50 protein-coding genes, 1 tRNA gene and 1 pseudogene (1 of these 52 running past the window's edge) are annotated in these 56,615 nt (G+C 71.6%); 32 read left to right on the top strand and 20 right to left on the bottom strand.

All coding sequences use genetic code 11. The annotated features are described in order from the left end of the window. Positions 1 to 579: the 5' portion of a ribonuclease HI family protein gene (locus I8D64_RS14195; protein ID WP_200503450.1), read on the bottom strand. The gene continues 534 nt to the left of window position 1, outside the view; 579 of the gene's 1,113 nt are visible here — the first part of the coding sequence; its start codon is at positions 577 to 579; its stop codon lies off the left edge, out of view. Between the two features lie 155 nt (positions 580 to 734). Between I8D64_RS14195 and I8D64_RS14190 the strand changes: the two genes are divergently transcribed. Beyond that, a complete protein-coding gene (locus I8D64_RS14190) occupies positions 735 to 2,720 on the top strand; it encodes an OPT family oligopeptide transporter (protein ID WP_200503449.1) in 1,986 nt (661 codons plus the stop codon). 44 nt (positions 2,721 to 2,764) lie between these two features. On the opposite strand, the gene I8D64_RS14185 is transcribed toward I8D64_RS14190, so the two are convergent. From I8D64_RS14185 to I8D64_RS14160, 6 genes are all read right to left on the bottom strand, one after another. Continuing rightward, positions 2,765 to 3,595 (bottom strand): hypothetical protein, encoded by an 831-nt coding sequence (locus I8D64_RS14185; protein WP_200503448.1) that lies wholly within the window; start codon positions 3,593 to 3,595, stop codon positions 2,765 to 2,767. Further along, on the bottom strand, positions 3,592 to 4,482 hold the full coding sequence (locus I8D64_RS14180; protein WP_200503447.1) for an AAA family ATPase: 891 nt from the start codon (positions 4,480 to 4,482) through the stop codon (positions 3,592 to 3,594). Before I8D64_RS14180 ends, I8D64_RS14185 begins: the two co-directional genes overlap by 4 nt. Positions 4,483 to 4,637: 155 nt before the next feature. After that, the gene (locus I8D64_RS14175) at positions 4,638 to 5,015 is read right to left on the bottom strand and encodes a GntR family transcriptional regulator (RefSeq protein ID WP_200503446.1); all 378 of its coding nucleotides are present in this window, start codon (positions 5,013 to 5,015) and stop codon (positions 4,638 to 4,640) included. A 96-nt stretch (positions 5,016 to 5,111) separates the two neighbouring features. Further along, a complete protein-coding gene (locus tag I8D64_RS14170; protein ID WP_200503445.1) occupies positions 5,112 to 6,161 on the bottom strand; it encodes an alcohol dehydrogenase catalytic domain-containing protein in 1,050 nt (349 codons plus the stop codon). A gap of 88 nt (positions 6,162 to 6,249) precedes the next feature. Further along, complete coding sequence (locus tag I8D64_RS14165; RefSeq protein ID WP_425490320.1) at positions 6,250 to 8,238, bottom strand: glycoside hydrolase family 2 protein; 1,989 nt, start codon at positions 8,236 to 8,238, stop codon at positions 6,250 to 6,252. Positions 8,239 to 8,337: 99 nt separating this feature from the next. Continuing rightward, the gene (locus I8D64_RS14160) at positions 8,338 to 9,396 is read right to left on the bottom strand and encodes a LacI family DNA-binding transcriptional regulator (RefSeq protein ID WP_200503444.1); all 1,059 of its coding nucleotides are present in this window, start codon (positions 9,394 to 9,396) and stop codon (positions 8,338 to 8,340) included. Positions 9,397 to 9,752: 356 nt separating this feature from the next. Here I8D64_RS14160 and I8D64_RS14155 point away from each other — a divergent pair, with 356 nt between their 5' ends. The 4 genes from I8D64_RS14155 (at position 9,753) to I8D64_RS14140 (ending at position 13,621) form a co-directional block, all read left to right on the top strand. Continuing rightward, on the top strand, positions 9,753 to 11,303 hold the full coding sequence (locus I8D64_RS14155; RefSeq protein WP_200503443.1) for a DEAD/DEAH box helicase: 1,551 nt from the start codon (positions 9,753 to 9,755) through the stop codon (positions 11,301 to 11,303). A 49-nt stretch (positions 11,304 to 11,352) separates the two neighbouring features. Further along, a complete protein-coding gene (locus I8D64_RS14150; protein WP_200503442.1) occupies positions 11,353 to 11,754 on the top strand; it encodes a rhodanese-like domain-containing protein in 402 nt (133 codons plus the stop codon). A gap of 61 nt (positions 11,755 to 11,815) precedes the next feature. Next, positions 11,816 to 12,460 carry a hypothetical protein gene (locus I8D64_RS14145; protein WP_200503441.1) on the top strand — a complete coding sequence of 215 codons (645 nt, stop codon included), beginning with the start codon at positions 11,816 to 11,818 and terminating at the stop codon, positions 12,458 to 12,460. A gap of 102 nt (positions 12,461 to 12,562) precedes the next feature. Next, on the top strand, positions 12,563 to 13,621 hold the full coding sequence (locus tag I8D64_RS14140) for an LLM class flavin-dependent oxidoreductase (RefSeq protein WP_200503440.1): 1,059 nt from the start codon (positions 12,563 to 12,565) through the stop codon (positions 13,619 to 13,621). Between the two features lie 310 nt (positions 13,622 to 13,931). Here I8D64_RS14140 and I8D64_RS14135 read toward each other — a convergent pair whose 3' ends face one another. After that, the gene (locus I8D64_RS14135; protein WP_200503439.1) at positions 13,932 to 15,086 is read right to left on the bottom strand and encodes a hypothetical protein; all 1,155 of its coding nucleotides are present in this window, start codon (positions 15,084 to 15,086) and stop codon (positions 13,932 to 13,934) included. Positions 15,087 to 15,417: 331 nt separating this feature from the next. On the opposite strand from I8D64_RS14135, the gene I8D64_RS14130 reads away from it, so the two are divergent. Genes I8D64_RS14130 through I8D64_RS14100 form a run of 7 tightly spaced genes read left to right on the top strand, consistent with a single transcriptional unit; the run spans position 15,418 to position 24,126 of the window. After that, positions 15,418 to 16,938 (top strand): FAD-binding oxidoreductase, encoded by a 1,521-nt coding sequence (locus I8D64_RS14130; RefSeq protein ID WP_343068590.1) that lies wholly within the window; start codon positions 15,418 to 15,420, stop codon positions 16,936 to 16,938. Between the two features lie 5 nt (positions 16,939 to 16,943). Then, a complete protein-coding gene (locus tag I8D64_RS14125; RefSeq protein ID WP_200503438.1) occupies positions 16,944 to 18,287 on the top strand; it encodes an aminotransferase-like domain-containing protein in 1,344 nt (447 codons plus the stop codon). After that, positions 18,284 to 20,017 carry an ABC transporter substrate-binding protein gene (locus I8D64_RS14120; protein WP_200503437.1) on the top strand — a complete coding sequence of 578 codons (1,734 nt, stop codon included), beginning with the start codon at positions 18,284 to 18,286 and terminating at the stop codon, positions 20,015 to 20,017. The genes I8D64_RS14125 and I8D64_RS14120 overlap by 4 nt, the downstream gene beginning before the upstream one ends. Then, positions 20,014 to 20,949 carry an ABC transporter permease gene (locus I8D64_RS14115; protein ID WP_200503436.1) on the top strand — a complete coding sequence of 312 codons (936 nt, stop codon included), beginning with the start codon at positions 20,014 to 20,016 and terminating at the stop codon, positions 20,947 to 20,949. Before I8D64_RS14120 ends, I8D64_RS14115 begins: the two co-directional genes overlap by 4 nt. Further along, positions 20,946 to 21,842, top strand: a complete 897-nt coding sequence (locus I8D64_RS14110) for an ABC transporter permease (RefSeq protein ID WP_200503435.1) — start codon at positions 20,946 to 20,948, stop codon at positions 21,840 to 21,842. The genes I8D64_RS14115 and I8D64_RS14110 overlap by 4 nt, the downstream gene beginning before the upstream one ends. After that, a complete protein-coding gene (locus I8D64_RS14105; RefSeq protein ID WP_200503434.1) occupies positions 21,839 to 23,626 on the top strand; it encodes a dipeptide ABC transporter ATP-binding protein in 1,788 nt (595 codons plus the stop codon). Before I8D64_RS14110 ends, I8D64_RS14105 begins: the two co-directional genes overlap by 4 nt. Further along, on the top strand, positions 23,623 to 24,126 hold the full coding sequence (locus tag I8D64_RS14100) for a GNAT family N-acetyltransferase (RefSeq protein ID WP_200503433.1): 504 nt from the start codon (positions 23,623 to 23,625) through the stop codon (positions 24,124 to 24,126). The genes I8D64_RS14105 and I8D64_RS14100 overlap by 4 nt, the downstream gene beginning before the upstream one ends. A 58-nt stretch (positions 24,127 to 24,184) precedes the next feature. On the opposite strand, the gene I8D64_RS14095 is transcribed toward I8D64_RS14100, so the two are convergent. Further along, positions 24,185 to 25,153 (bottom strand): MsnO8 family LLM class oxidoreductase, encoded by a 969-nt coding sequence (locus I8D64_RS14095; RefSeq protein ID WP_200503432.1) that lies wholly within the window; start codon positions 25,151 to 25,153, stop codon positions 24,185 to 24,187. A gap of 179 nt (positions 25,154 to 25,332) precedes the next feature. Here I8D64_RS14095 and I8D64_RS14090 point away from each other — a divergent pair, with 179 nt between their 5' ends. From I8D64_RS14090 to I8D64_RS14075, 4 genes are read left to right on the top strand one after another with little or no spacing between them, the layout of a single operon-like run. Further along, positions 25,333 to 26,202: an SAM-dependent chlorinase/fluorinase gene (locus tag I8D64_RS14090; protein ID WP_200503431.1), complete on the top strand. Its 870-nt coding sequence runs from the start codon at positions 25,333 to 25,335 to the stop codon at positions 26,200 to 26,202. Further along, positions 26,199 to 26,753: an ECF-type riboflavin transporter substrate-binding protein gene (locus I8D64_RS14085; RefSeq protein ID WP_200503430.1), complete on the top strand. Its 555-nt coding sequence runs from the start codon at positions 26,199 to 26,201 to the stop codon at positions 26,751 to 26,753. Before I8D64_RS14090 ends, I8D64_RS14085 begins: the two co-directional genes overlap by 4 nt. Further along, the gene (locus I8D64_RS17860; RefSeq protein WP_200503429.1) at positions 26,750 to 28,582 is read left to right on the top strand and encodes an energy-coupling factor transporter ATPase; all 1,833 of its coding nucleotides are present in this window, start codon (positions 26,750 to 26,752) and stop codon (positions 28,580 to 28,582) included. The genes I8D64_RS14085 and I8D64_RS17860 overlap by 4 nt, the downstream gene beginning before the upstream one ends. After that, entirely contained in the window at positions 28,579 to 29,412 is an 834-nt protein-coding gene (locus I8D64_RS14075; protein WP_200503428.1) for an energy-coupling factor transporter transmembrane component T family protein, read from the top strand. The genes I8D64_RS17860 and I8D64_RS14075 overlap by 4 nt, the downstream gene beginning before the upstream one ends. 16 nt (positions 29,413 to 29,428) lie before the next feature. Here I8D64_RS14075 and I8D64_RS14070 read toward each other — a convergent pair whose 3' ends face one another. Further along, the gene (locus I8D64_RS14070) at positions 29,429 to 30,244 is read right to left on the bottom strand and encodes a hypothetical protein (protein WP_200503427.1); all 816 of its coding nucleotides are present in this window, start codon (positions 30,242 to 30,244) and stop codon (positions 29,429 to 29,431) included. A 180-nt stretch (positions 30,245 to 30,424) separates the two neighbouring features. On the opposite strand from I8D64_RS14070, the gene I8D64_RS14065 reads away from it, so the two are divergent. After that, positions 30,425 to 30,943, top strand: coding sequence for a GNAT family N-acetyltransferase (locus tag I8D64_RS14065; RefSeq protein WP_200503426.1), 519 nt, complete (start codon positions 30,425 to 30,427; stop codon positions 30,941 to 30,943). 154 nt (positions 30,944 to 31,097) lie between these two features. On the opposite strand, the gene groL is transcribed toward I8D64_RS14065, so the two are convergent. The 3 genes from groL to I8D64_RS14050 all read right to left on the bottom strand — a co-directional run bounded on the left by groL (position 31,098) and on the right by I8D64_RS14050 (position 34,037). Further along, entirely contained in the window at positions 31,098 to 32,735 is a 1,638-nt protein-coding gene (groL, locus tag I8D64_RS14060; protein WP_200503425.1) for a chaperonin GroEL, read from the bottom strand. Positions 32,736 to 33,075: 340 nt separating this feature from the next. Beyond that, positions 33,076 to 33,642 carry a LytR C-terminal domain-containing protein gene (locus I8D64_RS17665; protein WP_200503424.1) on the bottom strand — a complete coding sequence of 189 codons (567 nt, stop codon included), beginning with the start codon at positions 33,640 to 33,642 and terminating at the stop codon, positions 33,076 to 33,078. A gap of 80 nt (positions 33,643 to 33,722) precedes the next feature. Next, positions 33,723 to 34,037 carry a DUF3263 domain-containing protein gene (locus I8D64_RS14050; RefSeq protein WP_200503423.1) on the bottom strand — a complete coding sequence of 105 codons (315 nt, stop codon included), beginning with the start codon at positions 34,035 to 34,037 and terminating at the stop codon, positions 33,723 to 33,725. Positions 34,038 to 34,136: 99 nt separating this feature from the next. Between I8D64_RS14050 and I8D64_RS14045 the strand changes: the two genes are divergently transcribed. Together I8D64_RS14045 and treS are read left to right on the top strand one after the other, a co-directional pair. After that, entirely contained in the window at positions 34,137 to 34,817 is a 681-nt protein-coding gene (locus tag I8D64_RS14045) for a uracil-DNA glycosylase (RefSeq protein WP_200503422.1), read from the top strand. 81 nt (positions 34,818 to 34,898) lie between these two features. Continuing rightward, on the top strand, positions 34,899 to 36,677 hold the full coding sequence (gene treS / locus I8D64_RS14040) for a maltose alpha-D-glucosyltransferase (protein ID WP_200503421.1): 1,779 nt from the start codon (positions 34,899 to 34,901) through the stop codon (positions 36,675 to 36,677). Between the two features lie 22 nt (positions 36,678 to 36,699). On the opposite strand, the gene I8D64_RS14035 is transcribed toward treS, so the two are convergent. Next, on the bottom strand, positions 36,700 to 37,686 hold the full coding sequence (locus tag I8D64_RS14035; RefSeq protein ID WP_343068589.1) for a siderophore-interacting protein: 987 nt from the start codon (positions 37,684 to 37,686) through the stop codon (positions 36,700 to 36,702). A 241-nt stretch (positions 37,687 to 37,927) separates the two neighbouring features. On the opposite strand from I8D64_RS14035, the gene I8D64_RS14030 reads away from it, so the two are divergent. Next, positions 37,928 to 39,361, top strand: coding sequence for a variant leucine-rich repeat-containing protein (locus I8D64_RS14030; RefSeq protein ID WP_200503419.1), 1,434 nt, complete (start codon positions 37,928 to 37,930; stop codon positions 39,359 to 39,361). On the opposite strand, the gene ppsA is transcribed toward I8D64_RS14030, so the two are convergent. Next, on the bottom strand, positions 39,346 to 41,880 hold the full coding sequence (ppsA, locus tag I8D64_RS14025; protein ID WP_246483061.1) for a phosphoenolpyruvate synthase: 2,535 nt from the start codon (positions 41,878 to 41,880) through the stop codon (positions 39,346 to 39,348). The two genes, I8D64_RS14030 and ppsA, sit on opposite strands and share 16 nt — an antisense overlap. A gap of 60 nt (positions 41,881 to 41,940) precedes the next feature. Here ppsA and I8D64_RS14020 point away from each other — a divergent pair, with 60 nt between their 5' ends. Together I8D64_RS14020 and I8D64_RS14015 are read left to right on the top strand one after the other, a co-directional pair. Further along, positions 41,941 to 43,386, top strand: a complete 1,446-nt coding sequence (locus I8D64_RS14020) for a helix-turn-helix domain-containing protein (protein WP_200503418.1) — start codon at positions 41,941 to 41,943, stop codon at positions 43,384 to 43,386. 141 nt (positions 43,387 to 43,527) lie between these two features. Beyond that, the gene (locus I8D64_RS14015; protein WP_343068588.1) at positions 43,528 to 45,066 is read left to right on the top strand and encodes a glyceraldehyde-3-phosphate dehydrogenase; all 1,539 of its coding nucleotides are present in this window, start codon (positions 43,528 to 43,530) and stop codon (positions 45,064 to 45,066) included. A 344-nt stretch (positions 45,067 to 45,410) separates the two neighbouring features. On the opposite strand, the gene I8D64_RS14010 is transcribed toward I8D64_RS14015, so the two are convergent. Further along, complete coding sequence (locus I8D64_RS14010; protein WP_200503417.1) at positions 45,411 to 45,824, bottom strand: hypothetical protein; 414 nt, start codon at positions 45,822 to 45,824, stop codon at positions 45,411 to 45,413. A gap of 455 nt (positions 45,825 to 46,279) precedes the next feature. On the opposite strand from I8D64_RS14010, the gene I8D64_RS14005 reads away from it, so the two are divergent. The 10 genes from I8D64_RS14005 (at position 46,280) to I8D64_RS13965 (ending at position 53,105) form a co-directional block, all read left to right on the top strand. After that, entirely contained in the window at positions 46,280 to 46,507 is a 228-nt protein-coding gene (locus I8D64_RS14005) for a helix-turn-helix transcriptional regulator (RefSeq protein ID WP_200503416.1), read from the top strand. A 128-nt stretch (positions 46,508 to 46,635) separates the two neighbouring features. Next, positions 46,636 to 46,923, top strand: coding sequence for an FDXHR family putative zinc-binding protein (locus I8D64_RS17940; RefSeq protein ID WP_425490322.1), 288 nt, complete (start codon positions 46,636 to 46,638; stop codon positions 46,921 to 46,923). An 84-nt stretch (positions 46,924 to 47,007) separates the two neighbouring features. Next, entirely contained in the window at positions 47,008 to 47,289 is a 282-nt protein-coding gene (locus I8D64_RS14000; RefSeq protein ID WP_200503415.1) for a hypothetical protein, read from the top strand. Next, complete coding sequence (locus I8D64_RS13995) at positions 47,286 to 47,642, top strand: hypothetical protein (RefSeq protein ID WP_200503414.1); 357 nt, start codon at positions 47,286 to 47,288, stop codon at positions 47,640 to 47,642. The genes I8D64_RS14000 and I8D64_RS13995 overlap by 4 nt, the downstream gene beginning before the upstream one ends. Beyond that, positions 47,639 to 47,905, top strand: a complete 267-nt coding sequence (locus I8D64_RS13990; protein WP_200503413.1) for a hypothetical protein — start codon at positions 47,639 to 47,641, stop codon at positions 47,903 to 47,905. Before I8D64_RS13995 ends, I8D64_RS13990 begins: the two co-directional genes overlap by 4 nt. 3 nt (positions 47,906 to 47,908) lie before the next feature. Continuing rightward, positions 47,909 to 48,559 (top strand): helix-turn-helix domain-containing protein, encoded by a 651-nt coding sequence (locus tag I8D64_RS13985; protein ID WP_200503412.1) that lies wholly within the window; start codon positions 47,909 to 47,911, stop codon positions 48,557 to 48,559. A 357-nt stretch (positions 48,560 to 48,916) separates the two neighbouring features. Then, the gene (locus I8D64_RS13980) at positions 48,917 to 49,609 is read left to right on the top strand and encodes a hypothetical protein (RefSeq protein ID WP_200503411.1); all 693 of its coding nucleotides are present in this window, start codon (positions 48,917 to 48,919) and stop codon (positions 49,607 to 49,609) included. Further along, on the top strand, positions 49,600 to 50,202 hold the full coding sequence (locus I8D64_RS13975; RefSeq protein WP_200503410.1) for a hypothetical protein: 603 nt from the start codon (positions 49,600 to 49,602) through the stop codon (positions 50,200 to 50,202). The genes I8D64_RS13980 and I8D64_RS13975 overlap by 10 nt, the downstream gene beginning before the upstream one ends. A gap of 307 nt (positions 50,203 to 50,509) precedes the next feature. Beyond that, positions 50,510 to 51,619, top strand: coding sequence for a DUF3644 domain-containing protein (locus tag I8D64_RS13970; RefSeq protein ID WP_200503409.1), 1,110 nt, complete (start codon positions 50,510 to 50,512; stop codon positions 51,617 to 51,619). 319 nt (positions 51,620 to 51,938) lie between these two features. Then, positions 51,939 to 53,105 (top strand): tyrosine-type recombinase/integrase, encoded by a 1,167-nt coding sequence (locus I8D64_RS13965; RefSeq protein WP_200503408.1) that lies wholly within the window; start codon positions 51,939 to 51,941, stop codon positions 53,103 to 53,105. 13 nt (positions 53,106 to 53,118) lie between these two features. Here the strand turns inward: I8D64_RS13965 and I8D64_RS13960 are convergent. From I8D64_RS13960 to I8D64_RS17050, 4 genes and pseudogenes are all read right to left on the bottom strand, one after another. Beyond that, positions 53,119 to 53,190 (bottom strand) — tRNA-Thr (locus tag I8D64_RS13960). Between the two features lie 84 nt (positions 53,191 to 53,274). Further along, positions 53,275 to 54,048 (bottom strand): DsbA family protein, encoded by a 774-nt coding sequence (locus I8D64_RS13955; protein WP_200503407.1) that lies wholly within the window; start codon positions 54,046 to 54,048, stop codon positions 53,275 to 53,277. 160 nt (positions 54,049 to 54,208) lie between these two features. After that, the gene (locus I8D64_RS13950) at positions 54,209 to 56,356 is read right to left on the bottom strand and encodes a serine/threonine-protein kinase (protein WP_246483060.1); all 2,148 of its coding nucleotides are present in this window, start codon (positions 56,354 to 56,356) and stop codon (positions 54,209 to 54,211) included. A gap of 44 nt (positions 56,357 to 56,400) precedes the next feature. Continuing rightward, a pseudogene (locus I8D64_RS17050) lies at positions 56,401 to 56,615 on the bottom strand (hypothetical protein); the annotation flags it as partial.

Raw genomic sequence — 56,615 nt, 5'->3', positions numbered from 1 at the left:
CGCAGGTGCCGAGCTGTCCGGGGTCAGGCACAGTCGCGGAGCGGGCGCAGATCCCGTGGATCCTGTGGCCCCTGAAGACCCCGTCGCACGTCCTCCATCGCCGGATCCCCCGGAGGCGCCGTAGCCGGGGCCGACCTCGGGGTCCTGCTTCTTGGAGAAGGCGACCGCGGCGCCGTTCGCGCGGCGGTCCGCGGCCTCGTTCATGCGGTGGCCGGCATGGCCCTTGACCCACTCGAACTCGACGCTGCGGCCGGCGAGCGCCCGGTCGATCGCCTTGAGGAGATCCACGTTCATGACGGGCTTGCCGTCCTTCTTGCGCCAGCCCTTGCGCTTCCAGCCGGGCATCCACTTCGTCACAGAGTTGATGACGTACTGGCTGTCGCACAGCACGTGAAGGTGCTGGTCGGCGTCCACCGCGGTCGCCTCGAGCAGATCGAGGACGGCCTTGAGCTCCCCCATGTTGTTCGTCCCGTGCGGCCACCCGCCGGCCCGCCAGGTCCGATCGTCGATGTACCAGGCCCAGCCCGCCGGGCCGGGGTTTCCGAGCGCAGACCCGTCGGCCGCAGCGGTGATCGTCATGGCCCAATCGTTCCACAGCCCGGAGCAGGGCCGATCCCCGATCGACGCGGAGAGTCGGTCACGCGGGGGTGTTCTCGGTTACCCCGCGGGCGCCCGGGAAGAGTACGGTGACCGGTCGTCGGGGCGCGTCCATGCTCCGCGAACAAGGAGCATCCATGTCCTCGACCTCTGAGTCGACGCGCGCGACGGCCGCGCCCTCGGTCCGCGAGCTCACGCTGCGCGGCGTGATCCTCGGCGGGATCATCACCCTCGTCTTCACCGCGGCGAACGTCTACCTGGGCCTGAAGTCCGGACTGACGTTCGCAACCTCGATCCCCGCCGCGGTGATCTCCATGGCCGTGCTGCGGTTCTTCCGACGCCACAGCGTCGTCGAGAACAACATCGTGCAGACCATCGCGTCCTCCGCGGGCACGCTCTCGGCGATCATCTTCGTGCTGCCGGGCCTCGTGGTCATCGGCTGGTGGAGCGGCTTCCCGTACTGGACCACCGTCGCGCTGTGCGCCGTGGGCGGCCTGCTGGGCGTCATGTACTCGATCCCGCTGCGCCGCGCCCTGGTGACCGGGTCCGACCTCCCCTACCCCGAGGGCGTCGCCGGCGCCGAAGTGCTCAAGGTCGGCGATGCCGAGGGCGGCGCCGAGGAGAACCGGCGCGGCCTGCGCGCGATCCTGCTGGGCGGCATCACGTCGGCCGCATTCGCCCTGGTCGCCGCGCTCCAGGCGATCAGCAACTCGGTCACGGCGGCCTTCCGCATCGGTGCGGGCGGCACCATGATCGGCACGAGCCTGTCCTTCGCGCTCGTCGGCGTCGGCCACCTCGTCGGCATCACCGTCGGCATCGCCATGCTCGTGGGCCTCGTCGTCTCCTACGGCGTGCTGCTGCCCATCATGTCCAGCGGCCAGCTGCCCGCCACCGGCGCGATCGCCGACGCCGTGGACACCGTCTTCTCGGGCGACGTGCGCTTCGTGGGCGCCGGCGCGATCGCGATCGCCGCGATCTGGACGCTCGTGCGGATCGCGCGCCCCATCATCGGCGGGATCCGCGGCTCCCTCGCCTCGACGATCACCCGCCGCGGCGGCGGCAGCGTCGAGAAGACCGAGCGCGACCTGCCCTTCACCCTGGTCGCCGTGATCACGGTGGTCTCGATGATCCCGATCGGGATCATGCTGTGGCTGTTCGTGAAGGACACCGCGCTCGTGCACAGCGCCGGCGGCCTGATCGCCGTCTGCATCCTCTACGTGCTGATCGCCGGCCTGCTCGTCGCCTCCGTGTGCGGATACATGGCCGGACTCATCGGATCCTCGAACTCGCCGATCTCCGGCGTGGGCATCCTGGTCGCGATCACCGCGGCGCTCGTCATCAAGCTCGTGCACGGCTCCGACCCCTCGCAGACCGCGGCACTGGTCGCCTTCACCCTGTTCACGACCGCGATCGTGTTCGGCATCGCGACGATCTCGAACGACAACCTCCAGGACCTCAAGACCGGCCAGCTCGTCGGCTCCACCCCCTGGAAGCAGCAGGTCGCGCTCGTGATCGGCGTGGGCTTCGGCTCGCTGATCATCCCGCCGGTGCTGGGGCTCATGTCCACGGCCTTCGGCTTCCAGGGCGCGCCCGGCGCGGGCCCCGACGCCCTCGCCGCTCCGCAGGCCACGCTCATCGCGTCGCTGGTCAAGGGCATCTTCGGCGGGGACCTGGACTGGGGCCTGATCGGCATGGGCGCGCTCATCGGCCTGGTCGCGATCATCATCGACGAGATCCTCAGGGCCCGCAGCTCACGCCTCGCGCTGCCGCCGCTGGGCGTCGGCATGGGGATGTACCTGCCGATGAGCACGACCCTGCTGATCGTGGTCGGCGCCGTGATCGGCCTGTTCTACGGCCGCTGGGCCAAGCGCTCGAAGCGCCCCGAGCTCGCCGGGCGTCTGGGCACCCTGCTCGCGACCGGCATGATCGTGGGCGAGAGCCTGTTCGGCGTGGTCTTCGCGGGCATCGTCGCCGCGACGGGGAAGGATGCCCCGCTCGCGATCGTCGGCGACGGCTTCGCGACCCCGGCGATGATCCTCGGCGTCATCGTGTTCGTGATCGCCACCGCGGCGCTCTACCGCACCGTGGGCCGCAGCGCCGGACGGGAGATCGTCGAGAAGTGAGGGCGGGCCCGGTCGGGCCGGCCGCACGGGTTGGGCCGACGGGATCAGGCGGTGCGTTCTCCAGCGTCGACGCGGCGCTTCCGCGGGCGCGAGGGCGCTGAGCCCCCGTCCTGCGAATCCAGTTCACGGATCCACTGGCGCACGCCGCGGCGGAGCACGACCGCCCCGATCAGTGCGATCACGCAGGAGACGATCGCTCCGATCCAGGTCGCCGCGGCTGCGGCGACGGGCGCCGATGCGACGGCGAGGCTCAGCGGGAGCACGACGACCATCGAGATGAGCGAGATGATCATGGCCGCTCCGATGTAGGTGAGGATGCTGAGCACGAACATCGAGATGCCCGGCCTGCGCGTCGTGCACTCCCGTCCCAGAACGATCGCCGCGAGCACGAGGATCGCGCAGGATCCAGCGATGCTCGCGACCAGTGAGCCCACGAGGCTCCAGCCCGTCGGGACGGCGTCATCCATGATCGGCGTGTGCCCGCTCAGGACCGTGAGCGCGGTCCCCGCGGCGGAGACGAACACCATCAGGGCGGATTCGAGGGCGACGAGCGCGACGCGGCCGTGGACGCGGTCGGCGCGGGACATCCCCAGGCTCGCCCACAGCTCGGTGCGGGAAGCCGTGTCCTGGCGGCCGTAGCGGTACCAGGCCAGCACTCCCCACACGGGCGCGATGCTCGCCATCGCATCGGTGACGGTCACCGCCAGGACGAGCGCGATCACGGACAGGATCACCGTGCCGGCGAAGGTCTCGGAGTTCAGTCGCATGTCCGCCGCCAGGGCGCGGCGCCATGCGGAGGTGCGGGCCGGACCGTCGCCCTGCACGGGTCGAGAAGGTCGCGCACCGTGCGCGGGTGCTGCCTCGTGTGCGGTCATGCCGTCCCCTCCTTCGTCGTGCGGTGCGTGCGTGCTCTCGACGCCGCCGCCCGCAGCGGATACGTGACCAGGTCGCTCAGCTCGGGCCGATGCAGCTGGGTCTCGGTGTCGAGCCCGACGGCGTCCTCGGCGGCGATCAGCGCCCAGGTGGTCCCGCTGATCTCCTCCGGGCCGATGAGCCCGGGCAGGTCGTTCCCCTGGGTCGCGGGCGCGGGAGCTCCCAGCACCAGGAAGTCGTCCTTCAGGTCCTCGACGGATCCTTCGAGCACTGCGACGCCGTCGGCCATGACCACGAGGTGGTCGATGAAGCGGTCCATGCCGTCCAGGTCGTGCGTGCTCAGCAGCAGGGAGCGCCGCTCCCGCGCCAGGAGATCGCGCAGGATGTCCACGAGGCGCTCCCTCGCGAGAGGATCCAGACGCGCGAGCGGCTCGTCGAGGATCAGCAGCCGAGGATCCTGCGCGAGGGCCGCGCTCACGCCGAAGAGCGCCGCCTGCCCGTCGGACAGGTCCTGCAGCCGGCGGTCCATCGGGACGCCGAACGACCGCAGCCGGCGGCCGAAGTCCCGCACCGAGAAGCCGGGGATCGCCGCCCGGCGCAGGCGCGCCACGTGGTGGGCGGTCCAGTGCTCCGGGTAGCCGTGCGGATCAGGCACCGACGCGAGCCCCTCGGGCGGGGCCGTCCGCGCCGCGCCCTGCTCGATCCCGAGCACCTCGATCCGACCGGAGGTCGCACGGATGGCGCCCTCGATCGCCCGAAGTGCCGTGGTCTTGCCCGCTCCGTTCGCCCCGACCAGGCCCGTGACCTGGCCGGCGGGAGCCGTGAACGTCAGCCCGCGCAGCGCGCGGATGGGATCGCCGTACGGCTTCTCCGGGCTGGGGATGCTCACGCCGAGACCGCGGACGGCGACGGCGGGGGCCGATGCCCCCTCGTCTTCCGCGCCGACCTGCGTCTCCGTGCGGTCCGAATCAGCGGGCACGGACGGCGTGCGGCCCGGTCCTGTGAGGCCCGATCCTGTGCGGCTCGGTCCTGGGCGCCTCGGGCTCATCGTTCCTCCTCGATACGTCGGCCGAGCATCGTGCGCAGCGTCGCGTCGTCGATCCCGCCCGAGCGCGCCGCGTCGACCGCCTCGCCGAGCGACCGCTCGATGCGGTCCAGTGCGCGTGCGCGCAGCTCGTCGGGGTCCTGGGCGCGTACGAACACGCCCTTGCCGCGGACCGAGTCGGCGAGGCCGTCGGCCACGAGCTCGTTGTAGGCGCGGGTGGTGGTGATGACGCTGACCCGCAGGTCGCGAGCGAGCGTGCGGATCGAGGGCAGGGCCTCGCCGCTCGCGAGCTCGCCGCTGAGGATCGCGGCGGCGAGCGCGGCGCGGATCTGCTCGTAGATCGGATCGGAGGATCCCGGATCGATGTGCAGCTGCATCCTGCTCGCCCCCTCCCCTGCTCCGGCGGTGCCGCGTGTGCTTACTGTCTATATGCGCTATAGACAGTAAGCACGGTCTTCGGTCGCGTCAAGGGGTCAGGGGATCCGGGCGACGGTCATCCCGGTCGACGTCGGCGCTCCGCCGAGCCCGACGAGGGCCTCCGGCAGGTCCTCCAGACCGATGATCGACCCCAGGTGCGCGGCGGGATCCAGGCGTCCGTCGGCGATCTCCTCGAGCAGCGCCCGGTACTCCCCCGCCGCCAGGCCGTGGCTGCCCAGCACCTGCAGCTCGAGGCCGATCACGCGACCCATCGGCAGCGCGGGGTCCGCGTCCTCGCCCAGCAGCAGCCCCACCTGCACGTGACGTCCGCGGGGGCGCAGGGAGCGGATGCCCGCGGTCGCGGTGCGCGCGGATCCGAGCGCGTCGATCGCGACATCGGCGCCGCCGCCGCTCGCCGCGAGCAGCCGCTCGACGAGGTCATCGACCTCCTCGTCGGGAGAGGCCGGCACGGGCTCGGCGCCGAGCGCCCGGGCCGCCTCGAGGGCTCCGGGCGAGACGTCCACGGCGATCACGCGCGCGCCCGCCGCCACCGCGATCTGGATGACGGAGAGCCCGACGCCGCCGCACCCGAGCACCACCACGCTCTCCCCGTCGCGCACGCGGGCCTGGGTGCGCACGGCGTGGAACGCGGTGCCGAAGCGGCAGCCGAGCCCCGCGGCAGCGAGCATGTCGATGCCGTCGGGCAGGGCGACGAGGTTGTGGTCCGCCTCGATCACGACGACCTGCTCGGCGTACGAGCCGGGCAGGTCGAAGCCGGGCTGTTGCTGGTCGGGGCACACCTGGGTGGCTCCCGCGCGGCACTGCGCACAACGGCCGCAGGACAGGATGAACGGCGCGGTCACACGATCGCCCACCTGGAACCGGGTGACCTCGGGGGCGACCTCGCGGACCACGCCGGCGAACTCGTGCCCGGGGGTGTGCGGAAGCGAGACGGAGTCGTCGTGCCCCTGCCAGGCGTGCCAGTCGCTGCGGCACACGCCCGTCGCGCGGACCTCGATCACCGCCCCGCGCGGCGGGCACGCGGGGTCCTCCACCTGCTCGACGCGGGGCGGGGTGCGGAAGGCGTCGTAGCGCACGGCTCTCATGGAGCCATCGTGCCGCACAGGGGCCGCGGCGCATCCCGCCGTCTCGCCGGGGCCGGGCGGGGCCGACGCCCGACGAGACGCGCGCCCGTCACTCCTCCTCGTACGCGGCCCTCTTCTCCTGCACCGCGCGCAGGCGGGCGAGGTCGAGCTTGCGGCCGCGCTGGAAGTCCACGACGCCGTTCTTCTCCTGGAACACGTCGGTGAGCTGCGTGTAGCAGTAGGCGAACATGAGCGGGTCGCCCAGCAGCACGTCCGTGAGGCCCTCGAAGCGCTCGTAGAGCTCCTCCTCGCTCGAGATCCGCTGCCCGTAGCCCCACGACTGGGAGGCGTTGTTGCCGGCCTCGCGGGCGGCGCGCGCCGCCTCCTCGGCGTTCCACCAGATGCCGCCGTACTCGGAGACGAAGTAGGGCTGCCCCTCGTAGTCCAGGGAGAAGGAGCCGTCCGCGAAGGGCAGCTCGCCGTCGCCGAGATCGCGGCGGTTGGCGAAGGGACGCCCCTCGGCGAGGCCGGACTGCTCCGTGCGGAAGCGCTCGGGATCCTGCTCGTAGGAGTGGGAGTCGAAGACGTCGGCCCCGCGCACGCGGTGCGAGTAGCCGGAGGTGTCGAGCACCGGGCGGGTGGGGTCGGCGAGCTTCGTCGCGTCGTACATCGCCTGGGTGACGTCGTCGAGCTGGGTGATGCGATCGTGGCGCACCTGGTGGGTCTCGTTCAGGGGGCACCAGCCCACGATCGCGGGGTGGTTGATGTCCCGGCGCACCGCCTCGACCCACTGGCCGATGAACGCCGCGGTGGGCTGCTGGTTGTCGCCCGTCGGCCCGCGCCCGGAGACGCCCCAGTCGCCGAACTCGCCCCAGACCAGGTAGCCGTGGACGTCGGCCCAGAAGAGCATGCGCTCCTCGAAGACCTTCTGGTGCAGGCGCGCGCCGTTGAAGCCGGCCTCGAGGGAGAGGCGCACGTCGCCCTTGATCGCCTCGTCCGACGGGGCGGTCATGAAGGTGTCCTCCCACCAGCCCTGGTCCAGGACCAGGCGCTGGAAGACCTTCTCGCCGTTGATGCGGAACTCGTGGTCGCGCAGCGAGGTCGAGCGCAGGCCGGTGTAGGAGCGGACCGTGTCCAGGACGGCGCCGCCGTCGGCCACGAGGCGCAGCTCGAGGGAGTAGAGCTGCGGGTCGCCCGGGGCCCATACGCGCACCTGGTCCTCGGGGACCGTGATCTCGAGGTGCGGGGCGAGGTCGAGGTCCGCGCGGACCTCCGCGCTCGCGACGGCGCCGCCGCCGACCTCGCCGAGCACGGCCTCCAGGCGCGTGCCGGGAGTGCTGCGCGAGAGCGGGACGTCGATCGCGAAGGAGTGGGAGGCGAGCGAGGGCACCACGCGCAGCGAGCGGATCGCGTCCTCGGGGACGCCCTCGAGCCAGACCGTCTGCCAGATGCCGGTGACCCGGTGGTAGGTCGCGTGGCTCGCCTCGTAGAAGACCGACTGCTTGCCGCGCGCCTGCAGGTCGTGGCGGGAGTCGCGAGCGCGCACGACGATCTCGACGCTGCCCCCGGCGGACACGACGCCCGAGAGGTCCGCGTCGAAGGGCGTGAAGCCGCCGCGGTGGCGAGCGACCTCGACCCCGTCGGCCCAGACCGTCGCGTCGTGGTCGACGGCGCCGAAGTGCAGCACCGGCCGCAGCCCCTCCCAGCTCGCGGGCACGCTGACCGTGCGGCGGTACCAGACGGCCTCCATGAAGTCGCGGTCGCCGATGCCGGAGGCCGGCGACTCCGGCGGGAAGGGCACGAGGATCTCGGTGGCGAGCTCGCGCTCGAGCAGTCCGCGCTCGCGGCCTGTGTCGCCGCGGTCGATCTCGAACTGCCAGGTGCCGTTGAGGTTCAGCCAGGCCTCGCGCTGCAGCTGCGGGCGCGGGTGCTCAGGGCGCGGGACGTCGCCGGTCGGGACGTCGCCGGATCCGTCCGACGCCGGGGCGTCCAGCGCGGCGGCGAGCTCGTCGGCGCGGGCGAAGAGGTCGGTCAGGTGCGAGGGCAGCTCGGGCACGGCGTGCTGGTCGCTCGCGGGGCTCTGCTCGGGTGCGGTCACGGTGGTCCTTCCATCGGCGCTGATCGGCGGGCCGGACGGCGCCGGCACCTCAAGTCAACACCGCCGCGCCCCGGATTGCAACGTGGGAAACACGGATGGTCAGCGACGCGGCCCTGCGGAGCTCTCGCGCGCCACGAGGCGATAGGGGACGACGTGCTCTCCCCCGCCGGGCGCCCCTTCACCCGGCCCACAGGGACCCGATCCTCCCGGACCTTCCGAACCTCCCGGGCCGATCGCGGCGTCGAGGGTCGCGGCGATGAGGTCGTCGAGGTCCGGGGCGATCGAGCTCAGCGCGGGGTGGGCGTGCCGCGCTCCGGGGGTGTCGTCCCAGCCCACCACCCCGACGTCCCCGGGGACGTCGAGCCCGGACTCGCGCAGGCCCGCGAGGGCGCCGATCGCGAGCTGGTCGTTGGCCGCGGAGATCGCGTCGAACGCGACGCCGCGCTGGACGAGGTCGAGCACCGCGCGCCGCCCCTCGGCCATGTCCCACGCGCCCACGTGCGCGATCCGCTCCGGGTCGCTCGCGATGCCGCTCGCCCGGCAGGCGGCGCGGAAGCCCGCGAGGCGGTCAGTGCCGGCCGAGCGCTGCTCGGACTCCCCGCCCAGGAAGACGGGTCGGCGATAGCCGCGCTCGACCAGATGGCGGACCACGTCGGCCGAGGCCTCGACGTTGTCGACGGCGACGTGGGTGACGCCCTCGGCGCTCAGCAGGTGCTCGCCGAGCAGCACGAGCGGCGGCCCGTCCCCGCGGTCCCGGATCTCGACGGGGTCCAGCGCCTCCGGCGAGATCACGACCGCATCGACAGGGCGGCTGATGCGTCCGCGCACGTGGGCGCGCTCGACCTCGCCCCGGCCCAGCGACAGCTCGACGCTCACGGTGTACCCGCGCTCCTTGGCCGCGACGTGCAGCATCTGCGCGAGCTGGGCGAAGTAGGGGTTGGAGAGCTCGGGCAGCACCAGGGCGATGGTGTGCGTCGGGCCGCCGCGCAGCTCCCGGCCGATCGTGTTCGGCACGTAGCCGAGCTCGCTGATGGCCCGTTCGACCCGCTCACGGGTCTCGGGCCGCACGACGGGCCGGTCGTTGACGACGTTGGAGACCGTCTTCCACGAGACCCCGGCGGCCTTCGCCACGTCCTTGATGCTCACGCGCCTGGCCATCGCGCACCGCCTTCCTGCTGTTCCGGGGACCGTCCACCCCGGCCCCGGTGATCCGCCGAGGATACCGGCCGGCCTCGCCCCCCAGGTGCGTTGCTCACATCGGGACCCGCAGATGAGGGTGAACGGCGAGGACGGCCGTAGGCTGGTGGCTTCGTGTGCCGTCCCACCTGCCATGGCACCGCGCCTCGCCGCGCACTGCGCGACGACGGCGGCGCGCCGTCCGCGCGCAGCCCCGGGGGGCCTCCCCGTCGGGCACGTCCCCAGGCCCTGCCCGTCGGACGCCGACCGGGTCTCCCCCGTCGGACCAGCGGACCGCAGCGCGCAGGGCGGGACCGCGTCCTCTAGAACGGAAATCCGTGACCTCCACTGACTTCGCGCGCCTCGGCGTGCCCTCGCACCTCATCGACGCCCTCGCCCCGCAGGGCATCACCACCCCCACCCCGATCCAGTCCGCGACCCTCGGCGACTCCCTCGCCGGCCGCGACGTGCTGGGCCGCGGCCGCACCGGCTCCGGCAAGACCTACGCCTTCGGCCTGCCGCTCGTCGCCCGCCTCGAGCAGGACGCGCGCAAGCGCCGCAGCCGCTTCCCGCGCGCCCTCGTGCTGGCCCCGACCCGCGAGCTCGCCGCCCAGATCGACCAGTCGCTGACGCCGCTGCTGCGCGCCGCGAACCTGCGCAGCACCGTCGTCTTCGGCGGCGTCGGCCAGAAGCCCCAGGTCGATGCGATCGCCCGTGGCGTCGACGTGCTCGTCGCCTGCCCCGGCCGTCTGCTGGACCTCATGGGCCAGGGCCACGTGGACCTCGGCGCCGTCGAGATCACCGTGCTCGACGAGGCCGACCACATGGCCGACATGGGCTTCCTGCCGATGGTCCGCCGGATCCTCGCCAAGACCCCCGCGAAGGGCCAGCGCATGCTGTTCTCCGCGACCCTGGACCAGGGCGTCCAGAAGCTCGTCAAGGAGTTCCTGCACTCCCCCGTCACCCACTCGGCCGATCCGGAGACCAGCCCGGTCTCGACGATGGAGCACCACGTGCTCGAGGTCGGCGCGGATGCGAAGTTCGACGTGCTGCGCGATCTCGCGGCGGCGCCCGGACGCACCATCCTCTTCACCCGCACCAAGCACGGTGCGAAGAAGCTCGCCCAGAAGCTGAGCCGCTCGGGCGTGGCCGCCGTGGAGCTGCACGGCAACCTCTCCCAGGGCGCCCGCACCCGCAACCTCGAGGCCTTCGGCTCGGGGACCGCGAGCACGCTGGTCTCCACCGACATCGCCGCCCGCGGCATCCACGTGGACGACGTCGCCCTGGTCGTGCACGCGGACCCGCCGGTCGAGCACAAGGCGTACCTGCACCGCTCGGGCCGCACCGCGCGCGCCGGCGGCTCCGGCACCGTGATCACCGTGCGCACGCCCGACCAGAAGAAGGACGTGCACGACCTCATGCGCAAGGCCCGCATCACGCCGGCCCAGCACGAGGGCGTTGTCGTCACGAGCCCCGTGCTGAGCGAGCTCGCCCCCGGCGAGCGCGTCTTCACCGAACCCGCACCGGCCCCGGCACAGCAGCCCCAGCAGGGCGGCGGACGCGGCCAGGGCGGTCGTGGTCAGGGCGGCGGTCGTGGTCAGGGCGGTCGCGGCAGCGGCGGCGGTCGCTCCTCCGGGGGCCGCGGTCGCGGCGGCCAGGGCGGCCGCGGACAGGGCTCCCAGGACGGTCGCTCCGGTGACGGCTCGCGCTCCGGCCAGGACGGCCGCTCGGGCCAGGGATCGCGCTCGGGCCAGGGCTCGCGCGGTCGCGGCCGCGGCGGCCGCTCGGGCTCCGGCTCGGTGACCTCCTACTCGACCTCGAGCTCGGGCGAGGGCTCGTCGCGCCGCTCCGGCGGGCTCGCGGCCTTCTCCTCGGGCCGCCGCGGCTGACACCGGACGCGCCCGGCCCGTCTCGGGTCCGGGCGCCCCGGGGCGCATCATGGCCCGCAGCATCGCGGAGATCCTCGCCGAGGCCCGGCGCGGCACGGCGCGCGTAGCACCGAGCGACCTGCCCGGGCCACTGCGCGACGGCGCCCGGGTGATCGACGTGCGCACGCCCTGGACGCGCGACGCCGAGGGGCACATCCCCGGAGCGATCGTGGTCGAGCACACCGTCATGCTGTGGCGGCTGGACCCCCTCAGCCCGAGCCGCATGGCCGACGGGCCGAGCTACGACGACGACGTCATCGTCGTGTGCAACGAAGGGTTCTCCTCCTCGCTCGCCGCGCGCGACCTGCGCGAGCTCGGCTTCTCCCGGGCCACGGACCTCGAAGGCGGCTTCCGCGCCTGGGCCGCGGCGGGCCTGCCCGTGCAGGCCGAGCCGACGCGATACGTGACCTGAAACCCGCGCGTCCGCGTAGGGTGCGACGCAAGCACATGCGCACGACGAGCGAGGGGCACTCATGAGCCAGTCACCCTGGGACCGACCGGATCCGCACCGCGGACCCCATCCCGTGATCCCGGGCGAGGTCGTGCACCATCACGCCCCGGACGCGGCGCAGCGGAGCTTCGACCCGTACGCGGCGGACGGACAGCATGTCCCCGACGCACAGCACGCCCACGGTGCACCGCGAGCCGGCGCGGCACCTTCCGCGGGCGCCCCGTACTCCTCCCCCGGCGGACCGCCGCCCGGATCCGCCCTCCAGCCCCACGGCGCGCCGACGGGGAACCCCGGTGCCGGTGCTGCTCCGATGCCCGGCGTGATGCCCGTGCCGGTGGCCGTGATGCCGCTCAAGAGCGTGGGCGTGGCCTTCGTCCTCACCTTCTTCTTCGGCGTCTTCGGGGTGTTCTACTCGAGCGTGACAGGGGCGCTCGTCCTGATCGGCGTCACCGTGGGCCTGCTGGTCCTCTCGACGATCGTGTTCGGCATCCTCTCGGTGCTGACGATGGGGATCGGGGCCGTGCTGTTCGGACTGGTCCCGCTGATCGGCGTGGGAGCGTGGATCGCGAGCATCATCTGGGGCTGCACGGCGGCCTCGAACCACAACCAGCGGGTGCAGGCGCAGTACGCGCAGATGGCGGCGCGCCACCAGCATCCGACCTGGTGACCGCTGCAGGAAAGCGGTGCTGACCTCGCTATTCCCCGGGCCGACGCTCGAGTGCTCACAGCGCCCAGCACCCCGCGCCGGGCGCGGCGTAGCCTCGGCTCCATGAGCACTCCCGCCCCCGGCCCTGGGCCCAGCGGCCCGTCCGCATCCTCCGCGTCGCGCACCCCGCACGTCCCGCTCTCGATCCTCGACCTCGTCCCGATCTCCGAGGGGATGGACGCCCGCGAGGCCATCGGCCACGCGATGAGCTCCGCGCAGCTCGCCGACCGTCTGGGCTTCACCCGCTACTGGTTCGCCGAGCACCACAACACGATCTCCCTGGCCTCGAACGCGACCAGCCTGCTCATCGGCCAGGCCGCGCAGCTGACCGAGCGGATCCGCGTGGGCTCGGGCGGCGTCATGCTGCCCAACCACTCCCCGCTCTCGGTCATCGAGCAGTTCGGCACCCTGGTCCAGATGCACGGCGATCGCATCGACCTGGGGCTCGGGCGTGCGCCCGGCACCGATCCGCTCACCGCGCAGCTGCTCGCGCGCACGTCGGCCGAGCCGGAGGCATTCATCGCGGCGGTCGAGCAGATGCGCGACTGGTCGCGCTCCGAGCAGCCGACGGGCCTGCGGATCGCCGCCCCGGTCGCCGAGGGCACCGAGGTCGCCATGTGGATCCTCGGCTCGACGTCGAACGGCGCACAGCTCGCCGGTCGCCTCGGCATGCCCTTCTCCGTCGCCTCGCACTTCTCGCCCTTCGGGGTCGAGCAGGCGCTGGACGCCTACCGCCGGACCTTCGACGCGGACGCCGAGTCCGCCCAGACCGACGCCGCGCACACCATGGTGGGCGTGAACGTCCTGGTCGCGCCCACGGACGAGGAGGCGCAGCACCTGTTCACCTCGGCGCAGCAGGGTTTCCTGGGGATCCTGCGCGGCGAGCGCACGAAGGTGAAGCCGCCCCGGGATCTCGAGGGCCTCGCCGACCCGGCGCTGCTCGCGAAGGTCGACCAGACGCTCTCCGTGCGCGCCGTCGGCTCCCCGCGCACGGTCGTCGCGCAGCTCGAATCCATCGTCCGCGCGACCGGGGCCGACGAGCTCATCGTCACCGGCCAGATCTTCGACCCCGCGCATCGCGACCGCTCCCACGAGCTGCTCGCACAGGCATGGGGGCTCTGAGGCGCTGGGTCGACGCGGCGCTGAGTCGACGAGGCGCCCAGGCATATCGCTACCGGAGCACGCCCTCCACCACATACTCCTTCGCAGGGGAGGCGCGACGCGAGGCCGAGGGCGGGTCGTCGCGGCGCCCCCGTGTGCGCGAGCGTTACGATTTGCGGTGGGTTTTGGACGGACGTGCGAAGCGTCGAAAATCCACCGCAATTCGTAACGCGCCAGCAGGCACACCGGCGCCGAGGCAGGGCACGGCGTGAGGTGGTGAGGTGGGAGCCCCCGGCGTCACCCGGGCCCTCAGCCTCCGGGGTCACCCGGGTCAGGCCTTAGCGCCTTCGCTCTCCGTCTGCCACCCGAGCTCCTCTGCGGCCCCGGGAGATCCGAGAATCCTGCGCCGGGTGTGCGACCGGATGTGCGATTCGGCCTGCTCCATCCGCGCCCGGTGCGCGCGCCGCTGGTCCAACACGGCATTTCGCACGGCGAACCTCACCTGACCGGGGTCATGGACGAGCACCTGCTCGGGAATGCGCACCTCCAGCCATCCGGGCAGACCCGGCGCGTGGGCGATGCGCACGGGCAGCAGACGCGGCACGAAGGGCAGAGTGCAGCGAGCGCAGTCCCCACAGCGCGGCGCGCACACGGGCTCCTTGCGGAACACCGCATAGACCCGGTCCGCCCACCAGATCGCATGCGCACGTCGCAGCAGCACCGGGACGTAGTGAGGGGGCGACGGGTCTGGATCCCCGCCCGTCAGCGGCATGTTCAGCCGCACCCGTCCCCACGCGGGGCCCGAGCGCATCAGGCGGGAATGCAGCACGCTCGGCCTGTCGGTGCCCGAGCTCATCAGGGCGGTCGCCGCCTTCGGTGCACCGTGCACACCGCTGCCGGAGGCCCAGATCAGGGCACCGTCGGGGACCATCGGTTCGGTCGGTTCCATGAACCTGTCCTGGGTGATCCGCGCGCGCAGCCGGTCGGTCACGACCACCAGCGAGACGTCGCCGAGCACCGAGGCGAGATCCGTCCATGTGCGCACCAATGTCGCGATGCGCACCCCGTCGACCGTCTCGATCTGCCAGGGCTGAAGTGGCACTCGGCTCCACTGCACGACGTCGTCGGACGCGCGATGCGCAGCGTTCGGGGTGCCGAGGTGCACTGTGGGGATCCCCCAGCGCGCGTCCACCGGTTCGCGCCCGGTCATGTCGGCGTCGCCCGGACAGGGAAGTCCCCAGGCCCGGGCCGCGGTCAGACCGACCAGGGCGGCCTCGGGGTGCAGGCGCAGCATCGCATCGGCGACGTCCCAGCGCGTGACCCTGCCGGCGCGGAGCGCGTCGGTGCAAGCGTAGAGGCCCTGCCGGAGCCGGGTGACGTCCCGGCGGCGGAGGCGCTGCGGCTCCACGCCTGCGACGCGGGCGTCATGCGTCGTGAACACGGGACGGGGCAGGGCGTCCGGGAGATCTGCCGGGGCATGAGGCATGTCGTGAAGTGTCCCGTCTTCGCCAGGCGTCCGGGCTCTGTCCCCAATCCGCAGGTCAGAGGATTCGACGCGACACGAGAAGTGATCGCGGGGAAGAGACGACCACGGGGAAGAGACGCCCGCACGGAGAGGGCGGGTCCCCCGAGAGCACTGGGCGGCAGAGAGTCCGACCGATGGTGACGTGCCGCCCGGAGCTGAATCCTCATGTGACCTGCGCCCCACTCGAGCGGCGAGCGCACCTCTGTGTGTCTCCTTATGTGAAGCATCAGTTGCTCTAATACTCGTGGACCTCCACGATGGGACGGTCCTGCCACCGACCCGTGGAGCCCGCGTGACGACCTCGATCTCTGCCTCGACCTCAGCCGACGCGTCGGCCGGCCCGCCGCCTGCGCCCTCTGCGCCCTCTGCCGACGCATCGACCCTCTCGCCGCGTCTGCGCGGCCTCGCCGAGCGCCTGCGCGGCCTCCTCGGGGAGGGCGTCGTGCACACCGATCCCGACCCGGTGTACGCGGGGGACCACGCGGTTCCCTCCGCTCCCGGCACGAGCTTCCTGCTGGTCCTCCCCCGCGACGTCGAGGGAGTGCAGGCCACCCTCCGCCTGGCCCACGAGACCGGCACGCCCGTCGTCCCGCGCGGTGCGGGCTCGGGTCTGTCCGGGGGCGCCACCCCGATCGACGGGTCGATCGTGCTGAGCCTCGAGCGCCTCACGCGCATCCGCGAGATCGACGTGCTCGACGAGGTCGCCGTGGTGGAGGCGGGCGTGATCACCGCGGACCTCTCCGAGGCGCTCGCGCCGCACGGCTTCTTCTACGCGCCGGACCCGGCGAGCGCGCGGCTCTCCAGCATCGGCGGGAACATCGCGACCAACGCGGGCGGGCTGCACTGCGCGAAGTATGGGGTGACCAGGGAATCCGTTTTCGGGCTCGAGGTGGTCCTGGCCGACGGCACGCTGCTGCGCACCGGACACCGCTCGATCAAGGGTGTCACCGGGCTCGACCTCACGCAGCTGCTCATCGGCTCCGAGGGCACGCTCGCGATCGTCGTCGCGGCGACCGTGCGGATCCGCCCGCTGCCCGTCGCCCGACGCACCGTGCTCGCACGCTTCCCCACCGTCGCGGGCGCCGCGGCGGGGGTGAACGCGATCTCGCGCAGTCCCGTGCGGCCGGCGGCCTGCGAGCTGCTGGACGCGCGCTCCCTCGAGGACATCGACGAGAACACGGGAGCGGGCGTCGCCGAGGGCGAGAGCGCGGTGCTGCTCGTCGAGCTCGACGGCTACGGCATCGCGGAGCAGACCCGCGACCTGATCGCCGCGCTCGGTGGCGCGGGCGGCCCGGCGGACGACGGCGGGGACGGCGGGGACGCCGGCCCGTCGGACGTCGAGATCCGCGTCCTCGAGGACGAGGCGGAGGCGGAGCACTGGTGGGAGCTGCGCCGTTCGGGCCGCGGCTCCGGCGCCGGGCACTTCCGCCTCGGCGAGGACGTCGCGATCCCGAAGTCGCGCCTCGCCGATGCCTTCGCGGTCATCGAGCGGATCGGCCGCGAGCACGGCATCCGCACGTCGGCGGTCGCGCATGCGGGCGACGGCAACCTCCACCCCTCGCTCTCGCTCCCCCGCCCCGAGGACAACCCCGATCCCTCGGCGCCGCTGCCGCCCGTCCTGCACGAAGCGGCCGACGACCTGGTCCGCGAGGCTCTGGCCCTCGGCGGCACCATCAGCGGCGAGCACGGCATCGGCACCGCCAAGCACTCCTGGCTCGACCTCGAGCTCTCCGACGCGTCCCGCGCGCTCCAGCGCCGGCTGAAGGACGCCTTCGACCCTCAGCACCTGCTCAATCCCGGGAAGGCCCTCTGACCCCGATGAACACTGCGACCACTTCGGACACAGCGACCACAACGACGACGAGGGCCGGCGCCGATCCCGCCCCTGCGCTCTCCCCCTCCGCGCTGCTCTCGGATCTGGGCTCGCGCGAGGACCGCGCGCGGGGCTTCGGGAAGGCCTCCTCGCTGCCCGCCGACTCGATCCCGCTGCTCGGCGGCGCCCCGAGCGAGGACCTGCTGCCGCTCGCGCAGATCCGCCACGCCGCCGAGGACCTCACCGCCGATCCGTCGGCCCTCGCCGCGGCGCTCCAGTACTCCCAGAGCCCGGGCCTGGCGGGCCTGCGCGACTGGATCGGCCGACGCGAGGGCGCGGAGCCCGCGCGGATCGTCGTCACCAACGGCGCCTTCCACGGGCTCTCGCTGCTGTTCGACGCCCTGCTCGACGAGGGCGACGCGATGATCGTCGAGGATCCCACCTACCCGCTGATCTTCCGCGACCTGCAGCACAAGCGCCCCCGGCTCGTCCCGCTGCGCCTCACGGAGCGCGGATTCGACATCGACGCGCTCGAGGCGCGGCTGGTCGCGGGCGAGCGCCCGAAGCTGCTGTACACGGTGCCCGATCACCACAACCCCACCGGGTACGTCACCACGCCGGCCGAGCGCGCGCGGCTGGTCGAGCTCGCCGAGCGCTTCGGCTTCGTGATCGTCTCCGACAACGCGTACCACTCGCTGGGCTTCGACGGCCCCTCGCTGCCGGACTACCCGCTGGGCTCGGACCGCGTGGTCCACGTGCGCACCTTCTCGAAGGTGCTCGGGCCCGGCCTGCGGCTGGGCTGGCTCGCACTGCCGACATGGCTCGTCGGCCCCGTGACGCGGCTGCGCGCGAACCAGGACCAGCACTCCTCGGTGCTCGTGCAGGCGATCGTCGAGCGGGTGCTGGGGGCCGGATCGGCCGCGCACCCGGCGCCGGGCGACGGTCCGCTCGCCCCGCGCGGCTTCGACGCCATCGCCGCCCGCGCCCGCACCGCCTACGCCGAGCGCTTCGACCTCGTGACCTCGATCCTGGACGCGCAGGTGCCCGGCGGCATCGAGGTCGTCCACCGCACGGGCGGCATCTTCGCCTGGGTGCGGGTGCGCGACGAGCGCATCGATCTCGCCGCGGCCCAGCGCGTGGCCCGCGAGCGGACCGGGACCGACGCGGTGCTGGGCCGGTACTTCTTCTGGGAGGGCGCGGACGGTGGCCCGGCCGCGGGGTCGGGCACGAACCCGGCCGACGATCGCGGCGCGCTGCGCGTGGGGATCAGCCATCTGCCGCCGGAGCGCCTGCGCGAGGGGGCCGAGCGTCTCGCCGCGGCCCTGTCCGATCCGGAGGCCCGAGGGTGACCCGGCCCGTCGGCCCCGCGCCCGTCGGCCCCGCGCCCGTCGGCCCGGCCCCCGTCGGCCCCGATGTCACCCGCCGACGCCTCCTGCGCGGTATCGGCGCGGGCGCGCTGGGGCTCGCCGCGCTGCCCCTGGCGGGCTGCGCGCTCGAGGCCGCCCACGCGGCGGGCGGCTCCGAGACGCCCGAGGACGAGCTGACCTTCCTCATCTCGAACCTCGACGGCGGATGGGTGCCCTCCAAGAGCGCGATCTCGAGCTACGAGGCGAACGTCTGGCAGCAGCTCACCGACAAGCTCGTGCACACGGACGAGAAGGGGACCATCACCCCGTGGATCGCCGAGAGCTGGGACGTCGCGAGCGACTCGACCGAGTTCACGCTGCACCTGAAGGACGGCGTCACCTTCTCCGACGGCACAGCGCTGGACGCCGACGCTGTCGTCGCGAACCTCGACGTCTGGGCGAAGGGCCGGCCCGACGCGGGCATCGCGAAGGTGGGCCTGTTCCCCGGCTCGACCTACGACGGGGCCGAGGCGCTCGACGAGCGCACCGTGCGCGTGCGCTTCACCGCCCCGTCCCTCTCCTTCCTGCCGACCCTCGGCTACCACGGATGCCTGCTGCTGAGCCCCGACTCCGTGGCCCGCTCCCTGGGCGAGCAGTCGGACCTCGCCCACCAGATCGGCAGCGGACCCTTCGTGCTGGACTCCTGGGCCGCGAGCGACCACGTCACCCTGGTGCGCCGCGAGGACTACGACTGGGCTCCGCCCGTGCTCGGGCGCAGCGGTGCCGCCGCGCTGCGGAGGATCACCTTCAAGGTGCTGCCCGACGACACCCTGCGCGCCTCCGCCGCCCGCGCCCACCAGAGCGACGTGTCCTACAACGTGAACCCGCAGGTCCTGGACTCCTTCACCGAGGCCGGGTTCACGATCGAGGTGCCGCGCTATCTCGGCTTCACCCACGGCTTCCGGGTGCGCACGAACGTGGCGCCCTTCGACGACGTGCGCGTGCGCCGCGCGATCACCCGCGGCATCGACCGCGACGAGATCCTGCGCACCGTGTTCACGAAGGACTGGGAGAGCGCGACGAGCTGGCTGCAGTCGAGCGTCCCCGAGGCCGAGGACCATTCGGACCTCTTCCCCTTTGACCCGGACTCGGCCGCGCGGCTGCTCGACGACGCCGGATGGACCGGGCGCTCCGAGGACGGCTACCGCACGAAGGACGGCACGGAGCTCGCGTTCACCCTCTACCCCACCCCGTACCTCACCGGCTCCGTGCCCGAGGCCGAGCTGATCTCCCAGCAGCTGGGCCGCCTGGGCATCCGCGTCGCGACCCAGAAGATCGACGTCGCGGCCTACTCCGGGAAGGTCGAGGACAACCCCGACCAGGGGCTCGCCGAGGTCACCCGCAGCTTCGTGGACGCCGGCACCGTGGCGGGAGTGATCACCGCCGACGGCGAGGACTGGTTCGCCCTCGGGGACTCCGACGAGCGCCTCGCGGATCTCGCGGGCCGGGTGGCTGGCACCGCCGACCGCACGGAGCGCGCCGGGGTGATCGACGAGCTCTCGCAGCATGTCCTCGAGCAGGCCTACTTCATCCCGCTCGAGCAGAACGTCCAGCGCATCTACGTCCAGACCCCCGAGCTCTCCGGCATCACGGTCAACGCCGTCGCCATCCCCTCGTACCACGCGGCGACGAAGACGGGCTCGGGGGCCGACGGGACGGGGGCGGACGCATGATCGCCCTGAAGCGCGTCGGCCAGGCCGTCCTCGTCATCGCCCTCGCCTACGTGCTCGTGTTCCTGGTGCTCGCCGCGATCCCCGGCGACCCGGTGAGCGCGCAGCTCGAGAACCCGCAGGCCGGCTACTCCGAGGCCGAGAAGGCGCAGATCCGCTCGTTCTACGGCCTCGACAAGCCCGTGCTCGTGCAGCTGCTGATCTCGATCGGCAACGCCCTGCGCGGCGACCTCGGGATCTCGCTCTCGACCTCGGCGCCGGTCTCCTCGACGATCGGTGAGGCGATCCCCTCGACCCTCGCCCTCGCCGCGACCGCCCTGGTGTTCGCGCTGCTGATCGCCCTGATCCTGGGCTTCGCCTCGCAGAGCCTCGGCGAGGGCCGGCTGGGCGGCCTGGTGCGCTCACTGCCCACGGTGTTCCTGTCCACCCCGAACTTCCTCATCGGCCTGGTGCTGATCCAGGTGTTCGCGGTGCAGCTGGGCGCCTTCTCCATCATCGACCCCGAGACCGCCGGATCCACGGCCTTCGCGGCCCTGACCCTCGCGATCCCCGTGTCCGCGCAGATCGCCCAGGTGTTCATCACCGCCCTGGACACGACCACTGCGCTCGACCACACGGAGGTCGCGCTCTCCCGCGGGCTCGCCCCGGTGCGGGTGTTCGCGCGCCACCTGCTGCGGCCCTCCCTGCTGCCCACGGTCACCGTATGCGGGCTCGTGGTCGGCGAGCTGCTGGGCGGCTCGCTCATCACCGAGACGATCTTCGGGCGCGCCGGCATCGGCACCGTCGTCCAGAAGGCCGTGACCAGCCAGGACGTGCCCGTGCTGCAGGCCGCCGTGGTGCTCTCCGCGGCCGTGTTCGTGGGCGTCAACCTCGTCATCGACCTCGTGCTGCCGCTGCTGGACCCGCGGCTGCGCGCACCCCGGGAGGCGTCATGACCGCAGCGGTCCTCACCACCGGCGACCCCTCGGGCTCGCCCGAGCACGCGCCGGCCGGCGCCCCCGCGCAGGCAGGGTCACGGCTGCGCGGTCTGCGGCGCCTGCCGCTGACCGTGTGGCTGTCCATCGCCGTGCTCCTCCTCGTGCTCGCGTTCTCGCTCGCACCGGGACTGTTCACGAGCGCGGACCCGGCCGTCGGCGTGCCCGACCGGAAGTTCACGCCGCCCGGGTGGCAGTACCTGCTGGGCACCGACCACCTGGGCCGGGACCTGCTCTCGCGCATCATCCACGGCTCGGCCTCCTCGATGACCAGCGCCCTGATCGCGGTCGCGATCGGCGTGCTCGTGGGAGGGGCGATCGGCCTCGTCGCCGGGTACGCGGGCGGCTGGGCCGACGCGGTCCTGGGGCGCCTGGTCGACGTGCTGCTGGCGATCCCGAGCTTCCTGCTCGCCGTGGTCGTGGTCACGGCGCTCGGGTACGACACCCGCAACGCCGCGATCGCGACCGGCGTCTCCGCGGTGGCGGTGTTCGCCCGGCTCATGCGCGCGGAGGTCCTGCGCGTGCGCACGAGCGTGTTCATAGAGGCCGCCCGCCTGAACGGCGGCTCGGACGCGTACATCCTGATCCGCCACGTGCTGCCGAACGCCGTGCGTCCCGTGCTGTCCCTCGCCGTCCTCCAGTTCGGCCTCGCGATCCTCACCATCGCGGGCCTCGCGTTCCTGGGCTACGGCGATCCGCCGCCGGCCTCCGACTGGGGGCTGCTGGTGGCCGACGGACGCGAGCATCTCCTGCACGCGCCCTGGCTGGTGATCGCTCCCGGCCTCGTGATCGCGATTGTCGTGCTCTCCGTGAGCCGTCTCAGCCGCTTCATCGACACCGAGAGGAACCGATGACCTCCGCCGACACCGACACCCGCCCCGACGCAGGGAGCACCACCGCGGGCGACACCGAGCACGGCACCGCTCCCCTGCTGACCGTCGAGCACCTGCGCGTCACCTACGGCGAGCGAGCCGCGGCCCGCGAGGTCGTCCGCGACGTGTCCTTCTCCGTCCCCGCGGGCTCGACCCTCGCCCTGATCGGCGAGTCCGGCTCGGGCAAGTCGACGATCGCCCGGGCCGTCCTCCGCCTGCTCGAGCGCCGCGGCGCCCGCGTCGAGGGCAGCGTCCGCCTGCGCGGCCGGGAGATCTCCCGCCTGCGCGAGCACGCCCTGCGTCCCCTGCGCGGACGGGTGCTGGGCTTCGTCCCGCAGGACCCCGGCAGCGCCCTGAACCCCGTGCGCACCATCGGCTCCCAGGCCCTCGAGGCCGCGGCGCTCGTGCCGGAGGCCCGCAGCCGGGCCGCACGCGAGGCTCTCGTGCGCGAGGGGCTCGAACGGGCGGGACTCACGGACCCGGAGCGGATCGCCGCCTCCTACCCGCACCAGCTCTCCGGCGGACAGCTGCAGCGCGTGCTCATCGCGCTGGCGATCATCCCGGGCCCCGCACTGCTCGTGGCCGACGAGCCCACGAGCGCCCTCGACGTCACCGTCCAGAAGCAGATCCTGGACCTGCTGACGTCCCTCCAGGACGAGCTCGGCATCGGCCTGCTGCTGATCACCCATGACCTCGCCCTCGCGGCCGAGCGCTCCCAGCAGGTCGTCGTCCTCTCGGGCGGCACCATCCAGGAGGCGGGCCCCACCGCCGAGGTCTTCGCCCACCCGCGCTCGGAGTACACCCGGCGCCTGCAGGCCGACGTCCCCGGCCTGCACCCCGATCGCTTCGCCGACCTGCGCGCCGCCCGGGACCTCGGGGAGGGCGGCGGAGCCCCGCCCGCCACGGCGCCCCGTGTCACTGCCCGCGACATCACCCGGACGTTCCGCAGCACCGGCGGCCACGAGATCCGGGCGCTTCACGGGGTGTCCTTCTCGATCGCGCGCGGGACCACCCACGCGCTCGTCGGCGAGTCGGGCTCGGGGAAGACCACAGCGGCCCGGGCCCTGCTCGGGCTCGAGCGCCTGGACGCCGGGGCCCTCGAGGTCGACGGCCGGACGGTCGACCCGTCGGACCCCCGCGCGCTGCGCGCCCTGCGGCGCGACCTGCAGCTGGTCCATCAGAACCCCTTCACCTCGCTCGACCCGCGCTTCACCGTGGGCCGGATCGTCCGCGAGCCCCTCGACATGTACCGCGTGGGCGATGCCGCCGCGCGCGAGGAGCGCGTGAGCTGGGCGCTCGCCGCGGTGCGCCTCGACGAGGAGCTCCTGGGCAGGCGGCCGACGGCCCTCTCGGGAGGGCAGCGCCAGCGCGTCGCGATCGCCCGCGCCCTGGTGCTGCGCCCCGAAGTGCTGGTCCTCGACGAGCCGACGAGCGCCCTGGACGTCACGGTGCAGGCCGGGATCCTCGAGGTGCTCGTGCGCCTGCAGAAGGACCTGGGCCTCACCTACCTGTTCATCTCCCACGACCTGGGCGTGGTCCGGCAGGTCGCCGACACCCTCACCGTGCTGCGCCGCGGCGAGGTCGTCGAGGAGGGCGAGGCCGTGCGCGTCTTCGCCGACCCGCAGCACGAGTACACGCAGCGTCTGCTCGCCTCGATCCCCGCGCACGTCGCGGGCGCGGAGAGGACGACTCGCACACAGAGCACGGGGAGCACGGGGAGCACAGCGAGCACGCCCGGCGACGGGATCCTGGAGGCCACCGCATGACCGACACCCGCACCACGCCCACCCCCTCCATCACCTGGGAGGAGGTGTCCTGGGAGGATTCGCGCGCGGCCGCGCTGCGCAACGCGATGGACGCCGAGGTCGGCCCGCGCTACGTGCCGATCCGCGGCGCCTCGACCCCTCCGGGACGGCCGACGGGCGACGACGTGGAGACGGTCGTGCTCGCGCTCGTCGACGGCGAGGCCGCGGCCACCGGCACGCTGCGCCGCCTCCCCGAGCGACTCGAGGTCAAGCGGCTGTTCGTCGGCCCCGCGTTCCGCCGCTTGGGCCTCGCGCGGGCGATCCTCGCCCACCTCGAGAACGCCGCCCGTGCGCGGGGCGCCGTCGAGCTGTTCCTGCAGACGGGGAATCGCCAGCCCGACGCGATCGCGCTGTACGAGCGGGAGGGCTGGGAGCACGTGGAGGTGTTCGCGCCCTACGACCCGAGCGACGGCATCAGCGTCTGCTTCCGCAAGGACCTGGCGCCGCCGGCCGAGGGCTGAGCGGCCGGCTCACGTCCACCGCGGCCATCGGGCCGGTCCCGCACTCCGGGCCGGATCCTCACCCCAGCAGCGCGGCGACCCGGGCATCGGAGTCGGCGAGCGCCGCCCGGTCGAAGGTCGCCCCGGAAGCGAGGATCTCGTCGGCCCCCGTGGTCTCCACGAGGCTCTCGAGGCGGGGGCGCAGCGTCGACGCGCTGCCCGCCCACGAGGCGTCGAGCCCTGCCTCGAGCCGGTCGCGCTCGCGTGATCCGAGCGCGCGCTCCCGGATGCTCGCGGGGCTCTCCAACGGAGGGAACGCACCGGTCTCGCGAGAACGGACCATCGCCCAGACCTCGGGCAGGGCGAGCTCGCGGGCCTCGGCGTCGGTGCCGGCGACCAGCAGGTCCATCGAGAGCATCACGTGCGGGACGCTGCCCGCATGCGGACGGAACTCCCGGCGGTAGGCGGCGATCCGCTCCCCGAGGTCCTCGCCGAGCAGCACGGGCCCTCCGATCACCACGGCGAGCCCCAGGCGGGCCGCGGTGCGCAGCCCGGAGCCGGTGGCGAGCAGATGGATCGGCGGCGGGGATCCTCCCGCCGGGCGGGCGGTGACCGGCGCCTCGCCCTCGAGGTGCGCGCGCACGCGGGCGACCTCATCGGCGAACTCGTCGGCGGTGATCCGGGCGCGGCCGAGCGCCTCGCGCACAGGCGCCGTGAAGCCGAGCGAGCGACCGATGCCGAGGTCCACGCGACCGGGCGCCAGCGCCTCGAGCATGAGGAACTGCTCGGCGACGACGAGCGGGCGGTGGTTGGGGAGCATCACCCCGCCGGAGCCGAGCCGGATCCGCTCCGTGCGCTGCCCGATCGCCGCAAGCAGCACCGGCGGGGAGCCGCTCGCGATGCCCGGCACACCATGGTGCTCGGCCACCCAGAAGCGGTGGTAGCCCAGGGGCTCCGCCGCGACGGCCCGCTCCACGCTGTCGCGCAGGGCGGCGGCCTCGGGGCGCCTCTCGCGCGTGTGGGAGCGGTCCAGCAGGGAGTACCTCACGCCCCTCCCAACGCGCGGACCTCCCGAGACCTTCCCGGTCTGTGCGGGCTGGTCCGGACCGGTGCGGACCCCCGTCCCCCACACAGCTCGGAGACCCGCGTCCACAGCAGGATGAACCCGGATGAATTGGACGTCGGGACGGCCGTGCCCGCCGTCCCTCCGCCTGCGATACTTCCCGTGTGAATCCACTCGTCCTGCAATCCGATTTCGGTCTCGACGACGGCGCCGTCAGCGCGATGCAGGGCGTCGCGGTCGGCGTCGATCCTCAGCTGCGCATCCACGACCTGACCCACAACATCCCGCCCTACGACATCTGGGAGGGCTCGTACCGTCTCGCCCAGGTGGTCTCGTACTGGCCGGAGGGGACGGTGTTCGTCTCCGTCGTCGACCCCGGCGTCGGCTCGGACCGGCTCTCGGTCGTCGCGCGCACCGCCACGGGCCACCTCGTCGTCACGCCGGACAACGGCACCCTCACGCACCTCCACGCGATCTTCGGCGTCACCGACCTGCGCCAGATCGACGAGACCGTGAACCGTCGGGCCGGCTCCGAGGAGTCGTACACGTTCCACGGCAGGGACATCTACGCGTTCACGGGCGCCCGTCTGGCCTCCGGGGCGATCGCCTTCGAGAACGTCGGCCCCGAGGTCCCGCTCGAGCGCATGGTCGCCCTCCCCCTGCTCGAGCCCGAGCTGCGCGAGGGCGCCGTCCACGGATCCATCGACGTCCTCGACGTGCGCTACGGGTCCCTGTGGACCTCGATCCCGCGCACGCTGTTCGCACGGCTCGGCGTCCGCCACGGCGAACGGGTCCAGCTGCGCGTGCGGCACCAGGGGCGCGTGGTCCACTCCGCGCAGATGACCTTCGCCCCGAGCTTCGCCGCGGTCGAGCTCGGCGAGTCCCTCATCTACGTGAACTCGCTGGACCGGATGGCGGTCGCGATCAATCGCGGCTCCTACGCCCGCGCGTTCGACCTGGGCACGGGCTCCTCGTGGGAGGTCGCCCTCGAGCCCGTCCGCCCCGCACCGTCCGAGGATCGGAGCCGTCCATGAGCCCGCGCATCTCCCCCGTCACCCGCGTCGTCGCGATCGGCATCGGCGCGGCGCTGTTCTTCGTGCTCGGTCGCTTCCTCGCGATCCCCACGCCCATCCCGAACACCACGATCAACCTCCAGTACGCCGTGCTGGCCGTGTTCGCAGTGCTCTACGGACCGCTCGTGGGCGTGCTCGCAGGGCTCATCGGTCACGTGCTCGTCGACGCGACGGGATATGGCATCTGGCCCACCTGGGAGACCGGGACCGCCGTGTTCGCCCTGATCGTGGGCCTGGTGATGCTCCACAACCATGTGCGCGAGGGAGAGTTCCCGCGCCGCACCCTGGTGCGGTTCGTCCTGGCCGTCGCGATCGCGAACGCCGTCACCTGGGTGCTGTGGGCGCCGATCGGCGACGTGCTGATCATGGGCGAGCCGGCCTCGAAGGTCTTCACGCAGGGGGTCCTCGCCTTCGTCGCGAACTCGGTGACCGCTGCCGTCCTGGGCGGGATCATCCTCGGGATCTACGCCCGCTCGCGCACCCGGACCGGCTCCCTGACGCTCGACAGGTGAGCGTCGAGAACCCCAGGTCGGGCGGGTCCGCCACCTCCGACAGGCCCGACGCAGAGGTGCCCGTCCGCCTCCGCGACTTCTCCTTCCGCTATCGCGCCCAGTCGGAGCCCACGCTGCGCGGCATCGACCTCACGGTGCGCCGCGGGGAGAAGATCGCCGTCGTCGGCCCCTCGGGATGCGGCAAGTCGACGCTCCTCGCGGCGCTCAATGGCCTCGTCCCCCATGTGCACGCGGGAGAGGCGAGCGGGAGCATCGAGGTCTTCGGGACCGATCCCGGCGCCGCGCCGATCATCGAGACCTCGCGGCGCGTGGGCACGGTGCTGCAGGACTCCTCCAGCCAGTTCGTGGGGCTGACCGTCGCCGAGGACGTGGCCTTCAGCCTCGAGAACCAGCAGGTCCCGCACGCGCAGATGCCCGGCCGCGTGGCCGAGGCCGCGCGCGCCGCCGGCATCGCCGACCACCTCGACGCCTCCCCGCAGCAGCTCTCCGGGGGGCAGAAGCAGCGGGTCGCGATCGCCGGCGTGCTCGTGGACGACGTCGAGATGCTCCTGTTCGACGAGCCGCTCGCGATGCTCGACCCCGCGGCCGGCCGCGCGGCCGTCGAGCTCATCGACGACCTGCACCGCGAGCAGGGGCGCACGATCATCGTCGTCGAGCACCGGCTCGAGGACCTCCTGCACCGACCGCTGGACCGGATCGTCCTCATGGACGAGGGCCGCATCATCGCCGACCTCCCGCCCGACGCGCTCCTCGCCTCACCGCTCCTGCGCGAGCACGGCATCCGCCCTCCCCTGCATGTCGAGGCGCTGCGCCTCGCGGGCGCCCAGGTCACCGCCGGCCAACATCCGGCGGACCTTCCCCGCATGGAGCTCTCGTCCGCGCAGAGAGAGGCCGTGCGCACCTGGGTCGAGCACGCGCCGGCCGATCCGTCCCGGAAGTCCGCGACCGCTGCCCGGCCCCCGTCCGACGTCGAGGTCCCAGCCCTGGACCTCGAGTGCGTCGGCGCGATCCTGCGCCGCCCCGGCGCCTCGGCCGACGTCCGCGCGCTCCGGGGCATCACGGCCCGGATCCGCCGCGGCGAGATGCTCGGCGTGATCGGCTCCAACGGTGCGGGGAAGTCGACGCTCGCGCGCGTGATCAGCGGCTTCGAGAAGGCCACCGAGGGAGTCGTGCGGATCGCAGGGGCCGACGCCGCCTCCTGGCCGCTGGCCGAGCACGGCGCGCACGTGGGCTTCGTCCTCCAGGAGCCCGGTCAGATGCTCTCCCAGCCCCTGCTCGAGGAGGAGATCCGCCTCGGCCTCCGGGCACGCGGCCTCGACGCTGAGGAGATCGAGCGACGCACGGCGCGGGTGCTCGAGGTGACGGACCTGCGGCCGATGCGCTCCTGGCCGATCTCGGCCCTCAGCCACGGGCAGAGGAAGCGGCTGAGCATCGCCTGCGTGCTCGCGCTCGAGCCGGAGATCCTAATCCTCGACGAGCCGACGGCCGGTCAGGACTTCGCCCACTACAGCGAGTTCATGGACTTCCTCGCGCGGATCAACGCGGAGGGCACCACGATCCTGCTGATCACGCACGACATGCACCTCGCCCTCGAATACACCGACCGGGTGCTCGTGATCTCCGATGGAGAGCTCCTCGCCGACACGGACCCCGCCGCCGTGCTCACCGACGAGGCCCTCGCCGAGCGCGCGGACCTCGTGGTCACGGGCCTGTTCACCCTCGCCCGGCGCTGCGGGATCCCCGACCCGATCGCGCTCGTCCACCGCTTCGTGGCCGCGGACCGCGCCGAGCGGTCGCTCCGCGCGGACCCCGGGGAGGGTGCGCGATGACCGCTCCCCTCCTCGGGTACGTCGAGCGGCCCGGACTGCTGCACACCCTCACGGGCACTGCGAAGCTCGTGCTCACGATCGCGATGGTGCTCGCGGCGATGATCAGCTTCGACGTGCGCTTCCTGGCGGCGCTCGGGGTGCTGTCGATGATCGGCTGGGCGCTCTCGCGGGTCCGGCTGCGCGATCTGGCGACGGTGCTGTGGATCATCCTCACCTTCATGGTGCTCAACAACCTGCTGATCTTCGTGTTCGCGCCGGGCTACGGCAGCGAGCTGCTGGGCGCCCGGCACGTGATCGTCGACGGCCCCGGGCGCTGGGACCTCACGCAGGAGCAGCTGTTCTATCAGCTCGCGGTCACCCTCAAGTACTTCGCGATGCTGCCGGCGGTGCTGCTGTTCGTGGCGACCACGCGCCCGCCCGAGTTCGCCTCGTCCCTGCACCGCATCGGCGTCCCGTACAAGGTCGCCTTCGCCGTCTCCCTCGCCCTGCGCTTCATCCCGGACATCCAGCGCGAGATGCGCACGATCTCCCAGGCGCAGCAGGCCCGTGGTCTCGACATCTCACGGAAGGTCGGGCTGGTCACGCGCGTGCGCAACGTGGTGTCGACCCTCATGCCCCTGCTGCTGGGCTCCCTGGACCGCATCGAGACGGTCTCCAGCGCCATGGAGCTGCGCGGCTTCGGCCGCGGCCGCGGGCGCACCTGGTACGACGTGAAGCCGATGCGCACGAGGGACTGGGTCACGATCCTGGGCGCGGCCGCGGTGGTCGCCGCCGCGATCGTCATGGTCGTCGTCGACGGCGGCCGCTACTGGAACCCGTTCGGGGCCTGAGGGCTCCCGACCGCGATCAGGCCGAGACCCGCCGCATCACCGGGTCGGCGATGCGGCGGCTCGGCGCGCACAGCGTCTGCCCCAGCAGGGCGAACGCCTCGTCGCGATCCGTGAAGCGTCCGTAGTCGTGGCGCACGAAGCCGGAGAGGTCGAAGTCGGGGTCGTCGGTCCGCCCGTCCCAGTCGATCGCGCAGCGTCCGGCGGCTTCGAAGAGCGTCTCCGAGCCGGTGTTCGTGAAGGCTGCGCCTCCGCGGCAGCCGATCGGCCCGAACAGTTCCGCGGCACTCGTCCAACCGGCGCCGGACCCGCCGGCGTCGGCCCCGTTGCCAGCGGTCGTGCCCGCACACCGCTGCGATGCGAGCTCCAGCTCGGGCCAGACCAGCAGCATCGCGTCGGGCAGCACCCACCGCGCGGGACCGAAGCGGTCGTACCAGAAGGAGGCGTCGATGAGCAGCGCCCGCACCCGTGTGCGCACGCCGATCGCCCGCGCGACGCTCTCGAGCACCGCGAGCCGCTGGCTGCACGATCCCGTGCCGCGCGCGATGATCCGAGAGGCCGGCACGGTCTCGTCGAGCGCATAGACCGGGGAGATCTCGGTCGCGATGATCCGGTGGGCGACCTGCAGGACCGTTCTCGGACCGGGTGACGTCGCCGCGACGCGAGCCCGGTCGACGAGCGTCGTCACCGCCGCGGAGCGATGGTCGAGGATCGGAGTCGGAGCAGTCGACCCGTCCGCCGCCGCTCGCGGCACGTCCTCATCGCTCAGCATCAGGCGGCGGCACCATGGCGTGAGCATGATCGTGGGACGTGCGCAGGTGGATGCGGTGCTCATGAGCATGGCCCTTCGGACTCTCGGCGCGACGGCTCTCCCGACTCCGGACGCCACGATCCTCTCACCCCATCCAGGCGGCTGTGCCGTTGTGGACCGGCCATGCTTCCACAAGACCACAGCAGGAAGGTGCGCCATCGCCGCGGAGCCGGGTCGAGATCTCCTGCTGCTACGGTCCACGACATGGGCTTCACGATGCGGCGCGCAGTGCCCGACGACGAGGAGGCGATGCGGCGCGCGGTCTACGCAGCGTGGCGCTGGCGCGAACCGTGGGACGACTCCGCGTACCGGATCCACGCTGCCGCTGGGACACCCGACTCCTACGTGGATGGCTTCGGGACCCGCGCAGGCGACGCAGGAGTGGTGGCCGTCCCCGACTCGACCGACGAGGAGATGTGCGGGGCGGCATGGTTCCGACTCTTCACGCACCAGAGCGCACGGTCAGGATTCGTGAAGGACACGATTCCTGAACTGGTGCTGGCCGTCGACGAGCGCTTCCGGGGCATCGGGGTCGGTGGCAGACTCCTCGACCGGCTGCTGGAACTCGCGCCTGACATGGGCTTCCTCGCACTCAGCCTCCACGTCGACGCCGAGAATTCGGTTGCGACTGCGCTCTACAGGTCTCGAGGCTTCGAGACAGTCCGCACCACGCCGAACGGAAGCGTGATGGTGCGTGCCCATGGGCTTCGCGGCTCGTTCTGACGAAAGGCGCGGCAGTCTCGTGCGCACGAGCAGACGGCACCCCGCGCACACAGCAGCGCGGCCGCGTGACCATGCAGGTCACGCGGCCGCGCCGTGTGGTGAAGCGTTCGCGATCACTGGTGCGATCACCGCCGGGCAGCTGCCCGGCGGCGGATCACATCATGCCGCCCATGCCTCCCATGCCGCCCATGTCGCCGCCTCCGGCAGCCGGGGCCTCGGGCTCCGGCTTGTCGGCCACGACGGCCTCGGTGGTGAGGAACAGGCCGGCGATCGAGGCCGCGTTCTGCAGCGCCGAACGGGTGACCTTGACCGGGTCGATGATGCCCGCGGAGAGCAGGTCCTCGTACTGGCCGGTCGCGGCGTTCAGGCCCTGGCCGATCGGCAGGTTCTTGACCTTCTCCGCGACGACACCGCCCTCGAGGCCGGCGTTCACGGCGATCTGCTTGAGCGGGGCCTCGATGCCGACGGACACGATGCCCGCGCCGGTCGCCTCGTCGCCCTCGAGCGAGAGGTTGGCGAAGGTGTCCTTGCCCGCCTGCAGCAGCGCGACGCCGCCACCGGCGACGACGCCCTCCTCGACGGCGGCCTTCGCGTTGCGCACGGCGTCCTCGATGCGGTGCTTGCGCTCCTTGAGCTCGACCTCGGTCGCGGCGCCGGCCTTGATGACGGCCACGCCGCCGGCCAGCTTCGCGAGGCGCTCCTGGAGCTTCTCGCGGTCGTAGTCCGAGTCGGAGTTCTCGATCTCGGTGCGGATCTGCTTGACGCGACCGGCGATCCGGTCGGCCTCGCCCGCGCCCTCGACGATGGTGGTCTCGTCCTTGGTCACGACGACCTTGCGCGCCTGGCCGAGCAGCTCGAGGCCCGCGGTCTCGAGCTTGAGGCCGACCTCCTCGGAGATGACCTGGCCGCCGGTGAGGATCGCCATGTCCTCGAGCATCGCCTTGCGGCGATCGCCGAAGCCGGGGGCCTTGACCGCGACGGACTTGAAGGAGCCCTTGAGCTTGTTGACGACGAGGACCGCGAGGGCCTCGCCCTCGACGTCCTCGGAGAGGATCGCGAGCGGCTTGCCGGCCTGGATGACCTTCTCCAGCAGCGGCAGCAGGTCCTTGACGTTCGAGATCTTCGAGTTCATCAGGAGGATGTACGGGTCCTCGAGGACCGCCTCCTGGCGCTCGGCGTCGGTGACGAAGTAGGGCGAGAGGTAGCCCTTGTCGAAGCGCATGCCCTCGGTGAGCTCCAGCTCGAGGCCCATGGTGTTGGACTCCTCGACCGTGATCACGCCCTCCTTGCCGACCTTGTCGAGGGCCTCGGCGATGAGCTCGCCGATGGCCGGGTCGGCCGCCGAGATGCCGGCGGTGTGAGCGATCTGCTCCTTGGTCTCGATCTCCTTGGCCTGCGAGAGCAGGGTCTCGGAGACCGCGGCGACGGCCTTGTCGATGCCGCGCTTGAGAGCGATGGGGTTGGCGCCCGCGGCGACGTTGCGCAGGCCCTCCTTGACGAGGGCCTGGGCGAGGACGGTGGCGGTGGTGGTGCCGTCGCCCGCGATGTCGTCGGTCTTCTTGGCGACCTCCTTGACGAGCTCCGCGCCGATCTTCTCGTACGGGTCGTCGAGCTCGATCTCCTTGGCGATGGAGACGCCGTCGTTGGTGATGGTCGGCGCGCCCCACGACTTCTCGAGGACGACGTTGCGACCCTTGGGGCCGAGGGTGACCTTGACGGCGTCGGCGAGCTGGTTCATCCCGCGCTCGAGACCGCGCCGGGCCTCCTCGTCGTATGCGATGAGCTTGGCCATTGTGGAATCTCTCCCGTATCCGTGGTGTCCACCCGACCCTGTGCCCGCGACGGACGGCACCAGGCGCCGTGTTCACGTCACGCGGCGCCGGGTCCCTCACGGGGCCGGAATGCTCCTGGCTCTCCGCCGACGATCGCGCCCTTCCGGACGCTGTCACTCGTCGGCGTCGAGTGCCAGATCATCATAAGCACTCTCCCCCTCGGAGTGCTAACCCCTCCCACGGATTCCGCCGTCGGCGCATCCCTCGCATGTGCAGCCCCCGGCACGCACGAGGGGCCGGCCACCGTCCCCGGTGACCGGCCCCTGCGCGGCGCCTGCGCGCGTGGCTGCGCCGAGCTTCTCAGCCCTCGGGCTGCTCGACGGCGACGAAGGTGATGCGGTTGTCGTACTCGTCGCTCTGGCGGGCGTCGCCCGCGCCGACCTCGTCGGCAAGGGCCTGCGCGGAGGCCTTGTCCTCGTCGTCGCGGTAGAAGACGACGCTCTCCTGCTGGACGTTGTCCGCGGTGCCGATGCCGACCTTCGTCCACCCGGCGTCGGTCAGCGACTTCTCCCAGGCGCCGGCCATGCCGGAGATCCCGCCGGCGTTCATCACGAGCACGGGGGTGGACTTGTCCGGCTCGGACTGGTCCTCGCCGCCGCCGTCGGAGGCGTCATCGCTCTTCGACGAGTCGTCCTGCGAGCTCGCGGCCGTGGTGGGCGCCTCGGCGCGGTCGTCCCCCGACTTCCCGAGCCCGCCGATGGTGAACAGCAGCACGAGCAGGACCACCACCGCGACGGCGATGATGATCAGGTAGACGAGGTTCTGGCGCCAGAACGACTCCTCGGCGCGATGCGCGCCGTGGTAGGCGACCTCGGTCGCCTCCTCGTCGAACTGGTCCGGAGGGTAGGGGTACTCGGAATCTGCCACGGACCCATTGAACCAGCTCCGAGCCGACGGAGCGGGGAGCCACACGCGATGCGCGGGCGACGTCTGTACGGTGTCCCGGCTCAGGCCGCGTGGCCGGCGTCGCTCGCGCTCACGCGCCGGGCGCGCAGTCGGTGCACCAGGGCGGGCGCGGAGCGCAGCGCCTCGGGGCGGTCGAGCAGCGCGTTCAGCCGCACGTAATAGGCGGTCGGGGTGAGAGCGAGCTCCTCGCGGATCCGCCGCTCCTTCGCGCCGACGTACCTGAACGTGCGCTCCTCCATCGCGAGGATCGCACGCTCCTGCGCCGTGAGCCCCGTGCTCCCGTCCTCCCCGGAGCGCTCGGCGACCCCGGAGAGGTCGTCGGGATCCTGGGCGGGGAGGTCGGCGGAGGCGGGCATGGATCCACCCTACGGCCGCGCGCCGGGCCGTCCGTCCCGGCGCGCCGGGGACCCGTCGGACCACCCCGCCTCCGTCGCGCCGCATGCCAGACTTGCCCCATGCCGCGCCCCCTCGCCGAGACCATCGCCCCCGACTGGGCCGAGGCCCTCTCCCCCGTCGAACCGGCGATCCATCAGATGGGCGACTTCCTGCGCACCGAGGCGGAGTCCGGGCGCGGATACCTGCCGACGGGACAGAACGTGCTGCGCGCCTTCACCCGGCCGCTCGCCGACGTGCGCGTGCTCATCGTGGGCCAGGACCCGTATCCGACGCCCGGCCACCCGATCGGGCTGTCCTTCGCGGTCGAGGAGCACGTGCGCCCGATCCCCCGCAGCCTGCAGAACATCTTCAAGGAGATGCAGGAGGACCTGGAGATCGCCCCTGCGCCCCACGGCGACCTCAGCGCCTGGCAGGACCAGGGCGTTCTCCTTCTGAACAGGGTGCTCACGGTGCAGCCGGGCTCCCCCGCCTCGCATCGCGGGAAGGGCTGGGAGGCGGTCACGGAGGCGGCGATCCGCGCCCTGGCCGCGCGCGGCGGACCGCTGGTGGCGATCCTGTGGGGCCGTGACGCGCAGAGCCTGCAGCCGATGCTGTCCCCGACGCCCTGCATCACCTCCCCGCACCCGAGCCCGCTCTCGGCCTCGCGCGGGTTCTTCGGGTCCCGCCCCTTCTCCCGCGCGAACGCCCTGCTGGAGCAGCAGGAGGCGCAGCCGATCGACTGGCGGGTCGTGCGGGACTGACGCGCCCGGAGGCATGGCGCCGGGGCACCGACCCGCCTACTGTGGGACGACCCGCTCGGCGTCACTCCGGAGGATCGCGCGATGGCACTGAACCCCGCCCAGTTCACACCGCAGGGCCCCGGGGTCGACTACGACCCCCACTGGTACCGCAAGGCCGTGTTCTACGAGGTGCTCGTGCGCGGCTTCGCCGACGGCAACGGCGACGGCACCGGCGACTTCACGGGGCTCATCGAGCGCCTGGACTACCTGCAGTGGCTGGGCATCGACTGCCTGTGGCTGCCGCCCTTCTTCGCCTCCCCGCTGCGCGACGGCGGGTACGACATCTCCGACTACGGCGCGGTGCTGCCGGACTTCGGCTCCATCACGGACTTCGAGCGCCTGGTCTCCGAGGCCCACCGCCGGGGGATCCGCGTGATCATCGACCTGCCGATGAACCACACCTCGGACAAGCACCCGTGGTTCCTCGAGTCCCGCGCGGACCCGGAGGGCCCGTACGGCGACTTCTACGTCTGGTCGGACACGGATGAGAAGTACCGCGAGGCGCGCATCATCTTCGTGGACACGGAGGAGTCGAACTGGACCTTCGACCCGGTGCGCCGCCAGTTCTTCTGGCACCGCTTCTTCTCCCACCAGCCGGACCTGAACTTCGAGAACCCCGCGGTGCGCGAGGCGATGTTCGACGTGGTGCGCTTCTGGCTGGACAAGGGCGTGGACGGCTTCCGGGCCGACGCCATCCCCTACCTCTTCGAGGAGGAGGGGACCGACGGCGAGAACCTTCCGGCGACCCACGCCTTCCTCGCCGACCTGCGCCGCTTCGTGGACGAGAGCTGGCCGGGCCGCGTGATCATCGCCGAGGCCAACCAGTGGCCCGAGGACGTCGTGGAGTACTTCGGCACCCCCGAGGACCCCGAATGCCACATGTGCTTCCACTTCCCGGTGATGCCGCGCCTGTTCTACGCGCTGCGGGAAGGCAGCGCGCGTCAGATCGTCGAGATCATGGCGCAGACCCCGGAGATCCCGCAGGGCGCCCAGTGGGGCACGTTCCTGCGCAATCACGACGAGCTCACCCTCGAGATGGTCTCGGGCCAGGACCGCTCGGCGATGCTCGGGTGGTACGCACCGGACGCGCGCATGCGCGCGAACGTCGGCATCCGCCGGCGCCTGGCCCCGCTGCTGGACAACTCCCGCTCGGAGATCGAGCTGATCCACGCCCTGCTGCTCTCGCTGCCCGGCTCCCCGTTCCTCTACTACGGGGATGAGATCGGCATGGGCGACAACATCTGGCTGACCGATCGCGATGCCGTGCGCACCCCGATGCAGTGGACGCCGGACCGCAATGCGGGCTTCAGCGACATCACCGATCCCGGCAAGCTCTACCTGCCGGTGATCCAGTCGCTCGTCTACCACTACGCGACCACGAACGTCGAGGCGCAGATGGCGCACTCGGGATCGCTGCTGCACTTCGTGCGCTGGATGCTCGCGGTGCGCCGCGAGCACGACGCCTTCGGCATGGGCGCCTACCGGCACGTCGAGGCGGACAACGAGCGCGTCCTCGCCTTCACCCGGACCTATGACGGCGCGGACCACGGGGAGGAGGCCGCCCAGCACGCCGAGACCCTGCTGTGCGTCTTCAACCTCGCCCCGCAGCCGGTGACCGCGCGCGTCGCGCTCGAGGGGCCGGGCCGACGCACCGTGCGCGACCTCTTCGGCGGCGCCGAGTTCCCCTCGCTCGGCGAGGACGGAACCCTGGACGTCATGCTCCCCGGCCACGGCTTCTACTGGCTGAAGGTGCGCCCCCTCGGCGAGCAGGGCGAGCCGATCACCCGGACCACGGCGATCCCGGTGATCGACCCGGAGTGACCCGGAGCGACCGGCCCCGCAGTCAGCCCTCGGCCTTGCCGATCCGCCAGTACCCCATGAAGGCGACCTGCTTGCGGTCCACGCCGATCTCGCGCACGAGGTAGCGGCGCAGGCGCTTGACCACGCCCGCCTCGCCCGCGATCCACGCGTAGAAGGGGCGCTCGTCGGGGTGGACCTCGGAGGTGCTGCCGTGGGCGGCGTGGGTGAGGTGCTGGGGCACCTCCCAGAGAATCGTGGAGTCGATGTCGACGTCCTCGAGCTCGACCCGCTCGCCGGCCGACGGGTCGGCGGGCAGATCCGCGTCGGCCGCGACGGCCTCGCGGACCGCGGGCTCGAGCAGGGAGCCGTGCTCGGCGCCGTCGCGGGCCAGCCACACGACCTCGACGCCGGCCGGCCCCTCGAGATCCAGGCGGTCGGCGGCCGTCGGCACCTCGAGGAGGGCCCGGCCGCGCACGTCGGACCCGCGCAGGGACTCGAGGATCGAGGCGATCGCGGGCACCGCGGTCTCGTCGCCGACGAGCAGCAGGTCCTTCGCGCCGCCGGGCTCGAACTCGATGCCGCTGCGGGACTGCTCCCCTCCGCGGCGGGGGCCGATGAGGTGCAGGCGGCCTCCGGGGCGCACGGCCTGCGCCCAGCTGCCGGCGGGCCCGCCGACGCCGTGCTCGTCCGTGTGCAGGACCATGTCGACGACGAGCTCGCGGGCGGCCTCGTCCCAGTCGCGGATCGTGTACGTGCGCATGGCGCCGCGCACGTCCTCGTCGACCTGCAGCCAGGCCTGGTACCAGGAGAGGTCGTCGCTCTGGTGGCTCTCGAGGAAGTCCACGAGATCGAAGGCCGGATCTCCACCGCCCGGCGGGATGATGAGCTTGAAGCGCTGGTCGAGCGGGTGGTGGTCGATGCCGAACTCCGCCATGCCCTCACCGCCCAGCACCACGCGGCGGAAGGCGGGGGTCATGTCCTCGACGCGGAGGACCTCGGCGAGATGGGCGGTGGTGGACGGACGCGTCACAGCAGCTCCTTCGGATGTGCGGGCGGGCAGCGCGGGGCTGCGGGGCGGAACAGCGGGGCGCTCGACCATTGTGCCAGGCAAGGCTGTCCTCACTGAAGGGCGCCGGAGGGTCCGCCAGATCACATCCGGCTCGACCCGTCGACCGGGGCGTGTGGCATCCTCGGTGACTGCGCACAGCGCCGCCCTCGCCGCGCGCCCGGAGACGGGCCGCGCGCAGGGCGCCCACCGACAGGAGAACGATGTGAACGAGACCCCCCGGTCACCCGCCGAGGAGGCCCAGGATCCGAGCACCTCGCCCGAGAGGCTGATGGAGCTCACCGAGCGGCACCCCCAGCTGCACGGACTCCTGGTCGAGAACCCCTCCTGCCCGGACGTGGCGCGGCAGTGGATCCTCGCGACCAACCCGCGCGTGCGCGCGAAGCAGGAGGCGCAGCAGCCCGATCAGGAGCAGCAGCCCGATCAGGAGCAGCGGCCCGACCAGCAGCAGGAGGAGCGGCAGCAGCCCGCTCCCGCCGCGGACGGCGACCTCGAGGACACCGGGGACGTGCTCGCGACCCGGCAGCTCCAGCGCACCGACTCCACGGACCCCGCGCCCGCCTCCTCGGCCCCCGAGGGCGATGACGGCCCGCCCACCCAGGCCATGGCGCCCTCCGACGCCCCCGCCCCGCTGCGCCGCGAGCCGCCGCATCCCGCCGCGGCCGACCAGCAGGGCCAGGAGCCGCCGACCGCCCCCGGAGGCGATCCCGACGCGCAGTCCGCATGGGGGCTGCCGCCGGTCGCGGACGCCCCCGCGACCGCCCCTGCCCTGCCCCCGATCAAGGCGCCTCAGGAGCATCCGGCAGCCGCCCCCGCAGCCTCGATCTCGACCTCGAGCGGCACGGTGCGCCACGTGAAGCCCGACGGCGGGGTCGTCCCGCTCGGGCCCGCCGCCTCGGCCCCGTCGATGCCCTCGCCCGCGCAGTCGGCGTCCGCGCCGGACCAGGGCTACGGCTACCCGGCTCCGGCCCCGACCGCGAACTTCGAGGAGCCCGTGCAGGCCGGCGCCGCCTACGCCGGGCCCGCCGAGTACGACGAGCAGGACGGCCACGACGACGGCGGCGACGAGGACTCGGGCCGCAGCCGCGCCACCTGGTGGGCGTGCGGCGGCTGCCTGCTGCTCGCCCTGATCGTCGCCCTGGTCGCGATCTTCGGCCTGCGCTCCTTCTTCTCCGGCGGGGACGACGAGTCCGCGCAGCAGACCAGCGCGAGCTCGTCGGCCTCGAAGGAGCCCTCGGAGAAGCCCAGCGAGTCGAAGACCGAGAAGTCGACCGAGGCCGAGGACAAGTCCCCGGCGCCCGACGGCGCGAAGAACCTCAGCCGCGTGGTCTCCCCCACCGGCAACATCACCTGCAGCCTGGACGACGACTCGGTGGGCTGCTCGCTGGACGACCGCTCCTTCGGCGGCGACAGCGAGGACTGCTCCTCGGGCCCGTTCTCGATCGGCGTCGCCGACGAGAAGGCGGACCTGAAGTGCGGCACGACCTTCGGCGGGGACTCCCCGACGACGCTCGCCTACGACGAGAGCGCCACCCAGGGCGACACCGCCTGCCGGAGCGAGTCGGACGGCATGACCTGCTGGAACGTGAAGACGGGCCACGGATTCACCGTCGCGAAGTCGGCTTACGAGACCTTCTGACCCGCGATCCGCATCCAGGTGTCCACGACGGTGTCGGGGTTCAGGGAGATCGATCCGATGCCGGCGCTCCGCAGGTGCTCGGCGAGCTCGGGATGGTCGCTCGGGGCCTGACCGCAGATCCCGACGTACTTCCCGCGCTCACGGCACGCGCTGATCGCGAGGTCGATGAGCTGCAGCACCGCGGGGTCGCGCTCGTCGAAGGAGTCCGCGACGAGCGCTGAATCGCGGTCGATGCCCAGGGTCAGCTGGGTGAGGTCGTTCGAGCCGATCGAGAAGCCGTCCACGTGCTCGAGGAACGCCGGGGCGTTGAGCGCGTTGGCGGGGATCTCGCACATCATCACGACCTGGAGCCCGTCCTTGCCGCGCTCGAGGCCGTGGGAGGCCAGTGCCTCGACGACGCCCCGGGCCTCGTCGGGGGTGCGCACGAACGGGATCATGATCCGCAGGTTCTCCAGTCCCATGTCCTCGCGCACCCGGCGCAGCGCCTCGCACTCGAGGGCGAAGGCCTCGGCGAACTGCTCGGAGAGGTAGCGGGAGGCCCCGCGGAACCCGATCATCGGGTTCTCCTCGTCGGGCTCGAAGACCTCGCCGCCCACGAGTCCGGCGTACTCGTTGGACTTGAAGTCGCTCAGCCGCACGATCACCGGTCGCGGCGCGAAGGCGGCGGCGATGGTCGCGACGCCCTCGGCGAGGCGCCGTACGAAGAACTCCCGCGGGGAGGCGTCGGCGCTGGTCGCGCGCTCGATCTGCTCCTGCACCCCGGCGCTCTGGTGCTCGGGGTCCAGGAGGGCGAGCGGGTGGATCCCGATCTGGCGGTTGATGACGAACTCCATCCGCGCGAGGCCCACGCCGGCGCTGGGCAGGGCGGCCACGGAGAGCGCGAGATCGGGGTTGGCGAGGTTCAGCATGAGGTCGACGTCGATCTCGGGCAGGTCCCCCACCTCGATCGTCTCGACGTCCGTCTCCAGCAGCCCCTCGAGCACGAGTCCGGTCTCGCCGTCGGCGCAGGAGACGGTGACCTCCTGGCCGTCCTCCAGCAGGCGCGTCGCGTCGCTCGTCCCGACCACGGCGGGGATGCCGAGCTCGCGGGCGATGATCGCGGCGTGGCAGGTGCGGCCGCCGCGGTCGGTGACGATCGCGGCCGCGCGCTTCATGATCGGCTCCCAGTCGGGGTCGGTCATCGAGGCCACGAGCACGTCGCCGGGGCGGAAGTCGTGCATCTGGCTCGGGTCCTCGAGGCGGCGCACGGCGCCCTTGCCGATCCTCTGGCCGATCGCGCGGCCCTCGACGAGCACGGGCGCCTCGCCCACCCGGCGGTGGCGCTCGATGGTGCCGGCGGCACGGCGCGAGACCACGGTCTCGGGGCGCGCCTGGAGGATGTGCAGGGTGCCGTCGGCGCCGTCCTTGCCCCACTCGATGTCCATCGGGCGCCCGTAGTGCTCCTCGATGACCAGGGCGATCCGGGCGAGCTCGGCGACCTCCCGGTCGCTCAGCGAGAAGCGCCCGCGCTCCTCGGGCTCGGTGGGCTCGAAGGCCGTGGTGCGGCCGACGCGCGCATCGTCCGTGAACACCATCTTCCGGTCCTTGCCGCCCAGGTGGCGGCGCAGGACCGCGGGGCGCCCCGCGCGCAGACCGGGCTTGTGGACGGTGAACTCGTCGGGGTCGACGGCGCCCTGGACCACGCCCTCCCCGAGGCCGTGGGCGCTCGTGATGAACACGGCGTCCTCGAAGCCGGACTCGGTGTCCAGGGTGAACATGACGCCGGCGGAGGCGAGGTCGGAGCGCACCATGCGCTGGATGCCCACGGAGATCGCGACCTCGTCGTGGAGGAAGCCGTGGTGGACGCGGTAGGCGATCGCGCGGTCGGTGAACAGCGAGGCGAAGACCTTCCGCACCGCGTCGAGCACGGCGTCGATCCCGCGCACGTTGAGGTAGGTGTCCTGCTGCCCGGCGAAGGAGGCGTCGGGCAGGTCCTCGGCGGTCGCGCTCGAGCGGACCGCGAAGGAGGCGGCGTCCGCCCCCGCGGGCCCGTCCTGCTCGAGGCGTGCGAAGGCCGTGCGCACGGCGTCCTCGAGCTCGGGCGCGAGCGGCGCGTTCTCGACGCGCTCGCGGATGCGGGCGCCGACGCGGGCGAGGGCGGTGGTGTCCTCGACGTCGAGCTGCGCCAGCTGCGCGCTGATCTCGTCGGTGAGACCGGTCGCGGCCATGTGCAGACGGAAGGCGTCGGCCGTCGTCGCGATGCCGCCGGGCACCCGCACGTCCAGGTCCGCGAGCGCGCCGAGCATCTCGCCGAGCGAGGCGTTCTTGCCGCCCACGCGGGCGAGGTCGTCCAGGCCCACCGACTCGAGCGGGAGCACCAGGTCTCCCGGGGCGTCGCTCGCGAGGGCGGGAGCGGTGGCGATGGCGGGGCGCGTCGTCAGCTGCGTCATCATCGTGCCTTTCGTGGGGCGGACCGGGAGGATCTCCCGATCGGGCCGACGGGGCATCCGTCGGCCGTGGAACCACTCTGAGGTCTCCATAGAGCGCAGAACACGGGAGATTCGATCGAATATCAGCGATTCTTCACGTATGCTCAAATCATGAGAGTCGACGACGACCGCACGCGGGTGATGGGCGCCCGGATCCGGCACTTCCGCTCCCGGGCGGGCCTGACGCTCGCGGATCTCGCCGAGCAGCTGGGCACCACCGCGAGCACCCTGTCCCTCGTCGAGAACGGCAAGCGCGCGGTGCGTGCGCCGGAGATGCCCGGGATCGCCGCGGCCCTCGGCGTCGACGTCGTCGACCTGCTCTCCGAGGATCCGCCCGACGCGCGCTCCGCCCTCGAGCTCGAGCTGGCCCGTCTGCAGTCCGGGCCGCAGTTCGGCGCGCTCGGCGTGCCGGCAGTGAGGATCTCGCGCACGCTCCCCCACGACGCCCTCGCGGCGCTCGTGCGGACCCTGCAGGAGCTGGACCGCAAGGCCCTCGAGGCGACGGCGACGCCCGAGGAGGCGCGCCGCGCGAACACCGAGCTGCGGCGCTGGATGCGGGGGCAGGACAACCACCTGCCGGCGATCGAGGCGGCGGCCGAGGAGATCGTCGCCGTCGCAGGCCACGAGGTCGGGGCGCTCACGCACCGCGAGGTCGCGCTGATGGCCGAGCACCTGGGCTTCCGCCTGCTGCACGTGGACGATCTGCCGCGCTCCACCCGCACCATCACCGACCTCGAGCAGGGTCGCATCTACCTGCCGCCGTCCTCGATCCCCGGCGGCAACGGCCTGCGCTCGATGGCGCTGCAGGCCATGGCGCACCGCGTGCTCGACCACACCCCGCCCTCCTCCTACGAGGAGTTCCTGCGCCAGCGGCTCGAGATCGCCTACTTCGCGGCCTGCTGCCTCATGCCCGAGCGGCAGGCGACGGACTTCCTCACCGACGCCAAGCAGCGGCGCGACCTCGCCGTCGAGGACTTCCGCGACGCCTTCGGCGTCACCCACGAGCAGGCCGCCCTGCGGATGACGAACCTGCTGACCGCCCATCACGGCGTGCGGGTCCACTTCCTGCGGGTCGGGGCCGACGGCGAGATCCACAAGGCCTACGAGAACGACGACCTGCCGATCCCCACCGACGTCACCGGCGCGGTCGAGGGACAGATCGTGTGCCGCAAGTGGGTCGCGCGCCGCGCGGGGCACCGCGGCAACCGCACCACCGAGAACCACCAGTACACCGACACCGTCGGCGGCACGTTCTGGTCGTCCACCCAGACCGGCTCCGGCCCCCACGGCGCCTTCTCGATCACCTTCGGCGTGGGCTTCGACGACGCCAAGTGGTTCCGCGGGCGCGCGACGCGCCAGCGCCAGGTCTCCACTTGCCCCGACGAGTCGTGCTGCACCCGTCCCCCGGCCGGCCTCGCGGATCGCTGGGCCGAGGCCGCCTGGCCGAGCGCGCGCATGCACACGCAGGTGCTCGCCGCCCTGCCCTCGGGCCGCTTCCCCGGCGTCGACGACACGGAGGTCTTCGAGTTCCTCGAGCGCCACGCGGCGATGGACTGAGACGCGCCGTCCCCCGCCGGGCCCCGCCGTTTTTCCCGCGGCGCAAGAAGACCTGATCTTCATGCCCCGAGTGGCCTCCATCGGCCCTGGTCGCGGGCGAGTCTTGAGGGACCACGCCCGCTCGTCCCGAGGAGGACATCCGTGCTTCACGCCCCCGCCGGCCCCGAGGATCGCCTGTCCCTCGCGGAGTCGATGATCCCGATCATCGGCTCCCTGCACCGCAGCCGCGACGTGGTGGTGACGATCCACGGGCGGCGGCTCGTGGACCTCTCCGCCTGCCAGATCCTCAAGGCCCACCGCTTCGCCCGCCACATCGACGGCCGCGAGCTCGATCCCGCGCAGACCTTCCCCCTGCTGCAGATGCTCGCCGCGACGGCTCCCCCGCCCTGTGCGGTCGACCTCGCCTCCCTCCTCAGCCTCGCGCGCGAGCAGATCGACGTCGCGGACGACGGGGACGACGTGGACGGCACCGGATCGCGGCCGGTCCTCGAGGACCTCCTGCGCGAGGAGATCGCACGGGTCGGCCCGGGCGAGGTGCCCCCGCAGCGGGACGTCGTCCTCTACGGCTTCGGGCGCATCGGCCGCCTGCTGGCCCGCATCCTGCTCGCGCGCTCCGCGGGGGCGGGCGGGCTGCGTCTGCGCGCGGTCGTGGTGCGGCCCGGCGCCCCCGGCGACCTCCAGAAGCGCGCGAGCCTGCTGCGCCGCGACAGCGTGCACGGGCCCTTCGACGGCACCATTGTGGTGGACGAGGAGCGGCGGATGCTGATCGCGAACGAGGTCGAGATCCAGGTGATCGAGTCGGACGCCCCGGACCGGGTCGACTACCGCGCCCACGGGATCGACGAGGCGATCGTCGTGGACACCACCGGGCGCTGGCGCGACCGCGAGGGCCTCGCCCAGCACCTGCGCTCCCCCGGCGCGGAGCGCGTGCTGCTCACCGCCCCGGGCAAGGGCGACGTGCCCAACATCGTGCACGGCGTGAACGAGGACCAGATCGGGGATCACCGCATCCTCGCCGCGGCCTCCTGCACCACGAACGCGGTCGCCCCGGTGCTGAAGGCGCTCCACGAGCGCTGCGGCGTCGAGAAGGGGCACGTGGAGACCGTGCGCTCCTTCACCAACGACCAGAACCTCACCGACAACTTCCACCGCGCCGACCGGCGCGGCAGGGCGGCGACGCTCAACATGGTCATCGCCGAGACCGGGGCAGCCCGCGCCGTCGGCGCCGCCTACCCGGCGCTCGAGGGCCGGCTCACCGGCAGCGCGATCCGGGTCCCCGTCCCGAACGTCTCGCTGGCCGTGCTGAACCTGCGGCTCGGCGAGTGCGCCGCGGGCATGGGGCGAGAGGAGCTCAACGCCTACCTGCGCGAGACCTCGCTCGCCTCGCCGCTGCGCCGGCAGGTGGACTTCATCGAGTCCCCCGAGTTCGCCTCGAGCGACGCGCTCGGCTCCCGCAAGGTGGGGATCGTCGACGGCCTCGCGACCATCGCCGACGGCTCGGGCGACGCCGTGCTCTACGTCTGGTACGACAACGAGCACGGCTACTGCCGCCAGGTGGTGCGGGTGCTCGAGTCGATGGGCGGCGTGCGCCTCCCGAGCGTCCCCCGGGGTGCCGTCGACCGCGCCCGGGACCGCGTGCGCGAGGCACGCCGGCCCGCGGAGCAGGTCGCGGGCATCTGAGACGACGACGGCGGCCCCGCACCAGAACAGCCCCTCACCCCTGGCCACCGCGCGCGGTGCCCGTTCGGGCGAGGGGCTGTTTCGCTGAGCTGGAGACGAGATTCGAACTCGCAACCGCCTGTTTTGCGCATGAGGTGTTTCAGGTTGTCGACCCCTGTATCCCGGTGTCCACATGACCTGCCCCTATGCACCCTCGAGACTTCCGGCCGCCTGCAACCCTCCGAGCCAAAGCGGTGACGAAAGCGGTGACGGTAGCGCCGTTCACGCTTTGAGAGTGCGGACACACAAGCGCCCCGGCCTCCCGAAGATGGAGGACCGGGGTGCTCTGCTATGTCCTGAGGGATTTACGCCGTCGCGCCGTCGGCCTCGCGGTCGAGGTCTCGCACCAGGGCCTCAAGCCGTCCCCACAGCATCGGGACGAGCGGATGATCTCGGAGCTGTTCCACATCGCCGCCGTACTCGGCGACCGGCAAGGCGTCGGGCGACCACGGAGCCTGGAGCATCCCGCCCTCGGCCCACTGCGGCTCAACCTCGGCGAGCGCGTAGAGCGCTTCCTGTTCGCCGTCGCCGGGTGCCAGGTCCACGCGCGCCATGCTGAGCACGCGCAACTCGGCGTCGAAGCACTCTCGGTCCTGCCACACCCGGACGAGACAGCCGGGACACTCGCAGACCGGGGTCGCGGCCATCGCGACGCCGACTCCTGCGTCCGGCGCGATGACTGCGGCGTGCCAATGGGTCGAGATCTCTGTGATGTTCATGCAGCCATCGTACCTGGTGAAGCTGATAATGTAGCACCTCGCCGTGGTACACAGGAGTGGGTCTATCGGGTGCATCCGCCCGTGCCGGTCAAAGCACGAACAAGGGTGCACCCTTGACGCATGTTCGAACAGGTGTACAATTGACGTTTCCGGTCGAGGGCCGTACCGAACAGGCCCCGCCCATCGCCTCCCGGCGACAGGGCGAGCAGGTACTCGTCTCCCAGACGGCGTGCACCGTGGCGAGGTAAGCGGATGCGCGCTGGCGTCGAGGACCTGCGGCAGTTGGATCATCTCCAGACGGCGCGATGGAACGCGCTGGCGTTGAGGCCACTGCACGAGGAGGACGCGGAGCGAACCGCGACCCTCGCCGAGATCTGATCTCTGATCCGCCCGCCGATGAGGACCGTTGAGTCCCGGGGCTGAAGGCGTCGAGATCCCCACTGAAGGACACCATCATGTCCCTCTCTACCCTTGCGCACCCTGTTGTCGGCGACCGTCTGCTGACTGAGCAGGAAGCCGCATCCATGCTCGGGCTGAAGCCCGCTACCCTGCGCACCTGGCGCTCAACTGGTCGGGCTGGACAGCCCCGCTGGTGCAAGATCGGGCGCGCTTGCCGCTACAGGCTGAGCGACGTGCAGGCCTACATCGCCGACCTCTCCGACGGCTCGGAGGTCGCCGCGTGAAGCCGAGGACGAGGACGAACTACCCCGCGATCCTCGCTGAGCTGAGGGCGACGTGCGCTGACTGTCGAGCGGACATCGGGCGACCGGAGTACGTGAGCCTCCGCTCCTGGCACTCCTGGGGTCATCGGATGGAGGGTGCGCCCTCTACGTCCATGCCCAAGTGCGAGTGCGGGGCTGGCTTGAAGAACGGTTCGCGCTCCTGGCACTGCGGCGGCTGTCACGAGACCTTCGTTGGTGAGCGCGCTTTCGAGCGTCACCGTCGCACGGGTAAGTCCGGGCGCTACTGCCTAGATCCTCGAGACGGCGCGCCGCGCGAGGCCTGGAGACGAGAACGGGACGGCTGGCACTACGGACCCCGCCGCGACGTTTCGACGCTTCCTAGCTCTACGCCGCGCGCTGTCTCGACTGCCGCCTGAGCGCGGACACACCACCACTTACCACCAAGCCGTGAGCGTCCCTGATGGAGACGAGCGGCTGACTTACTGATGGGAGATCCCGCGATGGGATTCAACTACTCGAAGCACCACGGGGAGATGAGGGCGAAGCGGGCGTACCGAGCTCTGCGCCTGGCCGTCCTGATTCACCAGCACGCCGACGAGCGCGGGCGATGGGCTCCGCCGTCCAAGGTGTTCCTGCGGCGGGCGCTGGCGTCGGATGGAGAGAACACCTGCACTCCAGCGGACGTGGATACCGCCATCCGGCAACTGCGATCCCAGGGCGTGATCACCCAGAACAGCGACCAGGCCGAGTTCATCCTCACCGGATCGGAGGGGGACGAATGACGCGGGACCGTCTGCCCGATGTCGTCTCGTGCGAACTGATCACCGATGAAGCTCTCGTGGCCCTGCGGGGTGTGGGACAGGAAGGTGCCCACCAAGACGTGAAGGTAGCAATCGCCTCCGTCCTGTTCGCAGATGCGGAAGGCGTTGCGCGCCTGGGTGATCGCACGCTCGCCCGCTGGCTGGCAGGGGATGGCAAGACCAAGGTGCCCATGCGCGAGGTGCGGCAGAGCATCGACCGCCTGACCGAGGGCGGCGTGCTCGCCGAGGGCAGTACGCCGACGGAGCTCTACAGCATGATCGGCCGGCGAGCCGAGGTGCAGGGCGAGAACGGAATGAGGAGTGAGGCGGCGTGAACACGATGCCGACTCTGCCCCTGCGGGGGCTACATCCCGGCGCGCGTCTCCTGCTCTTCGTCCTGCGGGATCTTGCCGACGAGAGCGGCGCGGTCTGCGAGACCAGCGGAGTGCTCCTCGAGGCGACCGGCTGGGCGAACCGGGCGAGCTTGCGAAAGCGGATGCACGACCTCGAGGACAACGGATTCGTCGACCTGGAGCCGACCTACCGGGAGAACGGCGGGCGCGGCCCGAACATCGTCCGGCTGACGGGGAAGGGCTGATCCATGACCGCAACAGGTTCCCCCTCGAGGGCGAGCGTCATCTTTGACCGTGAAACCTCGGACGGCAGGCGTTGCCGGGTGACTCCGTACGACGAGAGCGTGCATACGCCAGGAACGGCGCACACGGCGTGGGACCCGTACCCTGATCAGTTTCCGGCAGGCCCGTTCACTGAAGTGATCGAGTACGCCCCGGCAGGGCATGAGGCGCCGATCGTCACGAATACGACGGCACCGAGACGGCTGACCGAGGAGGAGGTGCAGGAGCTTCCCGAGTTCCTGCGGCCCCACACGACGGCTGAACCCGAACCGGTGTCAGAGACCCTGGTGCCCAAGGTGCGGCGAGCACCGAGCGGCAAGCCGTCCAAGTTCCAGTATCTCGAGGCGCTACGGGATGCCCACGACCTCACGCACGCCGAGTTCCATCTCCTCACTGTCCTGCTGACCTACGCCGACGCCGACCTGAGCAACGGTCGTCCCGGGCACGCTCGTCTCGCGGCCCACATGGGCTACGGGGGCGGCGACCCGAGGCAGGTACGCAAGTTGCTCGATTCGCTCGAGCGGAAGGGGTACGTGGAGGTGCAGGAGCCGGGGACCAACACGGGATCGAGGCGGGCCGCGACGTACCGGCTCGTGCTCCCGATCCGGGAGGAGTAGCCCCCTGGGCGATCCGTAGACCCAGGGTCACCACGTTCCGGTCGAGAGGGCGATACGGGGTCACCACGTTCCGCCCGACCGGAACGCGACTTTCCGGGACCCAGGGTCACCACGTTCCGCCTACCAGTGCATGACCAGTTCAAGACCAGTAGGCCCAAGGGGCGGCGAGGAGATGAGCGGTTGCGGGTGCTCCCTGGCCCTCGCCCTTCTCTCGCCGCCCAAGGTCCAAGCGCTCCCTGGCCTACCGGCCATTGGAGTTCTAGATCCACTGCAACGAGGAGTCGAAGAGGAGCACCTCTCCTTCTCGCCGCACCTAGAGGGCCGCTCCAGCGGCCCACCAACGAAGAGGAGTTCAAGATGACCAACTCATCGAAGAAAAAGACCCAGACCCAGAGCGCCGCTGACGCGGCGCATCGGGCCCTCGCTGAAGCCGAGGACGCCCTCGCCGCTGTCGCGGCTGAGGTGGCCAGGCTCGAGGGGGAGAGGGATCAGATCCTCGCTGACATCGACGCTGGCTCAGTTCTCGCCGATGTCGAGCGCCTCGCCGAGATTGACGAGACCACCATCCCCCGAAAGCGCGAGCGCCTGGAGCACGTCGAGCGCGTGAGGTCTGTCGCTGAGCAGAGCGTGGCCGCAATCGACCTCGCCGAGTTCGGGGCACAGGGCGCCGGTGCCCTCCCCGGCGAATGGGCGAAGTTTCAGGAAGCCCGGGCGAAGCACGAGGCCGAGATCCTGCGAGCGGCAGAGGCCCTGAAGGCAGTCACTGAGGAGTGGAACAGCTCCGTCAACTCGCTCATGGGCAAGGCACGGCGCGTGGGTCTGGTGATCGGCGAGTGCGATCCGCTTGCTCGCACGCAGGTCCAGGTCGGCACCGACGATGAGCGGAGGCGTAATGAGTCCGTCAAGGCAGTCCTTGACGGCGTGGTCTACCAGCCGGTCGATACATCGCGCGCCCTGGGGAACGTGTACCGGCAGACGGACGGCGAGGTTCGCCGTCACCTTCACGAGGGGCGCGAGCGTGACTACCTCGAGGGCCAGGCATGGCGCTGACTGACACCGAACACGACAACGACACCACCACGAACGGAGACACCATGAGCACCACGACCACTGCATCCCCTCTCGCCGCCATCGCCACATGGGAGGAGGACATGCTCACCGAAGACCAGCGAGCCGATGTCCTCGCCCTCGCCGAGCAGATCCTCCGGGGAGAAGGAGGCGAGGGGGCGGACCTCGCGGTCTTCGACCCGGGGACCCATGTCACGCCCGCCGTGCTGATGAAGCCGCGCATCGTCGTCTCTGAGGTCACCGTCTCGCATGATCCGGTCGAGGTTCTGGGAGGCGGGGAGTACGTGCTCACTATCAGGGGCGTCCGCTATCGCGACCCCGTGCGGCATGAGGCATGGGAACCGCTGGAGCCTCTCGCGCGGGACACTCTGCGTCTCGGCGAGCGGCTCCCGGATTCGCTGAAGTACCGCGCATCCCCTGGCGATGAGCATCTTTGGTGCGGTTCTGTGGATCTCACTGTCGGAAGCGTGAGCGTCTTTGGCTCCAGTCAGGCGAGCGGAGGGAACCCCGTCACCCTGCCCACCGGACTACGCGCCGAGTCCCTCAAGTGCCGGGTGAGGTTCGACATCGCCTGATCCACACCGAGCACAGCGGCCCCGTCCTGGCATTGCGCCGGGGCGGGGCTGTTCGTCGCTCCTGAGACCCTCGAGACGCTCAGATTTCTAGACTCCAGCCGTACGTTTCGAGCCGGGTGATGCCCAAGGGGTACCCGTAGAGGGGTAGACGCTCTCCCGGCTCGAAACCTACTAGTTTGCAATGGCAGCAGAACATCGCTCAGGTCCGGGCCAGTGGTCCGCGGTCGCTGTCATTCTGTCTAGGGTGCTTGCGGGCTTAAGGTTGTAGAGTCAAGAGCCTGATCACCGATAGTCAAGGAGCGCAGCAATGCCGCAGCCGTACGTCTCCTCGCGCCGTCTCGTGGCCAACTCCCTGTCGGCAATGCTGGCAGCCATCGAGGTGTACAACAAACCGCGCATGGAGTACCGCGACGAAGTTACTGTGCTCCTGGTCGTGAACGCCTGGGAACTAGCGCTAAAGGCTGTACTGAAGAAGGCGGGGTTGAGGATCTTCTACAAGAAACGGCGCGGTGAAGCTTACAGGACGCTTACCGCCGAGGACGCCCTGAAGCAGGCGCTGAACCACAAGCTATTCCCTCCCGCCGTCGACCGGAAGGCGTTGGCCGCCAACGTTCGTGTACTGATCGAGTATCGCAATCGAGCGACGCACCTCTACGCGGGCGATCTCGCCGAGATTATCTACCCATTCCTGCAGACGAGTGTGCTGAACTACCGAGATCTAATGTTCGACAATTTCCAGAAAGACCTCGCCGACTCAATCACATGGCAGCTTCTACCCCTTGGGGCAAAGGCACCCTCGGGGCCTGTCCAGTTTATGAAGTCTAACCCGTCAGCTTCCACGGTTGCCGAGGTCCAAGAGTTCATCGACGACTTGCGAAGTATGGTCGACCAGGCCGCAGCGGACGGCGCGGATCTGCAGCGAATGGCGGCGGTCTACGACGTGCACTTGCGCTCGGCCAAAGCGGTGTCCAGCTCCGATCTGGTGGTCTCAGTGGCAAAAGAGGGTGGACGTGTGGTGGTCAAGAAATCCGATCCGAACCATAGTCACCCCTATACCACCAACGAACTCCTTGATCGCGTCAATGCCAAAAGGAAGGGGCGCCCCCTTAATTCTCGTGACCACCAGGCTTTGTGCTGGAAGGAGAACTTGCGGGACAACACCCGCATGGCCTGGAAGCACGCGAAAGGGGTCTCATATACCTGGTCGGGCGAGGCCGTGAGCCACATGGTCGGGCTTGACGACGCCTATTTTGACCGGGTGCGCACCGAATACAGTGCGGAACTGCGCCGCCGCCGCAGAAGTAGCACCCCCTCTCGCGTCGCGGACCCCATGGAACCCGTACACCTGCGGGGCGGCTGTGACCGGGCGGGGGGCAGGGAATCGCGATCTAGGGGTCATGGCCCGGGGGTCTGCTAGCCGTGCTCGAGCAGGGCGTGCGCTGGGGACGGGCACCGCTTGAACCTTGCAACTCGTCACCGCTTTGGTGTACGTTGCCCATATGGCACGTACACCTCTCGCCCCCGGACAGACGGGCAACGTCTCGGTCACCGCTTTCTCTGACACGGGCACCAAGCTCGAGACCGGACCCATCACGCGCCGCGTCCCTGGCGCTACGGCGTACCAAGCTCGCGCTCGAGCGGGCATTGCCGAGGGCGACACTCGGCAGGTACAGGGACCGAGGGCGAGCACTCCCACGAAGGCAAGGCAGGGCCTCGAGGCGCGCGTTGCCGAGCTAGTGGCTGAGGCCGAGGAACAGGCCGAAGCGAAGAAGTACGCGGGCATCCCGAGGGAGTGGACGGCGTTCGCACGCAATCATCGGGAGTACGTGCTCAGCGACGATGCCGACTACAGCGACGGCACACAGCGGATCTACCGCGAGGGGCTGGACAATCACTTCCTCTCCGAGGGCCACAGATTCGACGGTCGCCGACTGGACAGCATCACGCACGGCGAGCTGAGGGACTGGCTCCAGGACATCGCGAACGAACGCGGCGATGGAGCCGCACACACAGCACGGTCACTGGTGGGGATGATCTACCGCCGCGCGCTCACGTACGGCGTCGTGGTCGCCGATCCTGCCGCACGCCTGGGCAAGGTCAAGCGCTCCCGGCGCACAGCTCAGCGTCTCCAGCGAGAGGCTGAGGAGAGGGCGAAGGCTGAGGGAACAGCCCTCGAGGTGCCGAAGGATCATCAGCGCGCACTCTCGCACGCGGATCTCGAGCGACTGTTCGCCTACCTCGAGCAGAGCAAGGTTGCCCAGCGGAACATGCTCCTGCCCATCGCACGGCTGATGTTCGGCACCGGCCTCCGTATCGGTGAGGTGCTGGCACTCACCTGGGAGCACGTGCACCTCGAGGCCGCACAGCCCTCCGTCACCGTCGCCGCGACCGTTGCGAGGAAGGACGGCGAGGGGCTGCAACTCCAGGATCACACCAAGACCGCTACGGGTATGCGCCGCGTCCCGATCTCCCCCTCGCTGGCGAAGATGCTCCGTGAGGCGAAGGCAAGGGACCGAGCACGGGCGAAGCTCGAGCCGACATGGAACCCGCTAGGCCTAGCCTTCCCCTCGGAGCGCGGGACCATTCGCGACCGGAGCAACGTGCACAACAGGTTCCGCAAGGCGTTCGACGACGAGACCGTGAGTCTCCAGTGGGCTACGCCCCACGTGTTCCGCAGGACGTACGCGACCACGCTCCTGCTCCTGGGCCGCTCCCCTCTCGAGGTCGCCGCTCTGCTGGGCCACACGGACCCCAGCTTCACCCTCAAGGTCTATGGCGACTGGCAGTCCACTCCGGACATCGCCGGATCTGTTCTGGAGGAGCTGTTCACCATCACGCCGAGCACCAATCCGGTGACGAAAGCGGTGACGGAGGGCGAGGAGCTGGCTCAACTCGAGGCGTAATGCCTGGTCAGAGAGCTGGAGACGAGATTCGAACTCGCAACCGCCTGTTTACAAGACAGGTGCGCTACCGTTGCGCCACTCCAGCGGGTGCCCGGACGCCTGCGGTCCGGCACCCCGAAAGGGTACCGGACCGCAGGCGTCGGGCGCGATCGGGGAGGCCCGGGGGCGGTCAGTCCTTGGCCGCGTCCTCGACGGTCTTGAGGAACACGCCCTCCTGGCTCCACTTGGTGGAGTCGAGGACCGTGTCGTCGACCTTCACGTACGGCGTGCCCCCGCCGTCGGCATCCTTCTTCGCCGCCGGCTCGACCACGTTCCGCACCCACGACTTGTACGTGCTCTTGTCGATGCAGCTGGAGACGGAGTCGCTCGCCCCGGCCTTCTTGGCGTACTCCGCGAGCTGGTCGTCGCTCAGGCCGGCGCTGCCCTCGGCGGGCTGGTTGTCGAACAGCGCGGTCTGGAAGTCCATGAAGTTGTCGGGATCGTCGTTGTAGACGCAGGCCGCGGCATTCGCGGCGCGCGTCGAGTAGTCACCCGTGGTCGAGTTCCCGTCGAGGAAGCGACGGGTGTAGAGGTGCACCGTCGCCTCCTTCTTGTCGATGATGGTGCGCAGGTCCTTGCCGTTGGTCTCCTCGAACTGGCCGCAGATCGGGCACATGAAGTCCACGTGGAGCTCGACGACGGGCTTGCCCGAGTCCTCGGGCGCGCCGAGCGAGTAGTACGGCTGCCCCTCCGGGATCCCCTGGGGCGTCGCGACGGGCCCCTCGGGGCGGGTCGCGTTCCAGACCAGGTAGCCGACGCCGCCGGCGATGAGGAGCACGACCACGACGACCGCGGCGATCACGGCGGTGCGGACGTTGCGCTGACGCTTGAGCTCCGCCTGGCGCTGCTGGCGGATCGCCTCGCGCTGGGCCTCGCGGCGATCCTGGGCGTTCGATGCGGCCATGATCCTCCTCGGATCCTTCTCGTCGCCGCGCGGGCGACGGGTGTCGGTCGGGTGCACCGGGTCTCGTCCCGGACGCGCCGCGCAGTCTACCGACGGGTCCTGACCGTGCCTGGAGGGTCGTGGCGGCGATCACCGTCGCCCCGTCGGCCGGTCGCTGCGCTCAGCGCCAGAAGGCGATCCGATCCAGCGTCGGCAGGTTGTAGAAGGGCAGGTAGTCGATGGACCCTCCGCGGGCGACGGCCACGGAGACGATCGCGCCGAGCAGAAGCACGAGCAGCACGCCCACGACAAGGCTCCACACGGTGTCCGGCGTCGCGGCCTCGACGACGCGGTGGGCGCCGTCGCGCGTGGTGCGCGCACCGATCCCGACCCAGACCAGCAGCACCGTGATCGCCATGGCGACGGCGAAGGCGACGGCGTCGGGCGGCTGGACCCCGCGCAGGAGCACGAACCCCGCGTCCACCGCCATGCCGACGAGGAGCCCCAGGATCAGCGGGAACACGGCCTGCAGAGCAGTGACGACCAGGCCGAGGACGAAGCGGAAGGGCGCGGCGAATCCGGCGGCGGTCCGCGCCGCTCCGTTCGCCGATCCCCGGGAGCGCCGGGAGAGGACGGTGCGGTGCGACTGCTCCCAGGTGCGGGCGAGCGCGCCGAACAGCAGCAGGAGCGCGAGCGAGACGTAGGGCGCGATCGCGGCGAGGGCCACGAGGATCAGGTTCCCCACCCACACGATGATGCGGCGCCGTGGGGGCGGCGGCTGCTGCCACGCGCCGTACGGGTCGGCGAGGGCGTCGCCGGGCTGCTGCTGCATCTGCTGCTGGGGGAACTGCTGGGCCTGCTGCGGCTGCTGCGGCTGCTGAGCGGCCGGTTCCCAGGGCCGCATCGCGGGTTGCTGCTGCCCCTGCTGCTGCGGAACGGGACGCGGCGGCGAATCGGCCACTGGTGCCATGCGCTCCGTCGGCGGCTCGCGGCGCACGGGCCCGCGGACGCTCTCGTACCCTGCATCGCTTCCGGCCGGGATGGCCTCGGTGGGCTGGGCCGAGTCGTGGCTCGTCGGCTCTTCCTCGGGCACGACGGGGAATGCACGGGTGGGGTTCTGGACGACGGGGATGACCTCGGTCGCGGGGTCCGCTCCGGCCGGGGACGATGCCGCGGAGAGCGCCTCGGTGCGGTCCGGGTCGCCGGCCGATGAGGAGCCGGCGGGCCCGGCGGCGAAGGCCTCGGTGGCATCAGGGTCCGACGGGGAGGCTGCGGACAGCATCTCGGTCGCGGGCTCTCCCGCTGCGTCGGCCCGTTCGTCGGACGGTTCTCCGGATGCGCCCTCGACGTCGTCCTCCGCGCCGTGCGCCGAGGTGCCCGCGGCCACAGCACCTGTCGCTCCCCCGGCGGTGATCGCCTCGGTGGCACCGGCGTCCTCGTAGCGGTCGAGGTCGAGGGCGTCGAGGCGCTCGCGCAGCTCGCGGGGGCTGGGGCGGTCGGCGGGGTCAGAGCGGAGGGCGTCGCGGAACCACTGTGCGAGCTCGACGGGGACGCCGTCGACGTCGATGTCGCCGCGCTCGGCGCGCAGGAGCACAAGGTCGGCGCGTCCGCTGCCATAGGGCTCGCGGCCGGTGGCGGCGAAGGCGAGCATCGCGGCGAGGGCCCACCAGTCGCCGGACTCGCCCGTGCGGTTGCTGCGCATGACCTCGGGGTCGAGGTACGCGGCGGTGCCCATGACCAGCCCCGTCGAGGTGAGGCGGGATTCCTCGGCGGCGACGGCGATGCCGAAGTCGATGATGACGGGGTCGAGGCCGTAGCCGTCCGGGTCGTAGCCGAGGAGGTCCTCCGTCCGGGCACCGCGCAGCAGCACGTTGGAGGGCTTGAGATCGCGGTGGACGACGCCGGCAGCATGGATGTCGTCGAGGGATTCGGACAGGACGATGCCCAGCTCGCGGACGAGCTCGGGGTGCAGACCGCCGTTGCTCCGCACGGCGTCCTCGAGGGTGGGGCCGGGGACGAACTCGGTGACGACGAACGCGTCGGGCGACTCGAGCTCGGCATCGAGGATGCGCACGATGTTGTCGTTGTGGACCAGGCGCTGGGCACTGACCTCGCGGGCGAGGCGCTCGCGGGCGCGCGGGTCATCGGCAATGTCGTGGCGCAGGAGCTTGATGGCGACCTCGTTGCCGTCAGCATCGTGCGCGCGGTAGACGATGCCCATGCCACCTGCGCCGATGCGTTCGTGCACCTGGTATCCGGAGTCCTCCTCCAGGGTCACCAGGCGAGGGTCGCGCCGCGTGTAAGGGGCGGTGTGCTGCTCGTCCGACATGGTCGCCATGCTAGTCATGCGGACCTGCCAGCCCGCCGACCTCGTCAGAAGGGCGGGTCGCAGGTCGCTCTCGTGGTCGGGGCCGACGGTCGGGGCGGGTCTCCATCAACCGGGAGATCGGGAGCGTGCGCGGTGGTGGCGAGGTGTTGGTGCCAGGCGGTCTCGAGCTCGCGGACGATGAACGGGGTCATCAAGTCGCCCTGGTCCTGCACGGTCAGTTCGACCGCGTCTCCCAGGGACCAGTGCGTGCGACCCAGCG

The sequence above is a fragment of the Brachybacterium halotolerans genome (assembly GCF_016623465.1).
GTDB classification, from domain to species: Bacteria; Actinomycetota; Actinomycetes; order Actinomycetales; family Dermabacteraceae; genus Brachybacterium; species Brachybacterium halotolerans.
The sequence above is the reverse complement of the archived record's forward strand: the minus strand, read 5'-3'. Positions and strand labels throughout refer to the sequence as shown.

Coding starts and splice junctions, on each gene's coding strand:
- I8D64_RS14085 (WP_200503430.1), top strand. CDS start 26,199: ATGAGCCCGCGCATCTCCCCCGTCACCCGCGTCGTCGCGATCGGCATC.
- I8D64_RS14110 (WP_200503435.1), top strand. CDS start 20,946: ATGACCGCAGCGGTCCTCACCACCGGCGACCCCTCGGGCTCGCCCGAG.
- I8D64_RS14105 (WP_200503434.1), top strand. CDS start 21,839: ATGACCTCCGCCGACACCGACACCCGCCCCGACGCAGGGAGCACCACC.
- I8D64_RS14190 (WP_200503449.1), top strand. CDS start 735: ATGTCCTCGACCTCTGAGTCGACGCGCGCGACGGCCGCGCCCTCGGTC.
- I8D64_RS14170 (WP_200503445.1), bottom strand. CDS start 6,161: ATGAGAGCCGTGCGCTACGACGCCTTCCGCACCCCGCCCCGCGTCGAG.
- I8D64_RS14185 (WP_200503448.1), bottom strand. CDS start 3,595: ATGACCGCACACGAGGCAGCACCCGCGCACGGTGCGCGACCTTCTCGA.
- I8D64_RS14050 (WP_200503423.1), bottom strand. CDS start 34,037: ATGCCCGCCTCCGCCGACCTCCCCGCCCAGGATCCCGACGACCTCTCC.
- I8D64_RS14140 (WP_200503440.1), top strand. CDS start 12,563: ATGAGCACTCCCGCCCCCGGCCCTGGGCCCAGCGGCCCGTCCGCATCC.
- I8D64_RS14070 (WP_200503427.1), bottom strand. CDS start 30,244: ATGAGCACCGCATCCACCTGCGCACGTCCCACGATCATGCTCACGCCA.
- I8D64_RS14045 (WP_200503422.1), top strand. CDS start 34,137: ATGCCGCGCCCCCTCGCCGAGACCATCGCCCCCGACTGGGCCGAGGCC.
- I8D64_RS13985 (WP_200503412.1), top strand. CDS start 47,909: ATGACCGCAACAGGTTCCCCCTCGAGGGCGAGCGTCATCTTTGACCGT.
- I8D64_RS13970 (WP_200503409.1), top strand. CDS start 50,510: ATGCCGCAGCCGTACGTCTCCTCGCGCCGTCTCGTGGCCAACTCCCTG.
- I8D64_RS14160 (WP_200503444.1), bottom strand. CDS start 9,396: ATGGCCAGGCGCGTGAGCATCAAGGACGTGGCGAAGGCCGCCGGGGTC.
- I8D64_RS13975 (WP_200503410.1), top strand. CDS start 49,600: ATGGCGCTGACTGACACCGAACACGACAACGACACCACCACGAACGGA.
- ppsA (WP_246483061.1), bottom strand. CDS start 41,880: ATGGAGACCTCAGAGTGGTTCCACGGCCGACGGATGCCCCGTCGGCCC.
- I8D64_RS14075 (WP_200503428.1), top strand. CDS start 28,579: ATGACCGCTCCCCTCCTCGGGTACGTCGAGCGGCCCGGACTGCTGCAC.
- I8D64_RS14150 (WP_200503442.1), top strand. CDS start 11,353: ATGGCCCGCAGCATCGCGGAGATCCTCGCCGAGGCCCGGCGCGGCACG.
- I8D64_RS13980 (WP_200503411.1), top strand. CDS start 48,917: ATGACCAACTCATCGAAGAAAAAGACCCAGACCCAGAGCGCCGCTGAC.
- I8D64_RS14125 (WP_200503438.1), top strand. CDS start 16,944: ATGAACACTGCGACCACTTCGGACACAGCGACCACAACGACGACGAGG.
- I8D64_RS14135 (WP_200503439.1), bottom strand. CDS start 15,086: ATGCCTCATGCCCCGGCAGATCTCCCGGACGCCCTGCCCCGTCCCGTG.
- I8D64_RS14065 (WP_200503426.1), top strand. CDS start 30,425: ATGGGCTTCACGATGCGGCGCGCAGTGCCCGACGACGAGGAGGCGATG.
- I8D64_RS13950 (WP_246483060.1), bottom strand. CDS start 56,356: ATGTCGGACGAGCAGCACACCGCCCCTTACACGCGGCGCGACCCTCGC.
- groL (WP_200503425.1), bottom strand. CDS start 32,735: ATGGCCAAGCTCATCGCATACGACGAGGAGGCCCGGCGCGGTCTCGAG.
- I8D64_RS14000 (WP_200503415.1), top strand. CDS start 47,008: ATGGGATTCAACTACTCGAAGCACCACGGGGAGATGAGGGCGAAGCGG.
- I8D64_RS14115 (WP_200503436.1), top strand. CDS start 20,014: ATGATCGCCCTGAAGCGCGTCGGCCAGGCCGTCCTCGTCATCGCCCTC.
- treS (WP_200503421.1), top strand. CDS start 34,899: ATGGCACTGAACCCCGCCCAGTTCACACCGCAGGGCCCCGGGGTCGAC.
- I8D64_RS13955 (WP_200503407.1), bottom strand. CDS start 54,048: ATGGCCGCATCGAACGCCCAGGATCGCCGCGAGGCCCAGCGCGAGGCG.
- I8D64_RS14145 (WP_200503441.1), top strand. CDS start 11,816: ATGAGCCAGTCACCCTGGGACCGACCGGATCCGCACCGCGGACCCCAT.
- I8D64_RS17940 (WP_425490322.1), top strand. CDS start 46,636: ATGGAGGGTGCGCCCTCTACGTCCATGCCCAAGTGCGAGTGCGGGGCT.
- I8D64_RS14005 (WP_200503416.1), top strand. CDS start 46,280: ATGTCCCTCTCTACCCTTGCGCACCCTGTTGTCGGCGACCGTCTGCTG.
- I8D64_RS14175 (WP_200503446.1), bottom strand. CDS start 5,015: ATGCAGCTGCACATCGATCCGGGATCCTCCGATCCGATCTACGAGCAG.
- I8D64_RS14100 (WP_200503433.1), top strand. CDS start 23,623: ATGACCGACACCCGCACCACGCCCACCCCCTCCATCACCTGGGAGGAG.
- I8D64_RS13995 (WP_200503414.1), top strand. CDS start 47,286: ATGACGCGGGACCGTCTGCCCGATGTCGTCTCGTGCGAACTGATCACC.
- I8D64_RS14020 (WP_200503418.1), top strand. CDS start 41,941: ATGAGAGTCGACGACGACCGCACGCGGGTGATGGGCGCCCGGATCCGG.
- I8D64_RS14010 (WP_200503417.1), bottom strand. CDS start 45,824: ATGAACATCACAGAGATCTCGACCCATTGGCACGCCGCAGTCATCGCG.